A 57,287-nucleotide genomic window follows, 5' to 3' on the forward strand; every position below is an offset into this window, starting at 1 on the left:
TTTCGATGACGCCCTGACGGATCGAGGCGCCTTGGTTCGGAACGGGCATCTGCCCTTCAAGCGGACGGATCAAACCGTCGAGACCTTTGACCAGCACCTGATTGGGGTCGGGAGAGACCGTTGCGATCAGGGCGACCAATTCGGTCTGACCTTGCGGTGCATCAACCGGCTCGATCAACAGCTCGCCCGCTTCCGTGATCTGCATGTTGCGATAGGGCGGCAGCACAATCGGGTTCATCGCCTGATCGAGGATCAACTCGTTCGCGCCATTTACCAACTGCCCTGCCCCATCCGTGCGGAGATCGCCGCGGCGGGTCAGCCCCGGCTCGCCATTGCCTTCTTTGACATAGAAGTACCCGTCCTCGCTGATCGCGATGTCGAACGGGTCTCCTGTCTGTTCCAGATTGCCGACGTCTTCGAGGAATGCGCCATGCTGCATGGTCGATTGGAAATAACGGACATTGAACGAATCCTGCCCGTTGACGACAACGGAGTGGTCCGCGATCGAAAGATCGCGGCGGTACCCCGGCACGTTCATATTGGCCAAGTTCTGCGCCGTGATCGTTTGCTGATCCTTAACGGTCTGCATCGAGTTAGCGAGAGTATGTACCAAACGATCCATGGCGGGGCCTCCGGTTCAGATCAGCGATTAGCTGCGGATGTTCATGACCGACTGCATCAGCGAGGAGGAGGTCTCCATCGCTTTTGCGTTGGCCTGATAGTTGCGCTGCGCGGTGAGCAGGTGGACAAGCTCTTCGGTCAGGTCGACGTTCGAACGTTCGAGCATACCCGACTGAAGCTGACCTAGACCCTTTTCACCAGGAGCCGAATGGACCGGCTGACCGGAGTCGGCAGCAGCGCGGAACGATGCGTTACCTGTCTGGCGCAGACCCTGCGGGTTCGGGAAGGTAGCGAGCGCAACGCGGCCCAGCGCCATGCGGTTGTCGGTGCCGTAGTTCGCCCAGATCACACCGCTGTCGTCGACTTCAAGGTTCGACAGGCCGAGCGGGCCGGTACCGTTGTGATTGGCGGATTCCATCGCAAAGGGCTGGTCCTGCATCATCGAACCGGCAACGCTGATGGTGTAATCGACAGCGCCGACTCCAAATTCGAGATTGCCTTGACCGTCGACCAGTTCACCTGCGGCGTCGAAGGTAAAGGTGGTCGGGTTCAGCGCGTCAGCGGCGGGAACTTCGTTACCATCGACGAACAGACGCATTTCGTATTCGGTCGTCTCGTCGAGCACATCGGGGTTACGCGTCTTGATGTAGTAGGCGCGCGCCTCGACTGCGTTGCCTTGTTCGTCCGACATCGGAACGGGCGTGCTGAACGCGTAGGAGGTCGGATCAGCGGCGTCGAATGCATTAGTCGGCGGCACGGCGTCCTGCTGACCGAGCATGTCGTCACCGCTCGGCATCCGCATTTGCAGCGCAAGCTCGTCAGTCGGCTGGGTGGTGCCTGCAACGAGCGGCACGTCAACAGGTGCCATTGCGCCGTCTTCCATCGACAGAACGGTGCCGTCATTGGCAACCGGCCAAGCGAGAAGCGGGCGACCGGAGGAGTCGGCGATGCGGTTCGTGGAGTCCAGCTTGAAGCCACCGTTACGGGTATAGGCGACTTCGGTCGGATTATCGTTCACGTCGATCTGCGGCGCGACCGTGAAGAAACCCGGCCCTTGGATCGCGAGGTCGAGGGTCTGACCTGTGGCGACAAAGTTGCCCTGATCGAACTGGACAGCCACGCGGCTCATGTGAGTACCCGAACCGACGACAGTCTGAAAGCTGTCCATCGGGTTGGTGTAATAGTCATCGACGAACTCGGCGCGGCTCTTGCGGAACGCGTTGGTGTTCACGTTGGCAATGTTGTGCGAGGTGGTCGAGATGTCCTGCTGGGCGGCGATCAGCCCGGACAGGGCGGTGGTCATGCTCATGGTTGTTACTCCGAGGCTGATTGTTAGCGGAAAGCGGTGACTTCGAGAGTGTCGAGGGCTCCATAGTCCTCGAGCTGTAGGGTAATGTTTGTGGAGCTGGGTCCGCCGATGGCGGATTTGACCTGCGCGTAGACGGAGGTCGGTACAGATACGGTTCCGGTCTCGGTATCCGCGACGACGGTGACGCGGACCTGACCGTGGTTTGCAACGATATCTTGGGGAACGTTATCCCAGTCGAATGCGACCTGACCCGGCGACTGCGCACCGAGGACTTGGGTGTAAAGCACGCCGCCGGTCTTCGCGTCGTTGTAGCTGACGACGACTTCGCTCGCGGCGGAGTCGAGCGTGGCCATGCCGTGAATGCCGCCGTCCGATCCCGGACGAGCGACGTTGCCATCGACAAGAACCGACTTGCCCAGAAGGCTCGCGGCGGTCTGGACTTGCGACTGGCTCATCGTGTTGGCGAGGCCCTCGATGCCCGAATTCACACGCTCGATGCCATCGACGGTGGAGAACTGGGCCATCTGCGAAAGGAACTCTGCGTTGTCCATCGGGGACATCGGGTCCTGATTAGTCAACTGCGCAGTAAGCAGCTTGAGGAAGTCTTCCTGTCCGAGGACAGCGCCTGCTTCCTTATCGGTCTGAACGACGCCCTGTCGGTTGAGGCTAAAGGGGTCGACTGAAGAAATCTCGGTCATTTGTCAGTTCCTTATTTGCCCATCGCCATCGTGCGGGACATCAGGGTCCGCATCGTGGAGACGGCTTCGAGGACGTTCTGGTACTGACGGCTGGCTTCCAGCATATCGACCATTTCTTCTTCGGTGTTGACGGTCGAGGCATAGACGAAACCGTTTTCGTCGGCCTGCGGATGATCTGGACGGAACAGCGCCTCGGGTTCGCGATCGAGCGCTTTGACGTCGGTTGCACGCACAGTGGCGAGCGAATTGAGACCCGCATGCCCCTTGGCGTATTCCGTTTCGAACACGGGGCGGATCGCGTGGTATGCCTCTTCGGGCGTCGAGCCAATTGAGCTGGCGTTGGCCAAGTTCGACGCAGTGGCATTCATCCGCACCATCTGCGCGGACATCGCCATTTTGCCGACATCGAAGACGTTGAAGTTAGCCATTATTCACCTCCGTTGATGACACGCATCAGTCCGCCAACACGGCGGTTCAGGAATTCAAGGCTGGACTGGTAACGAACGGTATTTTCGGCAAATTCCATTTGCTCGACCGCCATATCGACTGTGTTGCCGTCCAACGAGGGAACAACTGGTACTCGGTAACCGGGGGAAGTGTCCGCAATGGACCCGATACCCAAATGACGATCGCTGGAGGTTTTCAGAGCACCCGAACCATGCGTTTGCATGGCGAGCTGCTGCTCGAAATCGAAGTCACGGGCTTTGTAGCCGGGGGTGGCTGCGTTCGCGATGTTGGACGTCAGCAGAGAGTTACGTGCATTGCGCAGAACAAGCGCCTCTGCATGAACTCCTAAACCTTCTCTGATGCCTGTCGTCATATTGAGTATCCGGTTTTTGTGCGGAGAACCCGCCATTGCGGAGATGTGTGCAAACCGCGTGCCAACCTGCGTTCGAGGGAAATGAATGGCCAAAGAGCAGTACATGCCCCAGCCGGCTTCGATGAAGAAAGCCGTGCGCGCCATCCTGCGAAAAGCAGGAGAGGTCGAGGACGTGGACGCGGTCGAGACCCTTTGGGAAATGCACGACAAGACCAAGGACCATCTGGAGCGCCGCACCATGCGCGCTGCCCTGATGAATTTGATGGTCAACGATCCGCCGAAGCCGAAAGCCAAGCCCGCACCCGCACCTGTGATGGAAGCGGAACCGGAGCCAGAACCCGAAATCATCGAAGAGCCGGTGATCGAAGAACCGGAAGAAGCACCCGCTCCCAAGAAAGCGGGCAAGAAGGCGCAGATGATGTCGATGGACCTCAGCGACGTGACCATGATGCTGCAATTCGGCGGCGGTGACGATGATGAAGGCAGCGATGAGGAGGATGACGACGGCGAAGACGACATTGCCTTTGACGACGAAACCTCGACCGAGGATGGCGATATCGCCTTCGATGGCGACGACAGCACAAGCGAAGATGCCGCGTTTTTGTCCGACGATGATACGCCCAAGCCCGACGCCGCCTTTGCCGAGGACGATGCCGCGGCGATGTTCGCGCAGCTTGGCGGTGACGAGGAGCCCGACACGCCCTCACCCGTTATCACTGACGGCGATGCTCCCTCGGACGAGGAAGTCGTTGCGGAGGTAGCGGCCGAGTTGGAACGCGACCTTGCCGCATTCGACGCAGATGACGGCAATGACGAGAAACCCGAATTCGAAGCGACCGGCATTCAAGCCAAGGAGACGTTCGAACCTGGCGCGGTGGTCTTCCCTGATGATGACGACGCAGATGCCGAGCCTGATGAGTCCGACGCAGACATATCGGACGACACTCTCGTAGATGACGAGCCTCCCGCCGCGACCGAGGACGAGCCGGAAGAACCCGCTGCCGCGCCCCAATCCGAAACGGCAAAGCGGACCGACAGCAAGGTGCTCCAGTCGAAGACCAAGAAGAACCAAGGGCCGGACTTGTCCGCTCTGGGTGATAGTTCGCTCTTCGACTCGCTGGGTGGCGGCTTCGGCGACATGGACGAAATGGAATAAAAAAGGGAGGCGACCGGTAATGGTCGACCTCCCCGTTCAGCGTGAGTGGCGCTTATTCTTGTGCAATCAGACCAGATTGCGGTCCCGTGCGATCATTGCAGCCTGAGTGCGGTTGCGCGCTTCGAGCTTGCGGCTCAGGGTTTTGACGTGGAGCTTCACAGTGACTTCCTGAAGGTCGAGGTCACGAGCGATTTCCTTGTTTGACTTGCCGTCGCAGATACCGCGAAGCACATCGGTTTCGCGCTTGGTCAGTAGACCGTCGCCGGCAGCCGGAGCTTCCTGCATGAAACCGAACGGCGCGTAGGTTTCGCCAGCCGCCATGAAGCGGATCGCGGTGACCATCGACTTGGACGCGAGGGTTTTCGGCACGAAACCGGCGGCACCGGCTTTGAGGGCTGCGTCGGCTACGTCGCGGGTGGCTGTTCCCGAAATTAGCGCCACAGGACGATCGTCATTAGCCTGACGCATCTTCGTGAGACCTTCGAGGCCGTTCATGCCAGGCATATTGTAATCGAGGAGCACTACATCAAAGCTGCCAGTGTTGTCGGCTTCGGCGATTGCTTCATCGAGCGTTGCGGCAGTACGTACCTCGACGACGCCCTCATTGAGCAGGTAGGCCGCAATGGTCTCCCGAACGAGGTCGTGGTCGTCAGCAATCAGTACACGCATAAAGGGCTCCGTTTCTCTCTTGTAGAACCCGTTACGCTCAACAGGTGTGGGTTCCGAACTGTTTACGCTTTCAGGCGCGTTAGCATTTCCTTGAATATACATCGGATGAGTTCCTCACCTATCACATCACCTGTCGTCATGCTTAGGAACTTAGAACACAACCGTACGCTGAGACAGCATGCCCAATGTATACCCATTCGCGCAATGGCAGAAGTATACTATACGAACGTATATTCGGTTATTCGTTTGCCTTGGTGACCACTATGCCTAATGATGCCAACAAGTCAGGTAGATACCATATTTCCTGAGAAGGGGGCCCCTATGCAGGCGAACATACCGACTCGCGGCAGCGTTGTCGCTGCTGTACTTTTCTTGACGTCCACGCTCGCGATTGCCGCGAATGCCGACGAATTGGCTCGCCCTGAGGGTGACATCATCCTGACGGTAAGCGGTAATATCGCCCACACCAACGGTGATGGAATCGCCGAATTCGACATGGAAATGCTTGAAGAGATCGGCGCGACCTCTTTCGACACGGCGACTATCTGGACGGATGGCGTACAGACCTTCACCGGTGTCGAAATGCGCACCCTGCTGGATTATCTTGGCGCCGAGGGAAGCACCGTCCGCGCAACCGCGATCAACGACTACGCTGTCGATATCCCGAATGAAGAAATCGAAGAAGGCGCTGAACTGGTCGCCTATGCACGCAATGGCGAACCGATGAGCGTGCGCGATAAAGGGCCGCTTTGGGTTGTGTATCCTTTTGATAGCTCGCCAGCGCTGCAGACCGAAGTAAAGTACTCTCGCAGTATCTGGCAGTTGGACCGCATCGAAGTCCTCGACTAACATCGGCCAGCACCCCTAACTGGCGGGTAGAAAAGGACCGTGGAAAACCAGGACCCAGCGTCGCAAGCACCCCTAAGGTGGACCAAGATCGGCATCCTTGCTGCCGTCCTTTCGGTGTGCCTTATCGCGATCGCGCTGCTGGGCTTCGAGGTCAGCCGCAAAATGCGCGAGCAGGCGACCGCCGGATCGGACAACATCCAGTGGACGCTTGCGCAGCTTGAGGTCGAATTCCTGCGGCTAGAAGGTGAGGTCGACACGGTCGCGGATGTCGCTGACTTGTCTGAGGTCCGCCGTAAATTCGATATCTTTTACAGCAGGATAGACACCTTCCGCCGCGGTACGGTGTACAGCCAGCTACGCGACCAGCCGGACTTCAACGATCTGCTGACGCAGGTTGCCAGCGGTCTTGATGCGCTGATCCCCCTGATCGACTCGCCCGATAGCCAACTGATGGCAAATCTGGTCCCGCTTCGGGCCGAGCTGACACTGATGGAGCCTCCCGTCAGGGCCATCACGCTCAGCGGTGTTGAGTACTTTGCGCTGAAGTCCGACGAGAGCCGCGAAGAGGTGTCGCTGACCCTCATGCGGGTCGCGGCGCTGACCATCGCGCTGGTGATCGCACTCGTCATCGTGTCCATCGTCCTGTTCCAGCTTTACCGTGTGGCCCAGCGCAATGCCGAAGAGGTCCGCACGGCCTCCGCACGCCTTGCTGCGATGGTGTCGGGCACGCTCGATGCGGTCATTGTGATCAACGCAGAGGGTCTGATCGTCGAATATAACGGTGCCGCGGAGTATATCTTTGGCTATTCCCGCGAAGAGGTCATGAACCAGCCGATGGTCGACCTCATCATTCCGGTAGAGTATCGCCGCCGCCATCTGAACGGCATGAAGCGTCACCTGACCGAGGGCATTTCCACCGTTGTCGGCCACGGCCGCCATCAATTCTTCGGCTTGCGAAAAAACGGAGAGGTGTTTCCTTGCGAATTCTCCATCTCCCGCGCCCAATCGGCATCTGGTCCGCTGTTCGTCTCGTTCCTGCGTGACACATCAAGTCAGGTCGCGGCTGAAACCGAACTGATGAAGGCCCGCGACGAGGCACTCGCCGGCGAACGCGCCCGCGCCGAGTTCATGGCCGTCATGAGCCACGAGATGCGTACACCGCTGAACGGTATGCTCGGCACGATGGAGTTGATGGGCGACACCCCCCTCACCCAGCGACAGCGCGACTACCTGAAAATCATGGAAACGTCTGGCCGCCTGCTGCTGCACCACGTCAACGACGTGCTCGACATCGCGCGATTGGAAACTGGCAGCTCGGACATCGAGCGCCGCCCGTTCGACCTTTACAACGTCATTTCCGAAGTCGTGGACGGCCAGCGCGCTATCGCCACGCGGAACAAAACGATGGTGGAAATCGACCTCGATGCCATCGGTCATCCAACTGTCCTCGGCGATCAACAGCGTCTGCGTCAGGTCCTGCTGAATCTAACTTCCAACGCGATCAAGTTCACCCGCGAAGGCGTCGTCCGCATCGAAGCGGAGCGTCTCGGCGACAGCGATATCCTTGAATTCCGTGTCATCGACACCGGCATCGGCATCCCCGAAGACAAGCTCGAGAAAATCTTCGACGACTTCATCACGCTTGATGCGTCCTATTCGCGTGAGTTCGGCGGCACCGGCCTCGGCCTCGGCATCGCGCGGCGCCTTGTCAATTCGATGGAAGGCGCGATCGGAGTGGAGAGTGAACTCGGCGACGGTAGCCTTTTCTGGTTCCGCCTGCCCATGCCGATCCTGTCCTCCGCACCGCCGCCACAGTTGTTTAGCGAACCGACCACAGATACGTCCAAGGGACTGTCCTCGCTCGACATTCTGGTCGTCGAGGACAATCAGATCAACCAGTTGGTGGTCGAGGAAATGCTGACCAAAGAAGGCCACCGCGTCACGCTGGCCAACGACGGTGAGGAAGGTGTCGCTGCGGCGGCACTTCGCCGTTACGAGGTGATCCTCATGGATATCTCCATGCCGCGCATGGACGGCATTGAGGCTTGCCGCCGTATACGTGCGGGCGACGGGCGTTCCAAAGACAGCCGGATCATCGCACTGACCGCCCACGCGCTGCCTTCCGACCTTGAGAAATTCGAGGACGCAGGCATGAACGACGTACTCGTCAAACCGATCTCGCGGAACAAGCTGTCGAAAATCCTCGACATCAAGCACGCAGAGCAAGCGCCGAAGCCCGCCGCCCCGGTCCAATCGGCGACCATCGACGAAACAGTGGTCAGCAGTCTGTTCACCGACCTTGGTGCGGAGCGCGGCAACAAGCTGCTCGGCTCGTTCCTTGCCGAAACCGACCGCGTGGTCGGCGAATTGGTGTCGGAACCCGAAGAGCAGGACAGCGACCTCATCGCCAAAATTCACAAACTTGCCGGTTCGGCGTCTCTTTTCGGGACCATTGCGCTCGGTGATGAATTGCGGACGCTTGAAACGATGGGCAAGAGCGGCCAAGCGCCCGAGATGCGTGACCGCCTGCCCGAGATTGAGGCAATCTGGTCCGAAACGCAGGAAGCATTGAACGCGTTCGCAGCAAATTCTGGTGCCGCCTGACCCTCGCTGCGCCGCCTCGCTTGACGCAGCGAGGATTTCTCGATCAATTGATCAAAAATTCGCCCTAAGGGCCTCTCCAACAGTCGAGGTTTCCATGAACACTCACGTCAACGATCCAGCCGCGCTTATCGAAGCCGACCGCGCGCACGTCTGGCACCACCTTGTGCAGCACAAGCCGTTTGAGACGATTGATCCGCAGATCATCGTCGAGGGCAAAGGCATGCGTGTCTGGGACCTCAACGGTAAGGAACACCTCGACGCTGTTTCGGGCGGCGTGTGGACCGTCAACGTCGGTTATGGCCGGACCGAGATTGCGGATGCTGTTCGCGATCAGCTGGTGAAGATGTGCTACTTCGCGGGTGCCAAGGGCACGATCCCCGGTGCGACTTTTGCCGAACGCCTCATCAGCAAGATGCCGGGTCTGGACCGCGTCTACTATGCCAACTCCGGTTCCGAGGCGAACGAGAAGGCGTTCAAAATGGTTCGCCAGATTTCGGCGAAACATTACGGCGGCAAGAAATCCAAGATCCTCTACCGCGACCGCGACTACCACGGCACGACCATCGCCTGCCTTTCGGCTGGCGGCCAGAAGGAGCGTAACGCCCAATACGGCCCGTTCGCACCGGGTTTTATCGAGGTTCCGCACTGCCTCGAATACCAGTCCGCAGACCGCGGCGAGGGTTACGCAGAGCGTGCTGTCAAAGCAATCGAGGACGTGATCCTGCGCGAAGGTGCTGACGAAATCGGCGCGCTTTGCCTTGAGCCGATCACCGCTGGCGGCGGCATCATCGTTCCCCCGAAAGGCTACTGGGAAGGCGTTCAGGAGCTTTGCAAGAAGTACGACATTCTCCTGCACATCGACGAAGTCGTCTGCGGCCTCGGTCGTACCGGCACGTGGTTCGGCTACCAGCAATTCGGCGTACAGCCCGATATCGTCACTATGGCGAAGGGCGTTGCCTCTGGCTACGCCGCGATTTCATGCTGCGTGACCACCAACCGCGTGTTCGACATGTTCAAGGACGACACCGACAAGCTCGGCTATTTCCGTGACATCTCCACCTTCGGCGGCTGCACCGCCGGTCCGACTGCTGCGCTGGTCAACATGGAGATCATCGAGAACGAGAAGCTCTGCGAGAACTCGACCAAGATGGGTGAGCGCTTCCAGAACAACCTTCTGGAGCTGATGGACAAGCACAAGTGCATCGGTGAAGTCCGTGGCATGGGTCTGTTCCAAGGCGCCGAACTCGTGCTCGACCGCGAGACCCGCGAGCCGATGGACGAAAAGCGCGTGATGGGCGTTGTGGCCGACTGCCTCCAGCAAGGCGTGATTATCGGCGCATCGAACCGTTCCATGCCGGGCTACAACAATACACTGCTGTTCGCTCCGGCGCTGATCGCGACCGAAAGCGACGTGGACGAAATCACCGCAGCCGTCGACGCCGCGCTGACCCGCGTGATGGCCTAAGCCTTTCCCTCTCGCCCCGTTCGTGTTTCAAACGGGGCGAGAGGTGACTTATGCAATGGATCGCAATTGACCTGACCGCGCAGCGCGCGTGGCTCATGGACGGTGAAAACGTATTGGACGAACGGCGCGGCGCGACGCCTGCCGCGCTCGTTGGTGATTGGACCGGCCCGCAGATCATCGCGGGAATGCCGGACGCCAAAGAGGCCCAGACGCCGTGCAAGGTGCTGCCCGTTGGCGGTGCATTCCCCACTGTTAAACAGGCCAGCCCTGCGCAACGATTGCCGCACGCTGCTGCGGTTGCGGGCTTCCTCGATCAACACGAAGACTGGGATGGCATCGTTTGCCTCGTCGGCCCGCAGGTCCATTGGGTGCATGTGAGCGCAGGCGAGATTGTCAGTTTCGCGACTTCGGTGACCCCTGCCCTCGCGCCTTCTGACTGGACCGCCGATGATTTCGACCGTGGTTTCGAGCGCGGCTCCGACCGCCCTGAATGGCTGCTGCATCTTCTGGCTTCGGCGCAGGCGGCAGGCGCGCCGGATGGCGAGGTGCTCGGTCTGCTGGTCGGTGCCGACCTTAAAGCGGCGAGACCCTATGTTCTTGGCCAGCAAGTTGCGGTCATCGGCGATAGCCCTCTTGTATCCGCCTACGTTCGCGCATTGAAATCGCAGGGCACACCTGTCACCGAACACGGTGATACGACGCTGCGCGGATTGATCGCGCTGTACCGGAAACTCGCGGAGACCTGAGAATGAAGTTTGCTACCCTGCCCGATGGTCGCGATGTCGAGCGCCATACGATTTCGAACGGCGATCTGTCAGCGAGTTTCCTGACCTACGGCGCGATCCTGCACGAGGTGCGTCTGGCGGGCCTCGACTACAACCTCACACTGAACTCGGACAACCTCGAAGACTACTACGTCAAGATGAAGTACTACGGCGCCCTTATCGGTCCCGTCGGTAACCGCATCAAAGGCGCCCGCGCCCGCCTCAACGGGATCGAGCATATGCTGACCCCGAACGAGGGCCGCAACACCCTGCACTCGGCCGAGGCGGGTAGCTATTGCAAGCTCTGGACGCTCGAAGAACTGACCGATAGCTCGATCACCCTGTCCGTGACTCTGCCCGACGGCGACGCGGGCTTCCCTGGCAACCAGCGCGTTCTGGCGCACTACAGCATCGAAGCCGACAACGTCCTGCGGCTTGAGCTGACCGTCACGACCGACGAGGATGCTTGGGTCAACGTGGTCAATCACGCCTACTGGAACCTCAGCGGCGAGAAGGACATCACCAACCACAAGATGCAGATCGCTGCGCGCCAGTATCTGCCGGTTGACGATGAGACCCTGCCGACCGAGCCGAACGACGTGGAAGGCACCCCGTTCGACTTCCGCGAACTCCGCCCTGTCGTTCCGGGCGAGCCTGACCTCGACCACAATTTCTGCCTGTCGCGCATCAAGATGGACATGCGCGAGGTCATGACGCTTCAGGGCGGCGATGTGACGATGACGATTGCGACCGATGCGCCTGGGCTTCAGGTCTATGATGGCCGTGATACCGACGCGCAGGGATTTGCCCCCTACGCCGGCCTCGCGCTGGAGCCGCAGTATTGGCCCAACGCGCCGCACGAACCGGACTTTCCCAAGATCGTGCTCAAAGCCGGTGGTGTCTGGACGCAGGAGAGCGAGTGGCGTTTCAGCCGTTGACGCTCTCGAACCACTTCACGATCTCTGCACGGTCTTCGGGCAGGATATAGGACGCAGAGGGCGGAGGCATGGCATGGCTCCGCCCTGCTTGCAGGTAGATCTGCTTGGCGTGGATGGCGACCTGTTCGGGAATTTCCAGCATCACGCCCTTCGGCGGCACTGCGATCCCCGGCCAACCGGGTTCGGCTGCGTGGCACATCGAACAGTTGCCCATCACGATGTTGACCACGTCATCAAACCCCTCGGCAGCCGCGTATTTATGTGCGGTCTGCGACAGCGCGGCGTCCTCTTGGTACTCCCAGCGCGACAGCGACGAGACCCAGATGATCAGCACAAACAGGATCGCGGTCACAGCCAGCGTCCAACCCGGCTTGCCTTTGCGGGCGTGCATCGAGTTGAAGAAGTGGCGAATGGTGACGCCCATCAGGAACACCAGCGAGGCCACGACCCAGTTGTATTCGGTGCCGAATGCCATCGGATAATGGTTCGACAGCATCAGGAAGATGACGGGCAGCGTCAGGTAGTTGTTGTGGGTCGACCGCTGCTTGGCGATCTTGCCGTACTTCGGATCGGGTTTGCGACCAGCAATGAGGTCGGCCACCACGATCTTCTGGTTCGGGATGATGATGAAGAACACGTTGGCCGACATGATCGTCGCGGTGAACGCACCGAGGTGCAGCAGCGCCGCGCGGCCCGTGAACACCTGATTGTAGCCCCAAGCCATCGCCACGAGGATCACGTAGAGCAGGATCATCAGGCGGGTGTTGTTATCCCCGAACTTCGTCTTACAAAGCTGGTCATACATCACCCAGCCAATTCCAAGCGACGCCATCGAAATCACCGCGCCTTGCCAGACGGGGATATCCAGCTTGTTCGGGTCAATCAGGAAAAGGTCGCCGCCAATGTAATAAACCACGAACAACATCGCGAAGCCCGACAGCCACGTCGAATAGCTCTCCCATTTGAACCACACAAGGTCGGAGGGCATTTGCTCAGGCGCAACGAGGTACTTCTGGATGTGATAGAACCCGCCGCCGTGGACCTGCCACTCTTCGCCATCCGCTCCGGTCGCCAGATTGCGATCGCGGTGCAGGCCAAGGTCGAGTGCGATGAAATAGAAGGACGAACCGATCCACGCCACGGCCGTAATGACGTGGGTCCAGCGGACGGCGAATTCAATCCAGTCTAGCAGAATGGGGTTCATCTCAGCTCCCGCGGTATGTGGAGTAACCGAACGGCGAGACCAGAAGCGGCACATGATAGTGCGCCATCGGATCGCTCATGCCGAAGCGGATCGGGACGACATCGAGAAAGAACGGCTCGGGAAATTCCTGACCGGTCGCCTTCAGATAGGCTCCGACGCGGAACTCCAGCTCGTAGGTTCCGGCTTTGAATTGTTCTTTGGGAAGGATCGGTCCATCGGTCCGGCCATCGTCGTTCGTGACCTTGTAACCGATGTGAAACCGCTGGCTTCCATCAAAGCGGAAGAGGTCGATCATCATTCCGGCTGCGGGCATTCCGCGTGCAGTATCCAGAACATGGGTCGTTAAATAGCCGCCCGGCATTGATTACTCCGTTATCATTTGTGATCAACGTGCCGCATTCATTGGCACAATGTCGATGCGTGTTGTGATCAACCGCACGTCACTTGCCAAACTTTGCCTTTCACAACACCATAAATTTGACCAAACGCTCAAGAGGCAAGCATGAACCGATATCCGCGCAATATGATCGGCCACGGGCCGGACGCGCCAGATGCCAAATGGCCCGGTGGGGCCAAAGTCGCCATTAGCCTTGTTCTGAACTACGAAGAAGGCGGCGAGAACTGCATTCTGCACGGTGACGGACAGTCCGAAGCATTCCTCTCCGACATCGCGGGCGCCGCGCAGTGGCCGGGGCAGCGCCATTGGAATATGGAGTCGATCTACGAATACGGTGCGCGCGCAGGTTTCTGGCGTCTGCACCAACTTTTCACCGAGCGGGACATCCCCGTGACGATCTACGGCGTCGCGACAGCCCTCGCCCGCAGCCCCGAACAGGTGGCCGCGATGAAGGATGCAGGCTGGGAAATCGCCTCGCACGGCCTCAAGTGGGTCGAGCACAAGGATATGCCCGAAGAAGAGGAGCGCCGCCAGATCGCCGAAGCGGTGCGCCTGCATACCGAAGTCGTCGGCACTCCGCCGACCGGCTGGTACACGGGCCGCTGTTCGCTGAACACCGTGCGCCTGACTGCCGAGCTGGGTCTGCCTTGGATCAGCGACACTTACGACGACGACCTGCCCTACTGGCTGGAGGCAGGCGACCGCGATCAGTTGGTGATCCCCTACACCCTCGAAGCCAATGACATGCGCTTTGCGACAGCACCCGGTTACATCACGGGCGAGCAGTTCTATCAGTACCTCAAAGACGCCTTCGACGTGCTTTATGCCGAGGGCGAAGCGGGCCGCGCGAAGATGATGAGCGTCGGCCTTCACTGCCGTCTGATCGGCCGTCCGGGCAAGATGGCGGGCCTCAAGAAGTTCCTCGACTACGTTGCGCAGTTTGATGACGTCTGGTTCCCCCGCCGCATCGATATCGCGAACCACTGGGCCGAACATCACCCCCACGTCCGCTACGACCATCCGACCGAAATGGACAAGGACACTTTCGTCAGCACCTACGGCAGCATTTTCGAGCATTCGCCGTGGATCGCCGAACGTGCCTTTGATCTGGAGCTTGGCCCCGCGCACGACCGCGCGGTTGGGCTGCACAATGCGCTCTGCCGTATGTTCCGCTCGGCCACTGACGACGAAAAGATGGGCGTTCTGACTGCCCACCCCGACCTTGCGGGCAAACTCGCCGCCGCCAAACGCCTCACTGCCGACAGCACCTCCGAACAGGCAAGTGCTGGGCTCGATGCGCTAACCGACGGAGAACGCGAGGAATTTACCCGTTTGAATACCGCCTATACGGAAAAGCACGGCTTCCCGTTCATCATTGCCGTGCGTGATCACGACAAGGCGGGTATTCTGAACGCATTCAAAGAGCGCGTCTCGAACGACACCGAAACCGAATTTAAAACGGCTTGCGGACAGGTCGAACGGATCGCGCTGCACCGACTGAAAGCACTATTGCCATGACCTACGCTTTCCCGCCCGGCGGGATGCCTCCGCTGACCGAAGATCCGGCCTCGAACGGCGCGCACTTTACCGAAAGTTACGCGTTCATTCCCGCGTCGACCATGCGCGACATTACGTCGAGCCTGCTGCCGAACTGGGTCAAAACACGCTGCTGGATCATCGCCCGCCCGATGACCGGCTTTGCCGAGACCTTCGCCCAATACGCCGTCGAAATCGAACCGAACGGCGGCAGCGACAAACCCGAGCCTGACCGCGATGCCGAGGGTGTCCTGTTCATCGCTGAAGGCAAGATGGAGATCATCATCGCAGGCGAGACCCACGTCGTCGGCACTGGCGGTTACGTTTACTGCCCGCCCGCGACGCGCTGGACCTTGCGCAATGCGAGCGACGAAAAGCTGCGTTTCCACTGGATCCGCCGCCGCTACGTTCACGTGGACGGCTACGATAATCCGCGTCCATTTGTGACGTCCGACGCGGACCAGCCAGTCCACTGGATGCCCGGTACGGACAAATGGGGCACCACACGCTTCGTCTCGCCCGACGATCTGCGTCACGACATGCACGTCAACATCGTTACCTTCAAACCGGGCGGGCAAATCCCGTTCGCGGAAACCCATGTGATGGAGCATGGACTCTACGTTTTGCAGGGGACGGCCAAATATTTGCTCAACGAACGCTGGGTTGATGTTGGCCCCGGCGATTTTATGTGGCTTCGTGCCTTCTGTCCGCAAGCTTGTATTGCAACGGGTGATGTTCCCTTTAGATATTTGCTGTATAAGGACGTTAATCGTCATCCTTCTTTGACGCTCTGAAGGGTGGCTATTGGTGGTCGTGCCGGTTCGCTGGCACGACCACTTAAAGGAACTCATGGAAATCAAAGCTCTCCCCCTGACCCGCGAGGCGTTTGCGCCGTTCGGCGATGTGCTGGATACTGCGGGCGATCCGGACAAAATCATCAATCGCGGTATGTGCGGTCGCTATCATGATCGTGCTGAACTGGACTTCGGCCCAGAGGGTCGCGCAGGCATCAGCCTGTTCAAGGCGATCCCGCGCGAAATGCCTTATATCTGCGACCTGCTGGAGCGGCACCCCGAAGGCAGTCAGGCGTTCATTCCCATGAGCATGGATCAGTTCCTGATCATCGTCGCGCCCGATGATGGCGGCAAACCGGGAACGCCTGCCGCGTTTATCAGCGAGGCCGGACAGGGGATCAATTTCCATCGCGGCACGTGGCACGGCGTTCTGACGCCCTTGCATGAGCCGGGGCTATTTGCGGTCGTCGACAGGATCGGCGCCACACCGAACCTCGAAGAAGTCGATGTGCCGCCGTTCACGGTGACGCTCTAATCCTGCCCCGCAAGGCTGTACAGAATGGGACAGTCGGGGCGTTCGTCCCCTTTGCAACAATCCACAAGCTCGGCCAGCGTATCGCGCATCTCGGTCATTTCGGCGATCCGCTTGTCGACTTCGGCCAAATGCGCGGCGGCGATGGTTTTCACCTCGGCACTGGCACGGGATTGGTCCTCGTACAGCTCCAGCAGGCTGCGGCATTCATTGATGGAAAAGCCCAGCGCCCTGCCCCGCCCGACGAACGCGAGCTTGTGCAAGACAGGATCGCTGAAGCTGCGGTAGCCGTTGTCGTCGCGATCCGGCTTCACGAGACCAATGTCCTCGTAATAACGGATGGTTTTCGCAGGCAGGCCGGTGCAGCGGGAAGCTTCCTTGATATTCATGCCGTACGCCCCGCCGAATAGCTGCGCAGGCGCAGTGCATTGCCAACAACAAAGATTGAGCTGAACGCCATCGCGCCGGCGCCGAGCATCGGTGAGAGCATGATGCCGAAGGTCGGGTAAAGGACGCCCGCTGCGACTGGGATCAGCACCACGTTATAGGCAAAGGCCCAGAACAGGTTCTGACGAATGTTGCGCATCACGGCGCGGCTCATGCGCCACGCGGCAGAGGCCAGGCGGATATCGTTGCTCATCAGCACAACGTCAGCAGTTTGGATAGCAACATCGGTGCCAGAACCGACAGCGACGCCCACATCCGCCTGCGCCAAAGCGGGCGCATCATTGATGCCGTCACCGATAAAGGCGACCGGACCGTGAGATTGCGCATCGCGGATGGCGCCGACTTTGCCCTCAGGAGCGACCTCGGCAACGAAGCGGTTGATGTTGAGCTGGCGGGCCACGACGCTCGCGGTCGCCGCGTTATCGCCGGTGATCATGATGCTATAGATATCACGATCATGGAGCTGGCTGATCGCCTCGCCCGCTTCCGGTTTGACCGGATCGGCAACGCCCACCACAGCAAGCAGTTCGTTATCGACGGCCGCAAAGAAAGGCGACTGACCTTCGAGCGCCATCGCGCTCGACCGTGCGGTATAGCCACTGATCTCCACACCCTTTTCACGCATCAGCCGCTCGGAACCGACAAGGACGCGGCGGCCCTCCATATTGCCCTCAACCCCAAGGCCGGGAAGCGTGCGGAAATCGGTGATCCGCGCAGGCTCGATCCTGTTTTCCTTGGCCTCTGCCATGATGGCGTGAGCCAGCGGGTGTTCCGAGTTCTGCTCGACCCCTGCCATGATGCTGATCGCATCGGCGCGGTTGTCGCTAAGCATGGTGACGAGCGCCGGTTTGCCTTTGGTCAGCGTGCCGGTTTTGTCGAAGGCAACGGTCGTCACTTCCGCGAACCGTTGCAGCGCATCCCCCTGCCGGAACAGGATGCCGAGTTCAGCCGCGCGACCCGTGCCGACCATGATCGACGTCGGTGTCGCGAGACCCATCGCGCAGGGGCACGCAATAATCAGCACCGACACACCAGCCACCAGCGCGTATTGCAGCGACGGGCCAAGGATAAGCCACGTCAGGAAAGTCAGCGCCGCAATGACGATGACAACCGGAACAAAGACAGCGGTCACCTTGTCGACTTGGGTCTGGATCGGGAGCTTGGCGCTCTGCGCGTCCTGCACCATCGCCACGATCCGCGCGAGGACGGTGTCCTTGCCAGTCGCAGTGACCTTCATACGGACCACGCCCATGCCGTTGATCGTGCCGCCGACCAGCGTATCTCCGACGCCCTTTTCAACAGGCATCGGTTCGCCCGTAATCATGGACTCGTCGGCGAAGGTCGAGCCGGAGATGACCTCGCCATCCAGCGGGAACTTGCTCCCAGGACGCACGAGCAGGATCTGACCGCGGCGGATGTCGGAAACGGGCGTTTCGGTTTCCTCGTCGCCGTTCACGACAATGGCCGTTTCGGGCGCAAGGTTGAGCAGTGCCTCGATAGCAGCACCCGCGCGGCCCTTGGCGCGGGCCTCTAGCGTGCGGCCCAGCAGGATCAGCGTCATGATGACCATCGCGGCCTCGTAGTAGACGCTATTTGTTTCACCCGGCAGCGCACTCGGCCAGAAGGTCGCGACGATGGAATAGAAGTACGCAGCCCCTGCGCCCAGCGCGACGAGGCTGTTCATCTCCGGGCCGCCACGCAGCAGCGAGGGGATGCCCTTTGCAAAGAAAACGCGACCGGGGCCGAGGATGAGCAGGGTCGTCAGGACGAACTCTACAAGCCGCAGGTTCTGCATCCCGACGACACCCATGATCGCCTCATGAAGCGGCGGATAAAGGTGGCCGCCCATTTCCACGAAGGCCACGGGAATCGTCAGTACCGCCGCCACCAAGAGGCGCAGCGCCATCTGGCGCGACTCGCTCATTTTCTTGCTGGAGGTCGTTGGCTGTTCGTCCACAGGTTTCGATGCGGGGAAACCTGCATTGGTCAGCGCCTCGATCACATCATCGAGCCGACCGCCGTCCATCAGGACTTTTGCCTTTTCCGTCGCGAGGTTGACGCTTACCGCTTCGACGCCGTTCACGCGGCCAGCGATCTTTTCGACACGCGACACGCAGGAGGCGCAGCTCATGCCTTCTATATTGAGTATGACTTCATCTGACATCGTTCTGCCTTTCCGTTTGAAAGGTACCTAGTCATTCCAGTTACTGGAAGGTCAAGGATAGTATTGACGATCCTTTTTCGAACCACAACATATCTACCAAACAATGGAGATTGAGATGAAATTCCTCGTCAGCGATATGACGTGCAACCACTGCAAAGCGACAATCGAAAACGCGATTCATAACCTTGACGGCAATGCCAAGGTTTCAGTCGACCTTGCTTCAAAGACAGTCGACGTCGAAACCACCCGTGGTCAACAGCACATTCTGAACACTCTGGTAGGCGCCGGTTTCGAAGCCCGCGTGGTTTAAAGCCAGCCGCGCCACCGGAAATATGCCCATGTCGCGACCGCTGACGTCAGCATCGCGGCAAGGGCCACGGGATAGGCCCACGGCACCTGAAGTTCAGGCATGTTGGCAAAGTTCATCCCGTAGATAGAAGCGATCAGTGTGGGCGGCGTAAAGAGCGCCGCGACCACCGAGATGATCCGCACCGTCGCGTTCTGCGCCAGATTGACCATGCCGAGCGTGGCATCCGTGGTTAGTCCGATCCGGCTTCCCAAGAAATCCGCATGAACGGCAAGCGCCTGAATATCGCGCGTCTGGGCATTGGCGGCGTGTTTCAGCGCCTTCGTGTCCTCGCGCGTCGTGAGGTTCTGGACGTAGTAGCTAAGCATCCGTTCGCAGGTCGTCAGACCGAGCCTGATACGCCCCAGAAGGTCGCCCTGCCGCCCGACTTGGCGCAGTACTTCGAGCAGTTCGTCAGAGTCCGGCGCCTCCGGATTACGGTAGATATTCGCCGACATGTCATCGACGCTGATGCCAATCCCTTCGAGGAGGTCAGCCAGTCGCCCAACGATTTCTTCAATCAGGCCGAGGAATATCCGCTCGTGCGTCGCGCATCCGACCGCCGTCCGTTCGGGGCGCTGCGGGTAGGTCTCGAACGGACGCGAGATGCGGTGCCGGACAGTGACCAGTTGCTGCGGGGTCAGGATAAACGTCACGGGGCTGGCGACGGGCGTGCTGCCTTCAGACAGACCGGGCAGTACCACCGTCATCACGTCGACTTCGCCCTCACGGTAGAGGCGGTTCGAGATCTCAATTTCTTCCATCTCGGCCAGCGTCGGAACAGAGATGCCCAGCGCCTCGACCTGTGCGATCTGTTCGGGCGTTCCGCTGAACAGATCGATCCACATCGCCGACCCCAGATCGTCATCAGGCCCAAGCGCCACGAGACGGTTGTTTCGGGTGATATAGGCGTTCAGCATAGTAGGTCTTTCCGGAAATAACTTACCACGCAAATAGCGCGCCCGCACTTCCTGACCAATCCTGCCTAGAGGATGAAATCGTCCGCCGTGAGGTCGTAGACGCCCTTGAGCTTGATCACCATTTCCGCCCCGCGATCATCGTCGGTGTCGATAGAAATGACCGTCATATCATTGCGCCGACCGCGATAGTCGAAGACCTCATAAGACACCGTGCCAGCATTCCCCGTCCCAGCATCGTCCGTTCCAATGAACCTGAAAGTGTTCTCTCCACTCCAGACCGTGCTGGCGTCGATCTGCGACAGGTCGATCAGGTCGAGCCCTTGCTGAAAGTCGCGAATAAGGTCCGCATTCGTAATCTTTTTGCTGCTATCGGCCGTTTTGGTAAACACGAACACGTCCGCCTGCGCCCCACCGATTAGCACGTCCTGACCACGGTCACCTTGAAGAATATCCTGACCGGAGTTGCCCTTCAGCAGGTCGTCATCTTTGCCGCCGAAAATCCTGTCATGGCCAGCGCTGCCGATCAGCACATCGTTATCCGCGCCGCCGACGAGCACATCATCGCCTTTCCGGCCAATCAGCCGATCCAGTCCGTCATTGCCGGAAATCGCGTTATTCCCGCCTGTCCCGACTATGTGATCGTGGCCCGATCCGCCAATCGCATTTTCAATCCCGCGAATAGTGTCCACGCCGTAGCCTGTGTCCTGCTCACCCCGATAAGACATCCTGAGCGCTACATCGGCCTCACCATCAAAGATTAACCAATCGGCCCCGAAGCCGCCGTAAATGTTGTCATTGCCCGCATCGGCGTAGAAAACATCATCGCCCTCGCCGCCGTATGCCACATCGTCCCCGACGCCGCCAAAGACCCAGTCCGCTCCATCTCCGCCGTATATCGTATCGTGGCCCGCGAGGCCCGACAGCGTGTTATCCGCAGCATTTCCGCTGAGGATATTATCTTGCGCGTTACCGTAGCCATCGATTGCAGCGGCTCCCGTCAACACAAGGTTGAGAACACCGTCAATCTCGGGCAGCGCGGTGGATGCATCGCGGTAGAGCGTCGCGGGGTACGCGATTGGATCGGTCGCTGAACTGGTGACACTTTCGCTTTGTCCGTACCCGTCGGTATAGCTCACTGTCACGGTAATCGCGGCCCCGAGGTCGGCTTCGGTCAAAAGATAAGTCGAGGCTGTCGCGCCCGGGATTGCGGAGCCATCGCGCTTCCACTGGTAGCCGAAAGTGCCAAGACCGTCCTCGTCTGCAAGCGTGTTGAGGACCGAAAGCGTCGCGCCTTCTTGTTCCGCCCCGATTATCGAGACCGAACCGGTCGGGCTATCGTTCACGTTCATGATCGCGCCAGTAGCGGCACTCGTCACGCTTTCCGTCGTGCGGTAGCCGTCGGTGTAGCTGACGGTCACGGTTATAGCCTTATCAACATCGGCTTGGGTCAACGCATACGTTGTCGCGGTCGCACCCGAAATAGCTGCGCCATCGCGCTTCCACTGGTAGCTGAACGCGCCGAGGCCGTCCTCGTCGGCAAGCGTATTAAGAATGGAAAGCGTAGAACCCTCGCGCTCAGTTCCCGCAATGGCCACCGAGCCGGTCGGGCTATCATTCACGTTCGCAATTGCCCCAGTAGCGGCACTCGTTACGCTTTCTGTCGTCCCGAAGCTGTCGGTGTAACTAACGGTCGCTGTGATGGCCTTACTTACGTCGTCCTGCGTCAACGCATATGTCTCAGCGTTTGCACCAGAAATGGCCACGCCATCACGCTTCCATTGATAGTTCAACGCGCCGAGGCCGTCTTCGTCTGCAAGCGTGTTAATGATCGATAACGTTGCGCCTTCTTGTTCCGGGCCGATGATGGAGACGGCTCCGGTCGGACTGTCGTTTACGTTCGCGATTGCCCCAGTTGCAACACTCGTCACGCTTTCCGTCGTGCCGTAGCCGTCGGTATAGCTGACAGTCACGGAGATGCCTTTGCCCACATCGGTTTGGGTCAGCGCATAAGTCGCAGCGGTCGCCCCTGAAATGGCGACGCCATCGCGCTTCCACTGATAGCCGAACGCTCCGAGGCCGTCGGCATCGACAAGCGTGTTGAGGATGGACAGAACCGCCCCCTCCGCCTCCGTGCCCTCAATAACAATCGACCCCGTCGGAGCGGAGTTCGAACCCGTAATGAGCGCGGTCGCGGCGCTACTCACGGTCTCGGCTGTGCCAAAATCGTCGGTGTAACTCACGATGACGGTGATCGCGCTTCCGACATCGCTATTGGTCAGGATATAGGTCGCGCCGTTTGCACCCCCGATGTCGGCCCCATCCCGCTGCCACTGGTAGCTGAACGCACCAAGGCCGTCTTCGTCGGCGATGGTGTTGACGATAGAAAGCGTCTCGCCGCGCTCTTCAGTGCCGGAAATCACCACTGAACCCGTCGGGTCAAAGTTCACCAGTCCCGACAGCGCAATGCTGCTACCGCCCGACATGAGGAACTGGCGGAAGCCGTCGAGGTTGTAGCCGAGTGTCAGCTCGGACCAGAAAACTTCTCCGTCCGCGTCGTAGAAGTAGAGGCTGTCGAGGCCCCATTCAAAATCCAGCACCACATCGGAGCCGCACTGGTAGGTCAGCAGGAAGGTATCCGCATCGGAGCCGCCCACGAGCGTATCGTCACCCTCGGCCCCCACGAGGTAGTCAATGCCTGCCCCGCCTTCGAGGTAGTCATTGCCCGCCGAGCCGTAGAGGTCGTCGTTACCATCGTCGCCATAAAGGCTATCGTTGCCCGAGTTGCCGACGAGGAAATTGTTCGCATTGTTGCCGTAGATCAGGTCGTCGCCCGAACCGCCGATGGCGTTCTCGATGACCGTGCCTACGGCCAGCGTGAGGTTGCCAGTCAGACCGCCGATGTTCGACACGCTCGGCGCGGTGTCGGTGGACGACGAGATCGTCAGGTTCAGCAGCTGGTCATAATTCCACCCCGACATATCCAGCGTATCAATGCCGCCCGCATCAACGATGCAGTAGGCATTGTCGTAGCTGTAGGTCCCGAGGTTCGCCATGAGCTTGTCGGTGCCGGACGAAATGTTGGTGTTGAAGCCGTAAACGGTGTCACCCAGAAACGCGCTGCCGGTGCCAAAAGTGGTGCCGTTGTAACTCTGCGATCCATATAGCGCATCGAGCGCCAGAAGATCGGCTGCCATGACCGACTGTAAAAACGCGAAATCGGCGTCGACCGTCGTATTCTCGGTCGTGGTGAAGTACGACATGATGCTGTTCTGCCAGCTATCATTGTCGAAGTCGGCATCGGTCGGGTAATTGGCCGACCCGTTATAATAGCCTTGGTGACCCAGCCCGAGCGCGTGCAGGATCTCGTGGATGAAGGTCTGGAGAACATAGTCGTTCTCGACATTCGCGCCGCCGTTGTACCAAGTCGGGCTGACGTTCACGACCGCATGGGTCGCGATAGCACTGTCTGGGTAGACATCCCAAAAGCCGTTATCAAGGTACGAATACGCACCGGAATAGTTATTGCCGAACGCGATATTCACCTCGTCATAGCCGGTCGACGTCGTCTCGACAAAATCAATGCCGGTGATGTTTTCGAGGTACTGGAACGCGGTCCGTACGAGATCGGCGTGCGTGGAAGAGATACCGTCACTATCGACCCAGTTGCCCGACACAGAATAGGTGATCTGACCGTTCATCGCACCGGGGCCGGTGTCCGTCAGGTTCCACCGCCGCGTAAAAGAACCAGCTGCATCCCAATAGCCGGTCGCAAGGAAATCCGCCAATTCCTGAAGAGTGCCGTCAGCCATACCATTTCACTTTCCACAAGCCGGAAGCAGCCGTGGCCTTAGGTCCGGTCAGTCGTTCCGTGAAACACAACGAATTCACGCGCGACGTGCCGTTCGTTTGCGAAGTTAATAATATGGGATGAAGGAAGTTTTAACGGACCCTACTCTTTTGAGTTGTAAACCCGCCCTTAATAGACTCCGAGGGTAGCAGAGCACCGCCTTGCAGATGCAACCTGAAACGCAAAACATCCCGCTGAACGGGCATATGCATTTGAACTATCAGGGAGAAGTGGTGGCGGTGCAGGGACTCGAACCCCGGACACAAGGATTATGATTCCTCTGCTCTAACCAACTGAGCTACACCGCCACGGTGTGTGTGGAGGGGCATTTACGGTTTCCCGTCGGAGGGGTCAATAGAGTCGCGGCAACTTTTTCAGCCCTACCTCAAAATTTCTGCGAGGCACCAACCGGAATGAAAAAGGCGCCCCGTGGGGCGCCCTTTGGAAAATCGCGGAAGACCCTGAAATCAGAAGAAATCAGCACCCGCACGATCCAACAGTTTCTCAGCCAGAGAGCGGCCCAGTTCGGCCCCTTCGGCAATCGGAGCGCTGGCTTCATCAGCGTATGTCACCGTACCATCCGTCTTCAGAATTTCGCCGCGCAAGTGGATGGTGTCGCCGTCGATCGTCGCAAGCCCGCCGATCGGGGTCTGGCAGGAGCCATCCAGAGCCGCGAGGAATGCGCGTTCGGCCGCGAGACGCTGACCGGTCGACTCGTCATGGATCGCGGCAAGCAGCCCCTTCGCGCGCTCGTCGTCGATGCGGCGTTCGATACCGATGGCACCCTGCGCAATCGCGGGCAGCATGTCGTCTTCGCTGACCGCAGCGTGCGGCACATCAGACATGCCAAGGCGATTCAGGCCAGCCATCGCGAGGAAGGTCGCCTCGGCCACGCCATCGGCCAGCTTGCGTAGACGGGTCTGCACGTTACCGCGGAATTCGACGACCTTCAGGTCGGGACGGCGCGACAGCAACTGCGCCTTGCGGCGAAGCGACGATGTGCCGACGACGGTGCCTTCGGGCAGTTCGGCGATGCTTTTATACTTGATCGACACGAACGCATCGCGGACGTCTTCGCGCGGCAGGAAAACGTCGAGGATCAGGCCCTCGGGCTGTTCCACCGGCATGTCCTTGGACGAATGCACCGCGATATCGATACGGCCGTCGAGCATGGCCTCTTCGATCTCTTTGGTGAACAGACCCTTGTTACCGATCTCTTTGAGCGGGCGGTCCGCGTCGATCAGCGTCTTGTTGTCACCGGTGGTCGAGATGACCACGACTTCGAACGCGTCCTCGGGCAGGTCGAACGCCGCCATCAGGCGTTCGCGCGTCTCGTATGCCTGCGCCAGCGCGAGCGGCGAGCCACGGGTGCCAATCTTGAGCGGTTCAGCGGGGGTGGGCAGGTTCAATGTCATATGCGCTTTCTAGCCGCGGATAACTCTGCCAGCAATGGCTTGACTTGCCCTGCGGCATTGGCGACCTAAACCCCAGCCAAAGGAGTTGCCATGACAAAGACCATCCTGCGAGCCCTCGCGGGCGAAACACTGCCCACTCCGCCGATCTGGATGATGCGTCAGGCGGGCCGTTATCTGCCCGAATACCGCGCAACCCGCGCCGAAGCAGGCGACTTCCTTTCCCTATGCTATAACAGCGAATTGGCGGCCGAGGTGACCCTTCAACCAATCCGCCGGTATGGGTTCGATGCGTCGATCCTTTTTGCCGACATCCTGCTGCTGCCGCAGGCTCTGGGCGTCGATCTGTGGTTCGTGACGGGTGAAGGCCCGCGCATGACCACCACCACGACGGCGAGCGAGCTGGCCGCGCTGAAGCCCATCGACGCTATCCACGACACGCTGAACCCAGTTTACGAGACCGTCCGCATCCTGCGCCGCGAACTGCCCGAAGAAACGACTCTGATCGGTTTCGCTGGCGCGCCGTGGACCGTGGCGACCTATATGATCGCAGGCCAAGGCACGCCGGATCAGGGCCCTGCCCATGCGCTGAAAAATACCGACCGCGAAACGTTCAAAGGCATCATCGACCTGCTCACCGATGCGACGATCGAATACCTGTGCCAGCAGATTGAAGCGGGCGCAGAGGTCGTGAAGATCTTCGATAGCTGGGCCGGATCGCTGCAAGGTCAGGATTTCGAGGACTTCGCCGTCGAACCCGCCCGCAAGATCACCGCTGCGATCAAATCGCGTTACCTCGGTTTCCCCGTCATCGCGTTCCCGCGCGGCGCGGGCGAGCGTTACGTCGGCCTACACGACAAGATCGGCGCGGACTGCATCGCACTCGACGATGGCGTCACGCCCGAGTGGGCCGCGGCCAATGTCCAGACCGGTGGATGCGTTCAGGGCAACCTGAAATCGTCGCACATGGTCACGGGCGGCGAAGACCTCGTCCGCGAGACCCGCCGCGTTGTGGATGCGCTGTCGAACGGCCCGCACATCTTCAACCTCGGTCACGGGATCACGCCGGATGCGGACCCCGAGAACGTTCAGCTGATGATCGACACGGTCCGCAACGGCTGATCAGACAAGCTTGGCGCAGAGCCTTTCGAGCATATCGAGGCACTGCTCCATCTGGTCGATCGAGACAAACTCGTCCGGTTTGTGGGCCTGCGCGATAGAGCCGGGCCCGCACACCACCACGCTCATCCCGATATCCTGAAAAATACCGGCCTCGGTGCCGAAGGGCACGACGCCAACATCATTACCGCCAGTCAGCGCGCTGACAAGCTCGCGGGCTTCGCTGGGCTCCATCGGCTCAAGACCTCCGACTTCGCCGATGACTTCCGTCTCGATTCCCGCGTCGGGGCAGACCTCCTGCATCGCAGGTTCAAGAACGCGCGTGACGTAGTCGTGGACGGCATCCTTGACGAAGGTCATGTCGGATTTCTGGACGGGCCGCATTTCCCAGTCCACCCGCGCCTTCCCCGGAATGACGTTGTGCGCAACGCCGCCGATCAACGCGCCGGTGTTGATCGTGGTCCAAGGCGGATCGAAGCGGCTGGACGCTGGTGCGCGCGGTTTTAGTTCTTCCTTGAGCTCCATCAGGCGACCAACGAACCGCACGGCGTATTCGACGGCATTCACGCCGAGGTCAGGTGACGACCCGTGCCCCTCGAGCCCCGTGAAATGCGTCGAGTATTCGCAACACCCTTTATGCCCTTCGATGATTTTCATCATCGTCGGCTCGCCAATGATCGCAACGGCGGGGCGGATGTCTTGTTCCACCAGTTGCTCGGCCAGCGCCTGAGCACCAAGGCAGCCGGTTTCCTCGTCATAGGTGAACGCGAAATGGAGCGGGCGTTGCAAATCCAAAGCAGCGTATCGCGGGGCCATCGCCATGACGGCAGCGATGAACCCCTTCATGTCGCAGGCCCCGCGCCCGTACCAGTTGCCGTCCTTTTCGACCATTTCGAAGGGTTCGGTGGTCCAGTCCTGATCGGCGACGGGCACGACATCGGAATGGCCCGACAGAACGATACCGCCGTCCCGCATCGGTCCCATCGTCGCAAACAGGTTCGCCTTGTTTCCGGAGCCGTCGTACCAGATCTCCACCTGCGCCCCGAGGTCGCCCAGCCGCTGCGCGAGCCACTGGATCATGTGCAGATTGCTGTCGGTCGAAACGGTCGGGAAAGCGATCAGCTCAGCGAGGATATCTTTGGTGTCGTCGATCAGTGACACGGCTTAGTCCTTCACAAACAGCTTGCGCTCGACGTTGCAGACAGCCTCTGCGGGGCCGTTTTCGGTGATGAGGATCGTCTCGGTCGTCTCCAGCCCCCAAGTGTCCATCCAAAGCGCGGGCATGAAGTGGAAGGTCATTCCCGGCTCCAGAACGGTCTGGTCTTCGGCGCGGATCGACGCGCTGCGCTCGCCCCAGTCCGGCGGGTAGCTGAGGCCGATCGGGTAGCCCATGCGGCCCTCTTTCTTCAGGTCATGCTTGGCGAGGACGTTGGTGAATGCGTTCGCGATATCGCACGTACGGTTGCCAGCACGGGCGGCATCCAGTGCGGCCTCAATCCCTTCAACCTGCGCCTTCTCAGCGTCCAGCGCGGACTGCGGCGGCTTGCCGAGGAACACTGTCCGGCAGAGTGGCGCGTGGTAACGGCGGTAGCAACCCGAAAGCTCGAAGAACGTCGCCTCGCCCTCTTTCATCGGCGCACCATTCCACGTCAGGTGCGCGGCGGTCGCGTCCAGTCCCGAGGGCGTCAGCGGCACGATGGCAGGGTAATCGCCCCAGATATCGTCAACACCGGTGATGCCCGCGTGCATGATCTCTGCCACGACATCATTCTTGCGGACGCCAACGGCGGATTTGTCGATCGCGGTCTGGATGACCTTCTCAGAGATACGCGCGGCCTTGCGGATGAAGGCAATCTCTTCACAAGATTTGACCAGACGCTGCCAGTTCACCAGCGCTGTCGCGTCGACGAAGGTGGCATTCGGCAGCTCTTCGGTCAGAACGGCGTGGGCCTTGGCAGAGTAATAGTAGTTCTCCATCTCGACACCGATCCGCGCGCCCTCGCAACCCAGACGGCGGATATGTCCGGCAAGGTCCTGCATCGGATGGCGGACGGTCGATTGGACGTAGTTGTCGGCGTACCCGTGGATATTGTCGAACGACATCCAGCAAGTGCGCTTACCGCCTTGGGCATCCATCCCGCGGCCCCACCAGATCGGCTCGCCCTCCATCGGGAGCAGCACGCCCTGATGCACGTAGAACGACCAACCGTCGTAACCCGTGAGCCACGCCTGATTGGACGGATCGGTCACGAAGAGCAGGTCGATACCCGCCTTTTCCATAGCCGCGCGGGTCTTGGCGATGCGGGCTTCATATTCGGGCAAGCTAAAGGCGGCGTTTTCAATGGGCATGGTGTTAACGACTCTGACTAGGGATTGCGGTCGCGCATCGGCGATCCATTCCTTGAGCCTAGGAGAGCGGATGAGACACGTGAAGGTTCATTCGCGACACGATAGATCGCAACTGCGATATCTCGCCTGATGTGATCGCCGCCTATCCGTCAGGCTAATTTTTACGGCACCCCGTGGACAGAGCAGGAAAAGAGCCGCAGAAGCAGCGGGTTACTTGACCCCACCGCTACAGCAAAAGACACTGCCGACATGCTGCTGGATGACCGCGATTTACAGATCCTCAAAGTTCTGTCCCGAGACGGGCGGATCACCAAATCCGCGTTGGCAGAACAGATCGGCCTGTCCCCCACCCCATGCTGGGACCGCTTGAAAAAGCTGGAGAATGCAGGCCTGATCGAAGGATACGGCGCCCGCATCAACCTCAAGAAACTGGCGTCCCACGTGACGGTCTTCGTAGTCGCGGAAATTGCGGACCACACGGCTGCGAGTTTCCGGTCGTTCGAAGCGGCCATGCAGCGCTACGACGAAGTGACAGCCTGCTGGGCGCTCGGCGGCGGGTTCGACTACCTGATGCAGATTGTGACGCGTGATGTGGACAGCTATCAGAAACTGATCGACGATATGCTGGAGGCGCGGATCGGGCTCAGCCGTTACTTCACCTACATCGTGACCAAACCGGTCAAAGGGAACGGCACGCCCCCGCTGGATCTGCTTCTCGGGCAGCTCAAGGACAGCTGAATTTTCTGCGGCCTGCGGGATATTCAGCCAGAAATTCTGCCGAAATACGCCATGTAGACAGGCATACCGGAAGCCTGTGGCTTCACCGGACGATGTTTCACGCTTTCTGAAAAGGACCGCCGATGCTGAGAAACGACCAACTCGACCAATGGGATCGCGAGAATTTCTTTCACCCGTCGACCCATCTTGCGCAGCACGCGCGCGGCGAAAGCCCGAACCGCGTCATCAAGACCGCATCGGGCGTGTTCATCGAAGACCGCGACGGCAATAAACTTCTGGACGCTTTCGCGGGCCTTTATTGCGTGAACGTCGGCTATGGCCGCCCCGAGATCGCTGATGCGATTGCAGCTCAGGCCAAGGAACTGGCGTACTACCACGCCTATGTCGGCCACGGCACTGAAGCGTCGATCACCCTGTCCAAGATGGTTCTGGACCGCGCGCCCAAGAACATGAGCAAGGTCTACTTCGGCCTTGGCGGATCGGATGCGAACGAGACCAACGTCAAACTGGTATGGTACTACAACAACATCCTCGGCCGTCCGCAGAAGAAGAAAATCATCTCGCGTTGGCGCGGCTACCACGGCTCGGGCCTCGTGACCGGTTCGCTGACCGGCCTTGAGTTGTTCCACAAGAAATTCGACCTGCCCATCGAGCAGGTGATCCACACCGAAGCGCCCTATTATTTCCGCCGCCAGAACCTCGACCAGACCGAAGAGCAGTTCGTGGCCCATTGCGCTGCCGAACTGGAAGCGCTGATCGAACGCGAAGGCGCGGATACCATCGCGGCCTTCATCGGTGAGCCCGCCCTCGGCACTGGCGGCATCGTTCCACCGCCCGCTGGCTACTGGGAAGCGATCCAGGCGGTTCTGAAAAAGCACGACATCCTGCTGATCGCAGACGAGGTCGTCACCGGCTTCGGTCGCCTCGGCACAATGTTCGGCTCTGACCACTACGGCATGGAGCCCGACATCATCACCATCGCCAAGGGTCTGACCTCGGCCTACGCGCCGCTTTCGGGTTCGATCCTGTCGGACAAGGTCTGGAAAGTGCTGGAGCAAGGCACTGACGAAAACGGCCCCATCGGCCACGGTTGGACCTACTCCGCCCACCCCATCGGTGCGGCTGCGGGTGTTGCGAACCTCGAACTGCTGGACAAGCTGAACCTGATCGAAAACGCCAAGACCACTGGCGCTTACCTCAACGAACAGATGAAGGCGGCTCTGAGCGATCATGCGCACGTCGGCGACGTGCGCGGTAAAGGTCTGCTATGCGCAGTCGAGTTCGTCAAAGACAAGGACAGCCGCACGTTCTTTGATGCCAGCGAAAAGGTCGGCCCGCGTATCTCAGCGACCCTGCTGGAGCAGTCCAAGATCATCGCCCGCGCTATGCCGCAGGGTGACATCCTCGGCTTTGCTCCGCCGTTCTGCCTGACCCGTTACGAGGTTGACCAGATTGTCGGCGGTGTGGTGCAAGCCGTCGAAACTGTGCTCGGCAAGGGCTAAGCCCAACGGCCAAAGAAAAGCCCCGCTCTTTCTCAAGAGCGGGGCTTTTTGGTTTTCAGCGATCAGAATGCTGCGGTGTAGGTCAGGCCCAGATCGACGCTGCTGTTCGCACCGACACCGACGTTGGTTTCGACATCACCGCCGAACATCGGCTGTCCGACATTGACACCGACCGAGTAGTACTGACGGCCCTTGGCCCCATCGATATCCAGCTCGAAGCCGACATGATCGCCGGTGACCTCGTTGCGGCTTTCATAGGACAGCTTCGCGCCCATACCGCAGGTGTTGTCATCCGAACCGATCGCACGTTCGCAGAAGAAGCGCGGCGTGATCGATAGGACAGCCGGATCGTCGAGCAGCAGGTCGGCGACGCGCAGTTCGCCAAAGAAACGCAGCCCCGAAACCTCGCCCGTCGAGAGCGCACCGCTTTCTTCAAAGCCTGCACGGCTGGCAGTGACCCAAGCCTCACCACCCGGCGACCATGCTGCGTCGACACCGAAGCGCGGCGCGAGCACGTAGTCGTTCACGTCGAACTCCCCCGACAGCGCGGCACCGGCGAAGAGCGCGTAGTAGTCATACGAGCCTTCCGCATTGATGGTGCCCTGTGCACGCTCGAAATCGAGGTCGAAGCTGTGACGTCCCGCCGCCGCGCCGAGGTAGTAGTCGGCGAAGAGGTTCGCATCGAGACGCGCCGCACCGTAAAGCCCGCCGTTCACGCCGAAGCCCTTGATGCTGCCGGCGGCCGAGCCGCTGATGGTATCGTCCGAGCCATAGATGCCTGCGAACCAGCCCGACACGCGGTCGTTGGTGACGAAGCGCTCGACACGGTAGTTCAGCTTGAACATGCCCTGCGAGATGCCATCGTCGGTGAGGTAGCTGGTCGCGCCCGAGAAGATGCGCCAGCCATCGATTGCGCAGTCGCGAACTTCGCTGTTGAAGCTGCCTTCCGCAGTCAGGCCAGCGTCGTCGCCCTGAATGTTCAGGTCACGCACAAGGGTCTGGGTGTTGCGGCACGGCTCTTCGGTTGCGAGCAGATCGACTGCAACGAACTCCACACGGCGGTTGAGCAGGCGGCCCTCTTCGGTGGCGTTGTCCGCAACAGGACGGCTTTCACCGTAACCCGCAGCCGACAGACGCTCCGCAGCAATACCGCGAGCGGTCAGGGCTGCGACGATATTGGCCGCACGCGACTGGCTGAGACGCTGGTTGTAGTCCGCGTCAGCCTGATCGTCGGTGTGACCCGCCACTTCGAACGCCGCTTCGGGGCACGTCGCCAGAAGCGCAGCGATGCGGTTCAGGGTCTCTTCGCTCTCCGGCAGGATGACCGCAGAAGCCGTCGCAAAGCGGATCGGGTTGTCTGCAAGTTCCTTCGCCACATCCGAAGCACAGCTGTTGCTGTCACGCTGCTTCAGGCGATCAAGCGCGCCCGCCGCAAAGCCTGCCATTTCCTGACCCTGCTGGGTCATCGTGGCTGACAGATCGTCCTTCAGGATCTGGACAAGATCGTCCTCGATTTCCAGCAGGAGCGACGGGATCGCGTCGAGCGGAATGTTGTTGTGCACAACGCCGTTCGAAGAGGTCGCAGCCGATCCGGTGAAGACCATCTCGAACGCCAGATAGTAGGTCGTGTCCATGGCAGCATGCGGGGTTGCGTCAGCAGTGACAGGCACAACGCGTCCGCCGAGGCCCGCATTGTAGCTGCCCGACTGCGGAACGATGACCGAGGATGTGAACAGGTAGTCCGCCTTCTCGACCTCCAGCGTATAGATGCCGTCACGCGCACGATCTGACTTCAGGAAGTAGGCGTATTTGCCGTCCGAACCCGTCACGACACCGTTGGCGTCGCCGTGATCGGTGTCGAGCCAGCTATCGGGGACGATACGCGCCGAAGCGCCCGCCGACGACTGATAGTAGAGCGTCACGGTCGCGCCGCTGAGCGGAGCAAACGTCGACGAGTCGTAGACCACGCCGCTCGGGTCGATCAGGAATGCGTCCTGTTCGACTTCGACAGCGCCCGCGCCCACGGTGATACCGAGGATACGGTTACCGCTTTCGGAGTGCGTCGCGCTCGATGCGGTCGGCACGGCATCCGAATTCGGGTTCGAGAACTCGATGCCATAGGTCATCGGCGGAAGGCCGACGAACGCATAGTTGCCGTTCGCATCGGTCGTCGTCGACAGACGGGTACCGGGGTTCTGCGGATCGTCGACGTAGTCGTAAACACCCGACGAGGTTTCTTCGAGTAGGTATACGATGACGCCCTGCACGCCTGCCTGATACTCGATCACGGTGCCGCTGATTTCACCGGGGAAGCCGGTTTCAGTCGGTGCGCCATCACCGTCGTTCGACGTGTTGCCGGAGGTCTTGCTTTCCGCAGTGACTGTCGAGCCACTCGGCGTTTCCGCAGAAACGATGGCGATATTCTCCACGCCGCCTGCCGCGATATCGCTGGCAGTCAGGGTGTAGTCGGCTGTGTAGGTCCACACATCACCGATCTCGAGGATCGCATCGGCGGTATTCGCACCGGTGTCCGACGTTTTCGCAGGTGCCGCATCAAGGCTCAGCGCAGTACCGCCCATGTCGGACAGGTTGTCGGTGATCGCGATATTCTGAAGCGTCACGTCACCAATGTTCTCGATGGTGATTGTGTAGTGCAGAACGTCACCCGCACGTACGCCGTCATCCAGCGCGCTGTCGTCGACAGTCTTCTGGATCGCGATGGCGGGTGCCGAAGTGATCGTCGAAACCGTCGGATCAGCTCCCGTATCGCCCGCGCCGGTGTCGCCGTCGTCGGTCACGTCATCCACGGTCGAGGTGTCCGGAGCAGTGCCCTCAACGGTCGCGGTGTTCGACAGGCCGCCCGCGTCGATGTCGCCTTGGGTGACGACGTAGGTCGCGGTGAAGGTCGCCGATGCGCCCGGTGCCAGCGTGGTGCTGTCCGAGGTCGTGAAGTCTCTCGCACCGAAGCCCGAAATCGCGGTTAGCGAGGTCGTGCCACGGCTGAGCGTTTCGGCAGAGATGCCGACGCCGGTCAGGGTCACATCGCCAGAGTTCGTCGCGGTGATCGTGTAGGTCAGCGTATCGCCCAGCGACAGACCAGTGGCTCCGGTGTCGGTAGTGATCGCAACGGTCTTGATGCCGGTGATCGCAGCGGTGCCGCTGACGGTCGAAACGGTCGGATCAGCGCCCGTATCCCCCGCGCCGGTGTCGCCGTCGTCGGTCACGTCGTCCACGGTCGATCCGCCCAGAGCAGTGCCCTCAACGGTCGCAGTGTTCGACAGGCCGCCAGCGTCGATGTCGTCCTGAGTGACGACATAGGTCGCGGTGAAGGTTGCCGATGCGCCCGGAGCCAGCGTCGTGCTGTCCGAGGTCGCGAAATCACTCGTCCCGAAGCCCGAGATGGCGGTCAGCGAGGTCGTACCACGGCTCAGCGTTTCGGCAGAGATGCCAACGCCGGTCAGAGTCACGTCGCCCGAGTTCGTCGCGGTGATCGTGTAGGTCAGCGTATCACCCAGCGACAGACCAGTGGCCCCGGTGTCATTGGTGATCGCAACGGTCTTGATGCCGGTGATCGCAGCGGTGCCAGCAACCGTCGAAACGGTTGGATCAGCGCCCGTATCCCCCGAACCGGTGTCGCCGTCGTCGGTCACGTCGTCCACGGTCGATCCGCCCGGAGCAGTCCCCTCAACGGTCGCAGTGTTCGACAGGCCGCCCGCGTCGATGTCGTCCTGAGTGACGACGTAGGTCGCGGTGAAGGTAGCCGATGCGCCCGGTGCCAGCGTGGTGCTGTCCGAGGTCGAGAAATCACTCGCACCAAAGCCCGAAATCGCGGTTAGCGACGTGGTGCCACGGCTCAACGTTTCGGCAGAGATGCCCACGCCGGTCAGGGTCACATCGCCCGAGTTCGTCGCGGTGATCGTGTAGGTCAGCGTATCGCCCAGCGACAGGCCGGTGGCCCCGATGTCGTTGCTGATCGCAACGGTCTTGATGCCCGTGATCGCAGCGGTGCCTGCAACCACCGAAACGGTCGGATCAGCGCCCGTATCGCCCGCCCCAGTGTCGCCGTCGTCGGTCACGTCATCCACGGTCGAGGCGTCGGGGGCGGTGCCCTCAACGGTCGCGGTGTTCGACAGGCCGCCCGCGTCGATGTCGTCCTGAGTGACAACATAGGTCGCGGTGAAGGTCGCCGACGCACCCGGAGCCAGCGTGGTGCTGTCCGAGGTCGTGAAGTCAGTCGCACCGAAGCCCGAGATCGCGGTCAGAGAAGTCGTACCACGGCTCAGCGTTTCGGCCGAGATACCCACGCCGGTTAGGGTTACGTCGCCCGAGTTCGTCGCGATGATCGTGTAGGTCAGCGTATCGCCCAGCGACAGGCCGGTCGCCCCGGTATCATTGGTGATCGCAACAGTCTTGATGCCGGTGATCGCAGCGGTGCCTTCAAGGCTCACAACGATTGCCGAACCTGCGCCGGAGGTGTTGCCGCCCGCGGTGCTGCCGGTCGAAATGCCGGTACCGCTCGGCGGCGTGGAGGTGAAGGTTGCGAGGTTCTTGATGCCGACGCCAAGATCAATATCGTTCTGGGTCAGGGTGTAGTAGCCGCTGTAGGTCCACAGATCGCCGACGGCGAGGATCGCATCGCCAGTGGTGCCGGTATCGGCGGTCAGGGTCGGACCGGAGGTCATCGACAGCGTAGTCGGTGCGGCTTCGTTCGTTGTCAGGGTGTCGGCCAGCGAAACGCTCGACAGCGTAACGTTGCCCGTGTTCTTGACTGTGATGGTGAAGTAAACGCGGTCGCCTACTGAAACGGTGCCGCTGGCATCCTGATCGACGATGTCTGCGTTATTACCCGTCAGATACGTCGCGCCCGTAACGGTCAGATCGGTCACCTTTTTCACCAGCATTTCCGGCGATTGGGTGAGCGAAGTGACGGTCGGCGAACCGCTCGGTGCGGCGCTGGGCAGAACCGAAGTGTCGGTGTTACCCGCAGTCGTCGATTCAACGTAGAGCGAGCCATCGGTCACCGAAGCGAGGTTCGACATGCGGCCTGCGTCGATATCGTCCTGCGTCAGAGTGTAGGTGTAGGTGTAAACCCACTGCTCGTTCGGGTTCATCGTCGAGCCCGATGTCGTGCCGTCATTGTCGGTCGCAGTGCCGAGCAGCGCAGGCGTGGTCGAAGTCGACGCTACGGTGGTCGCTGTATTGTCCGCAGCCACACGGCTCAGCGTGTCCGAGACCACAACGTTGGTCAGAACAGTGTTGCCGGTGTTGGATACCGTGACGGTGTAGGTGATCTGGTCGCCGACATCGACGCTGGTGTCATTGGCGCCGCCGACGACTTCGGTATCAAGCGAAGCAGTTTTCGAAATGAAGAGCGACGACAGGCTGGAGAAAGTCGTCGTGGTGACGCTGCCGGTCGAGGTCGTGTTGCCGGTAGCCGACGACTGGACGGTGATCGGAGTACCGAACGACGAAGTCGCGGATACCTCTGCGATGTTGTCGACCTGTCCGGTCAGGAGGTCACCGGAATCCAGCGTGTAGGACGCGGTGTAGACCCAAGTTTCGCCCACGCCGATGATATTGTCGCTGCCAGTATCGCCCGACGCATAGGTGAGCGTCAGGTTCGACGCGCCCGAAGCGGTGATCGTGTCGGTCAGCGACGACGGGGTCGCCATCGCAACATTCCCGGTGTTCTCGATCGAGATCTGGTAATCGATCACGTCGCCCACATCGACCGAGGTCGCGCCGCCTGCAACGGTCTTGTCGAGCGTTGCAGTCTTGGTGACCGTCAGCTCGGGGGTTTCATAAACGACCTCAAGCTCGCCGCTCGTGCTGTCGGTCAGAACGTTATAGATCGGAGCGGTCGTGACGACGCTCGCAGTAATATCGTAGGTGCCGGGCGTGACCGACTGGGCGGGCGATTGGGCGCTGAGGTCGAGCGACCAGGTAACCGCTTCGATGGTGAGCCCGTCAGTCGCGTCGGTGTCACAGGTGGTAGATCCGACCTGACCGTCACCCTGAACGGTGTAAGACACATTGGTGTAGCCGGTGCCATCGACAACAACGTCGATACGCTCGGTGCCAGCCGAAGTGGTGCTCGCGGTGACGATACAGGCTTCACCCGTGATGGTCGGCTGCGAGGTGTAGCTGCCACCGTTCAGCGTCGCGTAGACGGTCTGGCTGTCCGTGGTGATCGGACCAAACGGACGGCTTGCGCGGACGTCATCGAGATAGTCGTTCAGGTCGGCAAGGTTCACAGGGTCGTTCGACCCCGAGACGCTGGATTGACCATCGACAATGCCGAGGTTCGCGAGAGTGGTCGACGTCTTCACCACACCGTAGTTCGACGACCCGACGAGGCTATAGGTACCGCCGCCCGGAATGGTCAGCGTGATATCCTGATAGGTCGGCTGGCTGCTGTCGGGAGTAAAGCCGAAGATTTGCAGCGCGCCGCCGTCCTTCACCTTCCAGCTCACCGAGCCAGGGATAGTGAATGTCGTCCCGCCTTGGATCAGTACGAGGTCCACAGGAATGTCGTTGCCCGTCGGCGACTCGAACTGCGAGGTGCTCGAATTCTGCTGGACGAGGCTGGCCTCGATGCCCAGCGCGGCAAAAGTGCGAATATTCAGCGCCTGACGGTTGGAGCTGCCGATGGTACCGACAAAACCTTCTTTGAAAGGCACTGAGACAAGTTCGGCAGATGCAACCGTTGCGATTGTGGAAGCAATCAGAACAACAAGCACTCGGAACAGAGAGAAGAGAGTATTAACGACACGGCGCATCTGAGTCGGCCCTTTGGCAAATAGACAATCAGAGCACGAGTTACTCTTCTTGCTGCGTTGCGACATTTGCTCAGATGGGTAGTTTTTGCGGCCTGAAGAACATGGTTGAAGCATCGGAATACACAGCACTAAAACGGGTAAATTCCGTTGACAGATTTGAAAATGCGAAAATCTACATGTTTCTAAGCCCATGAAATCATGTATCTTCAATGCAGAAATTGCGGGCTTGCCCAACGGGAGAAGACGAAAGCGTCGACGCCCACGTACCGAAGTGTTCGGATTTTCTGGCAAATTTGCTCGTTAGGTCGAGGCGCATCGCGCGATCCAGCGTTTTGCCGTGCTTCAAAGGTTTTGCGCCCCCACGCCACTGAGCCTCATCCAACCCACACGCCGCGCGCCTTAAAAACGTGCACAGCCTATAATTGCACCCCCTCGGCGGTCGCCAACATCCCTACCTGTCTGAGACGTCCGACATACCCGTCGAGATTCATTGCCAGACGCAGTCACTTCGGATTGAGTTCGAGAACCGGCACAGCTGTGTCTGGAAATCATTGCGGTGGGAGAGTGCGTTCATGTTGAAGCAATTGGAGAACCCTTGGCGCGGGAAGGGCATTGAGGGGCTGACCGCTTTTCCACATTCGGACGCTTCCGCCGTTACGCAGCTGCTGTCGCAGTGCCCTGCTCATAGTGAAACGCCACTGCTGGAACTGGATGACCTCGCCAAACATGTAGGCGTGGCTCGGATTTACGCCAAAGATGAACGCGGCCGGATGGGCCTTGGTAGCTTTAAGGCGCTGGGTGCATCGCACGCCATCGCCCGCTGCGCGTCTCGAAAGGTGAGCGGCGAAGACTGGGGGACTGCGCTTTCGGGTCATACCTTCGTCACCGCAAGCGCCGGGAACCACGGCATGTCAGTCGCCGCAGGTGCACGCGTGTTCGGCGCGAAAGCGGTTATCTACCTGTCCGAAGCCGCCCCACAGAGCTTTATCGAACGCCTGAAAACATTCGGCGCCGAGCCGGTCCGCGAAGGTGCGACTTACGAAGATAGCATGGCAACTGCCGAAAAGGCTTCGGTCGACAACGGATGGACCTTGTTGTCGGACTCCTCTTGGCCTGGCTACACCGACTGGCCCTACCGCGTGATGGAAGGCTACCTTGCTATGGCTGAGGAGGCGTCGCGCCAGATCCCCGAGCCGCCCACTCATATCCTGTTGCAGGCGGGTGTCGGAGGTCTCGCCGCTGCTGTCGCGGCCCACGCCCGCGCCACATGGGGCGATGCACCAGAGATCATCGTTGTCGAACCCGACGCCGCCCCTGCCCTGATCGACAGCATCGCCGCAGGCAAGGTCGTCGACACCGAGGGCCCCGTTTCCAGTATGGGCCGCCTCGATTGCAAGACGCCGTCCATGATCGCACTAGCCGGCTTAGCCCGCGACGCGAACCGCTTCGTGACTGTGGGCGAGGACGAAGTTGCCGCTGCCATCGCGCAATTGGCTGGAATGGGTGCCGAGACCTCCCCGTCAGGCGGCGCGGGGCTGTCTGCTTTGCTCTGCGGTCTTGAACTGCCAAGCGACGCCCGCGTTCTGTCATTCATCTCCGAAGGACCCGTCGATGAGTGACCGCTCGCTGATCTTTCCGTCCGCGGAATACCGGTCACGGATCGACAGACTTCAACGCGAGATGGGAGTGAGCCATCTTGATGCGCTACTGCTCACGACGCCCGCCGACATTTTCTATGTCACTGGGTTTCTGACCCGTTTCTGGGAGAGCCCTGCCCGTCCGTGGTTCATTGTCATCCCCTCCAGCGGGCATCCCATCGCTGTCATTCCGCGCATTGGTGCTGACCTCATGGGGCGGACTTGGATCGAGGATATCCGAAGATGGGACGCACCCAATCCAGACGATGACGGCGTGACGCTGCTCTCCGACACCATTGCAGGCGTGACGGGACCGTCGGCCCGTATCGGTATCCCGAGCGGCCTTGAAACGCACACGCGAATGCCAATCGCCGACTTGCGCAAGGTCGAGCAACTGATTGCCCCGCGCGCCTTTGCCGACGGCACCGCAGCCATTCAGCGGACCCGAGAGATCAAAAGCGAGCCGGAAATCGCCAAGATCAAAACCGCTTGCGAGATCGCCGACCGCGCCTTTGCCCGTGTGCCGGAGTTTGCCAATATCGGTCGCCCGCTGGACCGCGTGTTCCGCGACTTCCAGATCGCGCTTCTCGACGAGGGGGCGGACTGGGTGTCCTACGTTGCAGGCGGGGCCGAGCAGCATGGATATGGCGACGTGATCTCTCCTGCGGGACCGAAACCGCTGCAGGCGGGTGATGTGCTCATGCTGGATACCGGCGCGGTGCGTGACGGCTATTTCTGCGACTTCGACCGCAATTTTTCCCTCGGACCGGTGTCGGACGCGACCCGCAAGGCGCATCATGCTCTTTGGCAAGCGACCGATGAACTGATGTCGGAACTGAAACCGGGGATGCTCGCCTATGACGCTCACCGCATCCTATCGGACACGCTGATCCGCTATGGCGCCAAACCGTCCGGAGGGCGCTTCGGGCACGGGCTTGGCATCAACCTGACCGAATGGCCCTCGTTCTCTCCCGTAGACCGCACGCCGCTTCGCGAAAATATGGTGCTGACGATCGAGCCGGGTGCGTGGGTCACTGAGGACCGCATTCTGGTGCACGAAGAAAACATCGTCCTGCGCGCCGACGGCTGCGAATTGCTGTCCGAACGCGCGCCCTATGACATGCCGGAGATCGGATAATGGGCGAATTTCCGTATGAGTTGGTAGATACGGGCGCGCAGAAGACATTTGGCCTGATCGTGCTCAGTGTGGACGAGACGATCGAACACGACTTTCGCCACTTGCTGCCGGATGAGGTCTATCTGCATGTATCTCGCGTGCAGTCAGGTGACGAGTTGGGAACCGAAACCATTGCGGCGATGGAGGACCGACTTCCTGCCGCTGCCGCGCTGTTGCCGCCCGCCGCCAATTTCGACGTTGTGGCCTATGCCTGCACATCAGCCTCGGCGCAGATCGGGCCGGAGCGGGTCGCGGAACTGGTCGGTGGTGCTTGCACCACGGCGACTGTCACGAACCCGCTGACAGCGGCCATTGCGGCGATGCAGGCTCTTGGCGTCAAACGGCTCGCCATCGTGTCGCCCTATGTGCCCGAGGTTGCGGAGCCCGTCCGTGCTGCATTCGAAGCCGCTGGCATCAACGTCTTGCGTACACTTTCATTCGGTGAGGCGGTCGAGGCAAACGTTGTGCGGATCGACCAAGCCTCCATCAGCGCCGCTGCGCATGACGTCGTGCGAGACCTCGAAGTCGAGGCCGTTTTCCTGTCCTGCACCAACCTACGCACGTTGGATGCGATCGACGGGGTGGAGGCCGAACTCGGACTGCCTGTGATCAGCAGCAACCTCGCGCTGGCTTGGCAGATGGCGCGGCTGGCGGGATTTGACCTCGCACCCACCGCACCAGGCAAGCTTGCCAAACGATAAGGGCGGGCCATTTCAGGCCCGCCCCATTTATCAGGCGCCAGTGACTCGCCAGATGATGTCACCCACGTCATCGGCCATCAGCAGCGATTTACCGTCCGGACCGATGGTCACGCCGACAGGGCGGCCATAGGCCAGCTTTTCATCGTCGGACAGGAAGCCCGACAGGATATCGCGCGACGGGCCGCTCGGCTTGCCGTCCTTGAAAGGAACGAAAATCAGCTTGTAGCCGCTGAGTTTCGAGCGGTTCCACGAGCCGTGCTGACCGATCACCATGCCGTCCCCAAAGCCGGGCAGCGTGCCTTCCGGCATCCAGCAGAGGCCAAGCGACGCGGTGTGACCGCCCAGCGCATAGTCGGGCTTGGTCGAGTTCGCGACCTTCTGGACGTCCTGCTCTACGCGGTCATCAACGATGCGATCCCAGTAGCTATAGGGCCAGCCATAGAAGCCGCCATCCTCGACCGAAGTCAGATAGTCTGGCGGGGTTTCGTCGCCCAGACCGTCGCGTTCATTGACCACGGTCCAGAGCTTGCCGGTCACCGGCTCCCACGCCATGCCGACGGGGTTACGCAGGCCAGAGGCAAAGATCCGCGCCTCGTTGGTCGCGACGTCCAACTCCCAGATTGCAGCGCGGCCTTCTTCGGCCTCCATACCTTGATCGGCGATGTTGGTCAGCGAGCCGACGCCAGCGTAAATCTTGGTCTGATCGGGCGAGACGAGCAGGCTGCGGGTCCAGTGGCCGTGCGGTTTGAAATCGACGAGCTTTTCGCCCTCACCTTGCAGCGCTGTGTCACCGACCGCGAAATCGAAGACACGAATGCCGTCTGTATTGCCGAGGTAAAAACGGTTTCCGACCAGCGCCATGCCGAAGGGCTGGTTCTGGTTCTCGACAAAGATTTCGCGGATTTCCGCAGTGCCGTCGCCGTCCGCATCGCGCCAGAGCGTCACACGGTTGGCGCTTTTGCCGATGGCTTTGACGCGGCGCATCGTGGCTTGGGCGGCGTGGTCCATGAAGGTCTTCGGCGGGCCGGCCTGTTCTTTGGATTCAGCGACGAGCACATCACCGTTTGGCAGCACTTCGATCCAGCGCGGGTGATCGAGGCCAGAAGCAAACGCGTTGACCTTTAGCCCCGGCGCGCAAGTCGGGAGATGCCCGTCTTTCCAGCCTTCGGCCGCAGGCATTTTCAGGGTCATGATGCCCTGCTTCTTGGCCTCGGGAATATCCGGCGTTGCGCCAAACGCTTGATGCGACGGCGAGCCGAGACGGCGAATAAATGCGACGGTGCCGCCGACAACGGCAGTCGCTTTTGCAATGAGTTCCATGTCCACCCCTCTTCAATTTGGGCAGAGCCTATCGGAACTTACCGCATAACCACAACGTAATGTTGGCGCACAGACGCGGCGGCGATCCTGCTGGATCGCGCGCAAACGGGTAGCGCCGATATACCGGCGCGCTTGACGCAAGGGATGGCGGCTCCTACCAAATTCAACAGTGACATTTTGCCAATGAGGAACCCGCCATGGCTGTCGTCCCCTATCTCTATTTCAACGGTAACTGCGAAGAAGCCATGACGACCTACGCCCGCGTGTTCGGCGGCGAGATCTCGGGCATCATGCGGATGGGCGACATGCCCCAAGACCCGCCGCTGCCCGACGATGTGGCAAAGATGGTGATGAACATGCTCTACACCATGCCTGACGGCACGCGCATCATGGCGTCCGACAACTGGCAGGGCACGTCGGCGACCACCTCGAACATCTCGCTGACGGTCGAATTCGACAGCGTCGAAGAAACCAAGTCCGCCTATGACGCGCTGATCGAAGGAGCCGACATTCAGGAGCCCTTCGGACCGCAGTTCTGGACCGAAGCATTCGTGGCGTTCAAGGACCGGTTCAACATCCGTTGGCAGCTGACCGGCCCTTACAAACAGATGTAATTACTGGTCGAAAACCAGCTGGACCTTGACCGCGCGGGTTCTGTCAGAGGCGACCTTGATCGCCTCAAGGGCATCGCTGCCGTTGAAAACATCGGTCACTACGGGGCCGAGGTTCAGCACGCGATCATTGATCAACCCGACGGCCTGTCCGAACTCTTTGTCGAAGCGGTGCGTACCAACGAGGTTCACTTCCTTCGCCACCAGCATGTTGAAAGGCAGCGCGGTGTCTCCCATCACGCCGACCTGAACGATGGTGCCGAGCGGGCGGACGCAGGTCAGCGCGCTGCGGAGCGCAGGCAGTGCGGCAGAACATTCGAACACGATGTCGAATTGGCCTTTGTCGGCCTCGTAAGGCTTCAGGCCCTCGGGGTCGGACAGGACGTTGACGGTGCCGGTCGCGCCGACTTCCTTGGCGACGGCCAGCGTGGCGTCCTGAAGGTCGGTCACGACGATCTCGGACGCGCCGAAGTATTTCGCCAGCGCAACGCAGAGCACGCCAATCGGACCGGCGCCGGTCACGAGGACACGCTTGCCGGACAGATCACCGGCCACGTCAAAGGCGCGGGTCATGGCGCGGCGGCAAACGGCCAGAGGCTCGGCCAACGCCGCTTCGGTCATCGGGACCCCGTCGGCGATTTTGTAACACTGCGCCTCACCAATCGCGACGCGGTCGCGCATGAAGCCCTGCTCGTGCGGCAGGAACATAGCCGAGCCTTTGAACCGCATGTTCATGCAGTGGTGACGCTCGCCCGCCTCGCAGAATTTGCAGGAGCCGCAGGGGTGCGACGGGTTGAGGGCGACCACATCGCCGACGGCAACGCGGGTCACGCCTGCACCGACCTCAATGACCGTGCCAGCCGCTTCGTGGCCAAGGATAATCGGCTCGCGAACACGGATCGTGCCAATCCCGCCGTCCGAATGATAATGCAGATCAGAGCCGCAGAACCCCACAGCTCCGATCGCCACTACGACCTGACCTTCGCCAGCGGTCGGAAGCTCCTCCGTTTCGAGACGAAGATCATGTTGTCCGTGCAGTCGAACGATACGGTTCATGGGAAGGCCTTATTGGGAAACGAGGTTGGGGAGCCACGTGCTGAAGAACGGCACGTAGGACACGAGCAGCAACACGATAATGTTGGTGAGGATAAAGGGCCAGATCGCCTTGGTGATTTGCACCAGCGAAATGCGTCCGATGTTGGCACAGATAAAGAGGCAGACACCCACCGGAGGCGTGGTCAGGCCGATCATCAGGTTCAGCACCGCGAAGGTCGCGAAATGGAGCGGGTCGATGCCAACACCCTCTGCCAGCGCGAGAAGCGGCACGAAGAGAATAATCAGCGCGGCAATCGTCTCCATGAACATGCCGACGAACAGCAGGACAAGGTTGATCAGTAGGATGACGAGGAACTTGTTCGTGGTGATCGACAGAACGGATTCCGCAATCATCTCTGGGATGCGCTCGGACACGAGGATCCAGCCGAACACGTTGGCCAGACCAACGAGGATCAGGATCGCGGCAGCAGACACCGCGCTATCGATGAGGATGCGCGGGACGTCACGCAGCTTGAGGCCCCGGTAGACGAAAGCTCCGACCACGAACGCATAGATCGAGGCGACGATGGCGGTCTCGGTCGGGGTGGCGAAACCACTGAGCATACCGCCGACGATCAGAACGGTCATCATGACCGCCCAGAATGCGCCGCCGAACGCGCGGAACAGCTCGCCCCACCCTTGCCACGGCTGGCGTGGGAAGTCGTTTTTCTTGGCGATGATCCAGGCGGTGAACATCATCGCAACGCCCATCAGAAGGCCCGGCAATGCGCCTGCAATGAACATCTTACCGACCGAAATGCCCGACAGCGTGCCGACGATGATCATAGGCACCGACGGCGGAATGATCGGCCCCACGGTGGACGATGCAGCCGTGATCGCGGCGGAGAACGGCACGGGATAGCCCGCCTTCTTCATGCCGGGGATCATCATGCCGCCGATGGACGCCGCGTCCGCCGCCGCAGTGCCGGAAATCCCGCCGAACAGCATGGAAGCCGCAACGTTCGTCAGTCCAAGGCCGCCGCGCATCCAGCCCACCATCGCTTGCGCAAGCCGGACGATGCGAGTGGTGATCCCACCTTCGTTCATCAGGTTACCGGCGAGGATGAAACCCGGAATACAGAGCAGAACAAAGCTATCAATGCCCGCGTACATCTTCTGCGGAATGGTCACGAGCGGAATGCCCGCCTCCAGCAGGTAGGCCATCGACGCAATCCCGAGCGTGATTGCGACGGGAATACCGAGCACCAGCCCCAGAACGAACAGGCCGAGAAGTAGCGCCAGTCCCATTAGTCTTCCTCCGTCCGCGTCACAGGCAGACCGTCTTCGGCTCCGAGCAGCATCGAGATGACGCGCAGAGCCGCAAAAATGCCCACGACCAGAAGCATCACGAGCGATGCTGCGTGGACCCAGTTCATATGAATGCCCAGCGCCGGTGCCGTCTGGCGCGCGCCGATCTTTGTGAAAAATTGTGCCGGTTCGATCAGGATGAACGCGAATACCGCCGTCGCAGCCGCACCGAACAGGCGGAACGCCCAAGGGAAACGGCCGGGGAGAGATTCCGACAGGATATCCACGTTCACCAGATCACCCGATCGCAGCCCGAGGCCCGCACCGAAAGCGGTGAGCCAGAGGAGTGCAAAGCGGGTGAGTTCTTCGGTCCAGATGACGGTCTTCATCATGCCCGAACGTCCGAGAAGTTGCAGGACGACCGCCCCGATGATCACCAGAAACGCAGCACCGGTCGCGGCTCTGGCGATCAGGGTGCACCAGTGCGTTATGCGGATGACGAGATTTTTCATCGGACGACCCGTTGGTAAAATGCAGACAGAGGGCGCATCTGCGCCCTCTGCAGTTTGTCAAAATGGGCTTAGTTGGCGAAGAGTGCTTCGACTTCCGGACGGATTTCGTCCGAAACCGACGACAGGACAGCGTCCTTAGCGGCGGCGGCGAATGCAGCGCCGTCGACTTCGACGAATTCCATGCCGAGCGATTCAAGCTCTGCGACCAGTTCGGCTTCTTGCGCGTTGAACAGTTCACGCTCGTAGGCCTGCGCGGTTGCAGCGGCTTCCATCACCGCAGCCTGATCTTCCTCCGACAGCTTTTCCCAAGCCATTTCGGAGATGGTCAGGTAGATCCACGAACGGACGTGCTCGGTCTTGTTGACGTAGCCCTGAACCTCGTTGAAGTTGGCCGACTTGATCAACGCGAGCGGGTTTTCCTGCGCGTCGATGGTGCCGTTCTGGAGCGAGGTGAACACTTCCGAGAATGCCATCGGGGTCGGGTTCGCGCCCAGAGCCTGCCAGGTATTGAGGAAGAGCGGCACGTTCGGAACGCGCATCTTCAGACCGGCCAGCTCTTCGAGATTGGTGATTGGGCGGTTCGAGGTCAGGTTACGCGGGCCACGCGCGAAATAGGCGATCGGACGGATGCCTACGGCTTCGATGATCTGGGCTTCGATGCGATCACCAAGCTCGCCCGATGCGACTTCGTCCATCTGCTCGAGCGAGCTGTAGCCGTACGGAACAACCAGCAGAGCCGCCATCGGCGCCCAGTTCTGGAGCGATTCACCGGTGATGGTCATGTCGGCGGTACCGAGCTGCATCCCGTTGATAACGTCCATTTCCTTGCCGAGCGTTTCGTTCGGGTAGACTTCGACAGCAACGCGGCCATCGGTCAACGCCGACACTTCTTCGGCGAACTTCACCGCACCGAGGTGCCAAGTGTTCTGTTCGTTGGCGGGGTGGCCCAGCTTGAGGGTCACGTCCTGAGCAAATGCCGAAACGGTCATCGCGGCAGTGGCGATACCGGCGAGCATTACAGTCTTAAGAGTCTTGGCTACGATCATGGTTTCCTCCCTAAAGATCGCTTGGTTCAGGCCGTGGCCCGAGGTTCGAAATACTGCGGACAAGCCTCTTGGATGGCTGGCAGGTCCGCCAAAATCATTTTCAGATGCGCACGAAGCGCGAGTTTCGCAGCGGCCGGATCGTTCATTGCGATGGCCTCAACGATGGCTTCGTGCTGCTTGATGAGGTGATCGGTCGGCAGACGGGTCGCCGTCAGCTGACGCACGCGGTCCATCTGGGATTTCATCCCGTCGACAACGCCCCACGCATTGCTGTGCCCCGCCCCATCCGCAAGCGTGCGGTGGAAAAGGTCATCCATCTCAATAAAGCCGCGCGGATCGGACGGCGCCTTTTCGCGCTGCACTTCGATCTGCTTGTTCAACTCACTGACCAACGCGGGGTCTGCGCGCTCTGCACAAGCGGCGGCGATGTCAGCCTCAACGGCTTCACGCACAAAACGGGCGTCGAGGACTGCGCCGATGTTGATCTTGCGAACGAAGGTGCCGCGCTGGGGGCGCACTTCGACCAGACCGTCTTCGGCGAGCTTTATGAAAGCCTCGCGGACAGGCTGTCGGCTCACGCCGTACCTCGCGCCGATTTCGGCTTCGGACAGGCGCGCACCCGGCTCGAGTTCGTTGGAGACAATGGCCGTACGCAATACGCGCAACAGCTGGGGCCCGACCGGCACGGTCGGGTCTAACGTAGCAGGCTGTTGCATTAATATAGCCATCGTCTCCTCCTGCCGCACACACTGATACATACTTCCATACTAGTCAACATCGAGTTACGGTGATATTGAAGTTCGACACAAAACGGCGTTTGCTGAAGGAAATCGGGGGAGGAGATTATGCGTCAAACCTGGCGTTGGTTCGGTCCGCAGGATCGCGTGAGCATTGACGATATGATGCAGGCAGGCGTCGAAGGCGTCGTGTCGGCGCTTCATCACGTGCCCACGGGTGCGGTTTGGACCCCCCCAGAAATCGCGGCCCGTCATCAAGCGATCAAAACCCGCAAGGACGGTCGCCCGTCTCCGCTGACATGGGATGTCGTCGAATCGCTGCCCGTGTCCGAGGACATCAAAAAGCAGCAGGGCGACTGGAAAACCCACATCGAGAACTGGAAGCTGTCGATGCGCAATCTGCGCGACAGCGGCATCGAAGTGATCTGCTACAACTTCATGCCGGTCCTCGACTGGACGCGCACCGACCTTGCGTGGGAACGCCCCAATGGCGCCCGTTGTATGCGGTTCGACCTGACCGACTTCGCCGCTTTCGACATCCATATCCTCAAGCGCGCAGGCGCTGCAGAGGAATTCCCCGAAGCCGTCGTCGAAGCAGCCGCTCGCCGCTTTGCCGAGATGACCGATCAGCAGAAAGAGAAGATCGCGGGCAACGTGGTTTTCGGCCTGCCGGGTGCTGCCGAGAAATTCACGCTCGAAGACGTGCGCGAACACCTCGCCGAGTACAACAATATCAGCGAAGACCGCCTGCGCAGCCACCTGATCGACTTCCTGTCCGAGGTCACGCCGCTCGCCGAAGAGCTGGGCGTCCGCATCTGCTGCCACCCCGACGACCCGCCCTTCCCGCTGCTGGGACTGCCGCGCATCATGTCGACGCAGGCCCACTACGAGGCCGTTTTGAACGCCGTCGATCTGCCTGCGAACGGCGTCACATTCTGCACTGGATCACTGGGTGCGCGCCCCGACAACAATCCGGTCGAAATTTTCAAAGCCCTCGCCGACCGCGTTCATTTCCTGCACCTGCGGAACGTGAATATCGAGGGCACCGAGGTGAAGAACTCCTTTTTCGAGGACGAACACCTTTCGGGTCACACCGACATGATCGGCATGATCCAAGCCATTGTCGCCGAAGAAAAACGCCGCAAAGATGAAGGCCGCGACGACTGGTCGATCCCCGTACGCCCGGACCACGGTCAGGACATTCTGGACGACATCGGCCGCGATGCGCAGCCGGGTTATCCCGCCATCGGCCGCCTTAAGGGCCTCGCGGAACTGCGCGGTGTATATCGCAGCTTCGAACGTATGACGGCTGCCGAATGACCATGCGCCTGACATCGCTCGACCAAGTTCCGCAGTCTCTTCGCCCTGCTTACAATCCATCCGCGCATGGCGTCGGCATCGTCCACATCGGCCTCGGCGCGTTTCACAAAGCGCACCAAGCCGCGCTGACCGAGCTTGCCATTGCGGCATCGGGCGGCGACTGGCGCATCCTTGGTGTTTCCCTTCGTTCACCCAAGGCGGCGGACGAGCTGGCCCCGCAGCACGGCCTTTATACTTTGATCGAACGGGGCGCTTCGACCTCCGCCCGCGTTATCGGCTCGATTTCCGGAGCGATCTGCTCGGCAGAAGATCCGGCCCTTGCATTGGATGCCATGGCCAATCCGGCAACCAAGATCGTTTCGATCACCGTTACCGAAAAAGCCTACGGCCTCGACCGTGCGAGCGGTGGATGTGACCGCAACCATCCCGCTGTTGCCGCAGATCTGAAATCGCCCCATAAACCGCACGGCGTTCTGGGAATGCTGGTTCGCGCTCTGGATATGCGCCGGCAAGCAGGCATCTCGCCATTCACCGTGCTGTGCTGCGATAACCTGCCGGACAACGGCCACCTTCTACGCGGCGCGACCATCGATTTTGCGAACGATATCAATACCGAACTTGCGGGCTGGATTGCGGAGAATGTTTCCTTCCCATCGACGATGGTGGATCGCATCACGCCCGCAGCCACCGCGAAAACGCTGGCAGACGCCGAAGCGCTGCTCGGCGTAGCCGACCTCGCCGCAATCGAGACCGAGCCGTTCTACCAGTGGGTCATCGCAGATAACTTCCCCCTCGGTCGCCCGAAATGGGAAGCAGCAGGCGTGATTTTCACCGACAACGTAGCTGCATTCGAGGCAATGAAGTTGCGGATGCTCAACGGCTCGCATTCGATGCTCGCCTACGCAGGCTTCCACGCGGGCCGCACCTATGTGCGCGATGTCATGGCAGACCGAGCGCTTGCCAAACTGGTACGCCGCCATCTGGATACCGCTGCCGCTACCCTGCCCCCGATCGAAGGCATCGACACGGGCAATTACGCCGACGCGCTGATCAAACGATTCCGCAATCCCGAGATTGCGCACCAGACCTTCCAGATCGCGATGGACGGCTCGGAAAAACTGCCGCAGCGCATTTTCTCGGCCCTCGCCGATGCGCGGTCCCGCGAGATCGAAACCCGCGCCTTTGCCTTTGCGACCGCCGCTTGGCTGCGGCACATCAGTGGCTCCACGCATGATTGCGAGTCTTACGAATTGCGCGACCCGCGTGCGGCGGAACTGAGCGAAATGGCGCGCGGTAAAGGCGCAGGAGAGATCGTTGCCAACATCCGCAAATCCGGTTTCATAAGCGAGACCGTCGCCACTGATGACGCATTCTGGGCGGAAGTGACTGAGATCCTGGCGAGTATGTTGGCAGAACCGATGACCGCCGTGATCGAGGCGGAAGCTGCGCGATGAAACGCTTTGTCTCCATCGGCGAATGCATGGTCGAACTATCGGGCGGCACCAATGATCTATGGCGCATGGGCATCGCGGGCGACACTTTGAATACTGCATGGTACGCTCGCGCCTCGCTGCCAGACGACTGGCGCGTGAGCTATGGCACGGTCATTGGCTGCGATGCGTTCTCGACCAAAGTGCCAGCATTCCTGACCGCGAATGGCCTGCACACCGACGCGTTGTTCACGCATCCGACCCGCTCCATCGGGCTCTATGCGATTAGCCTGACAAACGGGGAGCGTAGCTTCAGCTATTGGCGCGACACCTCCGCGGCCAAGACTTTGGCCGACGATCTCGCGATGCTCGAGGCCATGACCGAAGGCGCGGAGATGGTTCATGTGTCTGGCATCACGCTCGCCATTCTGTCCGTCCAAGGGCGCCAGAACCTGATTGCACATCTGCTGGACTGCCGCGCGAAGGGCACGAAAATCGTGCTCGACCCGAACATCCGTATGCGCCTGTGGGAAGATGCTGAAACGGCGAAGCAAACCATTACCGCCGCCGCGCAAGCCGCCGATATCATCCTGCCGAGCTTTGACGACGAAGCCGCCTTGTTTGGCGACGCCTCGCCCCAAGAGACCAGCCAGCGATATATAGATGCAGGCGCAACGACAGTCGTGGTCAAGAACGGCTCCGGCACCATGATCGTGCATGACCACGGCAAATCTTTCCCCATCGACGGGCTGGAAATGGTCGACCCTGTCGACACGACGGGCGCAGGCGACAGCTTCAATGGAGCGTTCCTTGGCGCGCTTTTGCAAGGCCAGTCGATCCTCAGCGCCGTCCATGCAGGTCATGCGATGGCGGCCAAGGTTGTTATGCACCACGGTGCGCTGATCCCGATGGATGCACTCTAAAGCCGATTGATCATTGCCCTTTCCCGCCCAATAGTATGGCAGGAGACAAATATGACGATCGCACCTGACATACCCCGACTGGATTCGACCAAGCCGATCGGTCCGCAGTTGGTCAATGCGCTCCGCCGCAGGATCATCCACAATGACTGGAAACCGGGCCAGCGCCTGTCGGAGTCGGAAGTTGCCGCAGACTACGACGTCAGTCGTCAACCAATTCGCGAGGCGTTCATCAAACTGCGCGAGGACGGCCTGATCGAAGTCCGGCCGCAGCGCGGCAGCTTTGTCCGCAAGATCTCCAGCGCCAATGTCCTCGATGCGCGGTTCGTTCGAGAAGCGATCGAGGCGGACATTGTGCGCATCGTGGCAAATACGCCTGATGACGATGTGATCCGCGATCTGGAAGAACTGGTTGCCGCGCAGAAACGTGCTGCCGACAGCAAGGTCGAAGAGTTCATGGCGATCGACGACCGCTTCCACCACCGCCTCGCGCTTGCCGCCGGACATGTCCACGCGTGGGAGACGGTCGAAAGTACGAAATCCCAACTGGACCGCGTGCGTCACCTGTCCTCGCAGCACTTCCCCCGCGCCAACGTCATTGCTCAGCACATCGGTATCGTCGATGCGATCAAGGCGGGCTCTCCCGATCAAGCGGAAGCCGACATGCGCCAACATCTACGCGGGTTGATCCGCGATTTGCCGACGATCAAAGAAACCTTTGCCGACTTTTTCGAATAATTTGGCTGCGGAACCAGGGTCGGACTAGCTGCAAACACGAAAAAGCCACCGCCCTTGGTTAGGACGGTGGCCTTTATTTATGCGAAGACGCCAAGAAGATCAGTCGTCGTCGTGGTCTTCTTCGTGATCGTCGTCGTCATCCTCGCGATCGTTATCGCGATCGTCGTCACGGTCATTTTCACGATCATTGTCGTTGCTGTTGTCATCGTCATCGTGCGAGCTGGAGCTTGAAGTCGAGCTATGGTCATCGTCGGTGCCATTGTCGTCCGAGCCACCGGTATCGTCATTGTCGTCCGAGCCACCGGTATCGTCATTGTCGTGAGAGCCCGTATCCGACGTGGTGTTATGATCGTCGTCGGTTCCATGGTCATCGTCGATGCCGTCATCAGACCCGTAAGCATCGTCGCTGTCATGGGAACCTGACGTGGCGCCATGATCGTCATCCGAGCCGTCCATGTCATCGTCACGGCCGTGGTCATCATTGACATGATCATCATCAGTACCGTCATCGTCGATGTGGTCATAACCGTCGTCGTCCACACCGTCGTCATCGGCGTCGTTATGGTTGTCGTTACCCCGATCGTCGTCATCGCTGCGCGACTGAATGGAATCGATCATGTCGTTGCTTTCGTCTTGCCCGACAACTTCGACATACTGCTGGAGGATCGCGCCGGTTGTGTTGTCGACGACAATCTCGATCTTACGACCGTCAGCCGCATAGCCTTCGATCTTGGATTGGGTCGCACCGCGGCCAAGTTCGAAATGGGTATAACCATCCAGAGCCAAGGTGTTGATCGCGGTATCTACGCCATCAGCCATTGCAACATTTGCGGCGAGCAGAAACGCGGTGGTCGAAAGTAGTTTGAATTTCATGGGAGCCTCCTGATTACATTGCAGCCAGGATGTTTGCTTAAACCCCTCCGGTCCATAAACTGGGGCATATAGCGCCTTTAAAACAACGCGTATAACCACGGTTTATGGGCAGTTTACGCCACCCGTGACAGGTCTATTGTAACCTGAACTGGAGGATACATTGCAAAATATCGTTAAAAACGCGCAGGCTCTGGCCATCTTGCTGGCCGGCATGGTCCTGTCTTTTCTGTTCTTCTTTCAGGACGTGGTTGTCGACCTGCGAGATCATTTCGCTTCGGGTCAGGGATACTCTGACGGTGAACTGATTCACCTCGTTTTCGAGGCCATCGCCGTGATTGTCCTCCTGTTCGGAATCTTGGCGATGCGTCAGTATACGGCGATGCTCACCGCAGAGAACGAGCGTAAGAAGACCCAGCTTTCCGCGTTGAAGGAAGACTTCGACGACCTCATTGTGCGCAGGTTCGAACAATGGGGCCTGACGGGCGCGGAGCGCGATGTGGCATTGCTGCTGCTTCGGGGTCTGAATACCGCTGACATCGCAAAGATGCGGTCAACCAGTGTCGGCACGGTGAAGGTTCAATCGCACAATGTGTTCCAAAAGGCAGGCGTGACATCGCGCGTCGAGTTCATGTCGCTTTTCATGGACGAATTTATCGACGTGGGATTAGGCAGCACTCCGACCTAATTAGCTGACTTCATCGGAGTAGAACCAACTGCGTTCGTCGCAAGGGACGCAGGGATGGACAAGTACGGGGCGGTCGATCACCTTGGCGGCGAAGGCCATATCCAGACTGCAAGGAAATTCCCGATGAGCGACGCCCTGTTCCGTATCACCACCCTCGGAGAGGTCGAACATGACGCGCCCGCTGCGGATCGTGTCATCTCCGGATCGCCTCAGTTCACCACTTGGAACGTGGAAGATCGTGACGGTCTTTATTGCGGGACTTGGCGGTCGACCCCTGGAAAGTGGCGCATCCAGTACGACGAATGGGAATACTGCCGCATCATCGAAGGCGTTTCGATCATCTCCGAAGATGACGGTCACAGCTTGGAGCTCCGCGCGGGCGATAGCTTTGTTCTGCGACCGGGCTTTCGCGGCACGTGGGAAGTCGTGGAGACGACGACCAAGGAATACGTTATCCGGCTCTGACACAGCGGCCTTTGCAATCCACCGCCGTTTGCATGACATATAGAGCCTGCCGATCACCGGAGGAGCCTGCGATGAACATCCTATTCATCATGTACGACCAGCTGCGTTTTGATTACCTCAGCTGCGCAGGTCATCCACATCTGCACACGCCGAATTTCGATCGGATTGCTGCGAAGGGCGTGCGCTTCACCAACGCCTACGTGCAATCGCCAATTTGCGGCGCCTCGCGGATGAGTTTCTATACGGGGCGCTATGCGTCCTCTCACGGCGCGCAGTGGAATGGCTTCCCGTTGCGGGTAGGTGAGATGACTTTAGGCGATCACCTGCGCGATCTGGGCATGGATTGCTGGCTTCTTGGCAAGACGCACATGAAGGCCGATGCCAAAGGCATGGCGCGGCTGGGCCTTTCCCCCGATAGCTTGATCGGAGCGCGTCAGGCAGACTGCGGCTTTGACGCTTGGATCCGCGACGACGGCTTGTGGGGCACGGGACCGGACGGCGATTACGACCAAAAACGTTCGCCCTACAACGAATATCTTAAATCCAAGGGCTATGACGGCGATAACCCTTGGGCGGACTACGCAAACGCGGGCGTCAGCGACGACCAGATTGCCAGCGGCTGGATGTTCGTGAACGCGGACAAGCCCGCCAACATCCGAGAGGAAGACAGCGAAACGCCTTGGCTGACCTTGGAAGCGATCCGCTTTATCGACGAGGCGAAGGGGCCGTGGTGCGCTCATGTGAGCTTTATCAAACCGCACTGGCCCTACATCGTGCCAGCCCCCTACCACGATATGTACGGGCCAGAGCATATCTTGCCGCCTGTGCGGAGTTCGCAGGAACTGGAAAACCCGCATCCTGTACTGAAGGCATACCACGACACCAAGGTGGCGCAGGCATTTCAGCGTGAGGACGTGCGGGCAAAGGTTATTCCGGCTTACATGGGCCTGATCAAACAATGCGACGACCAACTCGGGCGCTTGCTGGATCACCTCGAAGAGACAGGTCAGACGGACGACACGATGATTGTGCTGACCTCGGATCACGGCGACTACCTAGGTGATCACTGGCTCGGCGAGAAGGACTTCTTCCACGAAGCGTCGGTTAAGATCCCGCTGATCATTTGCGATCCGAGGAGCAGTGCCGATCCGACGCGCGGGACAACCTGCGATGCTCTGGTAGAGGCGATTGACCTCGCCGCAACCTTTGTTGAGGCCGCGGGCGGCAAGGTGCCTGATCACATCATTGAGGGGCGCTCACTGATGCCTTGGATCAATGGCGAAGCGCCTGAAGATTGGCGGGAATTTGTCATCAGCGAATACGACTACTCGGTCACTCCGCGTGCAGAGGCTTTGGGCGTAGCGCCTCGCGATGCACGCATGATGATGGTTTTTGACGGCCGCTGGAAGATGATCCACTTCGAGGGCGGCTTCCGTCCGATGCTCTTTGATCTGGAAAACGATCCGCGTGAGGTGAACGACCTTGGCGAAGTGGCTGACCATGCTGACCAGATTGCGCGCCTTTATGACTACCTCGGGCAATGGGGCCGACGCATGTGCCAACGTGTCACTATGTCAGATACCGACATAAAGGCCGCACGCGGCCGTTCGCTCCGCCGCGGTATTCTGCCGTTTCTGGTGGACGGTAGCGAAGTAGATCCCGAACTGACTGAGAAGTACACGGGTCCCGCGCGCCAAAAGTATTGAGGTGCGAACGATCCAAGGCGTTCCCTTTGTTCTTCGGGATACGCGATGTGCTACATGTGTTAGACATTGGTTGCGGGGGTAGGATTTGAACCTACGACCTTCAGGTTATGAGCCTGACGAGCTACCGGGCTGCTCCACCCCGCGTTGGGTGTGTAAACACTTATCCCTTTTTTAGCGAAGCTGCTTATGGGGATATTAGATTGATATGTTTAGAGAGAATTTGGTTCTTACTAGGTCTGGCGGTGACTTACTCTCCCACGTCTTAAGACGCAGTACCATCAGCGCAACGGCACTTAACGGCCGGGTTCGGAAAGGGACCGGGTGTTTTGCTCGTGCTATAGCCACCAGACCGAGAAAGAACCAAGATTTCCAAGTGAAGTACGTTTTTAGTATGTTTCTGAAGCGTTGCTGTTTCTGGAACAGATCAAGCCTATCGGACGATTAGTACCGGTCAACTGAATGCATTGCTGCACTTACATCTCCGGCCTATTGACGTGGTGGTCTACCACGGTCCTCAGGGATACCTTGTTTTGAGGGGGGCTTCCCGCTTAGATGCCTTCAGCGGTTATCCTGTCCGATCATAGCTACCCAGCACTGCCGTTGGCACGACAACTGGTCCACCAGTGGATCGTTCACCCCGGTCCTCTCGTACTAGGGGCAACTCCTCTCAAGTATCCTACACCCACGGAAGATAGGGACCGAACTGTCTCACGACGTTCTAAACCCAGCTCACGTACCTCTTTAAATGGCGAACAGCCATACCCTTGGGACCTGCTCCAGCCCCAGGATGAGATGAGCCGACATCGAGGTGCCAAACGATGCCGTCGATATGGACTCTTGGGCATCATCAGCCTGTTATCCCCAGCGTACCTTTTATCCGTTGAGCGATGGCCCTTCCACTCGGGACCACCGGATCACTATGGCCGACTTTCGTCTCTGCTCGACTTGTCAGTCTTGCAGTCAGGCTGGCTTATGCCATTGCACTCAACGAGCGATTTCCGACCGCTCTGAGCCAACCTTCGCGCGCCTCCGTTACTGTTTGGGAGGCGACCGCCCCAGTCAAACTACCCACCACGCAGGGTCCCGG

At 60.0% G+C, this 57,287-nt stretch carries 47 protein-coding genes, 2 tRNA genes and 2 rRNA genes (2 of these 51 cut by a window edge); 24 read left to right on the forward strand and 27 right to left on the reverse strand.

Translation table 11 applies throughout. The annotated features are described in order from the left end of the window. The 5 genes in view from IF204_RS11185 to flgB are tightly spaced (at most 27 nt apart) and all read right to left on the reverse strand, a layout consistent with a single transcriptional unit that may run on beyond the window. Positions 1-622, reverse strand: the 5' portion of a protein-coding gene (locus IF204_RS11185) for a flagellar hook-basal body complex protein (RefSeq protein WP_194097034.1). Its footprint begins 137 nt before the window's first position; the window shows 622 of its 759 coding nt (coding positions 1-622); its start codon is at positions 620-622; its stop codon lies beyond the left edge, outside the window. Positions 623-649: 27 nt separating this feature from the next. After that, on the reverse strand, positions 650-1,930 hold the full coding sequence (locus IF204_RS11190) for a flagellar hook protein FlgE (RefSeq protein WP_194097036.1): 1,281 nt from the start codon (positions 1,928-1,930) through the stop codon (positions 650-652). Positions 1,931-1,953: 23 nt separating this feature from the next. Beyond that, on the reverse strand, positions 1,954-2,628 hold the full coding sequence (locus IF204_RS11195; RefSeq protein ID WP_194097038.1) for a flagellar hook assembly protein FlgD: 675 nt from the start codon (positions 2,626-2,628) through the stop codon (positions 1,954-1,956). 11 nt (positions 2,629-2,639) lie between these two features. After that, positions 2,640-3,056: a flagellar basal body rod protein FlgC gene (flgC, locus tag IF204_RS11200; protein ID WP_194097040.1), complete on the reverse strand. Its 417-nt coding sequence runs from the start codon at positions 3,054-3,056 to the stop codon at positions 2,640-2,642. Further along, positions 3,056-3,448 (reverse strand): flagellar basal body rod protein FlgB, encoded by a 393-nt coding sequence (gene flgB / locus IF204_RS11205; protein WP_194097041.1) that lies wholly within the window; start codon positions 3,446-3,448, stop codon positions 3,056-3,058. The genes flgC and flgB overlap by 1 nt, the downstream gene beginning before the upstream one ends. Before the next feature lie 103 nt (positions 3,449-3,551). Here flgB and IF204_RS11210 point away from each other — a divergent pair, with 103 nt between their 5' ends. Then, a complete protein-coding gene (locus tag IF204_RS11210; RefSeq protein WP_194097043.1) occupies positions 3,552-4,604 on the forward strand; it encodes a hypothetical protein in 1,053 nt (350 codons plus the stop codon). A 66-nt stretch (positions 4,605-4,670) separates the two neighbouring features. Here the strand turns inward: IF204_RS11210 and IF204_RS11215 are convergent, their stop codons facing one another. Continuing rightward, complete coding sequence (locus tag IF204_RS11215; protein ID WP_167635749.1) at positions 4,671-5,273, reverse strand: response regulator transcription factor; 603 nt, start codon at positions 5,271-5,273, stop codon at positions 4,671-4,673. A gap of 321 nt (positions 5,274-5,594) precedes the next feature. On the opposite strand from IF204_RS11215, the gene IF204_RS11220 reads away from it, so the two are divergent. The 5 genes from IF204_RS11220 (at position 5,595) to IF204_RS11240 (ending at position 11,893) form a co-directional block, all read left to right on the forward strand. Continuing rightward, the gene (locus IF204_RS11220) at positions 5,595-6,122 is read left to right on the forward strand and encodes a molybdopterin-dependent oxidoreductase (RefSeq protein WP_194097045.1); all 528 of its coding nucleotides are present in this window, start codon (positions 5,595-5,597) and stop codon (positions 6,120-6,122) included. A gap of 39 nt (positions 6,123-6,161) precedes the next feature. Beyond that, positions 6,162-8,726, forward strand: a complete 2,565-nt coding sequence (locus IF204_RS11225; protein WP_194097046.1) for a hybrid sensor histidine kinase/response regulator — start codon at positions 6,162-6,164, stop codon at positions 8,724-8,726. A gap of 94 nt (positions 8,727-8,820) precedes the next feature. Beyond that, positions 8,821-10,191 carry an aminotransferase family protein gene (locus tag IF204_RS11230; RefSeq protein WP_194097048.1) on the forward strand — a complete coding sequence of 457 codons (1,371 nt, stop codon included), beginning with the start codon at positions 8,821-8,823 and terminating at the stop codon, positions 10,189-10,191. 50 nt (positions 10,192-10,241) lie between these two features. Next, complete coding sequence (locus tag IF204_RS11235; RefSeq protein ID WP_194097050.1) at positions 10,242-10,937, forward strand: 2-dehydro-3-deoxygalactonokinase; 696 nt, start codon at positions 10,242-10,244, stop codon at positions 10,935-10,937. Between the two features lie 2 nt (positions 10,938-10,939). Beyond that, positions 10,940-11,893 (forward strand): aldose epimerase family protein, encoded by a 954-nt coding sequence (locus IF204_RS11240; RefSeq protein WP_194097052.1) that lies wholly within the window; start codon positions 10,940-10,942, stop codon positions 11,891-11,893. On the opposite strand, the gene IF204_RS11245 is transcribed toward IF204_RS11240, so the two are convergent. Beyond that, positions 11,883-13,097, reverse strand: a complete 1,215-nt coding sequence (locus tag IF204_RS11245; RefSeq protein WP_194097054.1) for a urate hydroxylase PuuD — start codon at positions 13,095-13,097, stop codon at positions 11,883-11,885. The two genes, IF204_RS11240 and IF204_RS11245, sit on opposite strands and share 11 nt — an antisense overlap. 1 nt (position 13,098) lies before the next feature. After that, the gene (gene uraH, locus IF204_RS11250; protein ID WP_194097056.1) at positions 13,099-13,458 is read right to left on the reverse strand and encodes a hydroxyisourate hydrolase; all 360 of its coding nucleotides are present in this window, start codon (positions 13,456-13,458) and stop codon (positions 13,099-13,101) included. A gap of 141 nt (positions 13,459-13,599) precedes the next feature. On the opposite strand from uraH, the gene puuE reads away from it, so the two are divergent. From puuE to IF204_RS11265, 3 genes are read left to right on the forward strand one after another with little or no spacing between them, the layout of a single operon-like run. Further along, the gene (puuE, locus tag IF204_RS11255; protein WP_194097058.1) at positions 13,600-15,012 is read left to right on the forward strand and encodes an allantoinase PuuE; all 1,413 of its coding nucleotides are present in this window, start codon (positions 13,600-13,602) and stop codon (positions 15,010-15,012) included. Continuing rightward, positions 15,009-15,824, forward strand: a complete 816-nt coding sequence (locus tag IF204_RS11260) for a bifunctional allantoicase/(S)-ureidoglycine aminohydrolase (protein ID WP_194097060.1) — start codon at positions 15,009-15,011, stop codon at positions 15,822-15,824. The genes puuE and IF204_RS11260 overlap by 4 nt, the downstream gene beginning before the upstream one ends. Before the next feature lie 55 nt (positions 15,825-15,879). Continuing rightward, positions 15,880-16,359, forward strand: a complete 480-nt coding sequence (locus IF204_RS11265; protein WP_194097062.1) for an ureidoglycolate lyase — start codon at positions 15,880-15,882, stop codon at positions 16,357-16,359. On the opposite strand, the gene cueR is transcribed toward IF204_RS11265, so the two are convergent. Both cueR and IF204_RS11275 read right to left on the reverse strand, forming a co-directional pair. Next, on the reverse strand, positions 16,356-16,745 hold the full coding sequence (cueR, locus tag IF204_RS11270; protein ID WP_194097064.1) for a Cu(I)-responsive transcriptional regulator: 390 nt from the start codon (positions 16,743-16,745) through the stop codon (positions 16,356-16,358). The genes IF204_RS11265 and cueR overlap by 4 nt on opposite strands. Beyond that, on the reverse strand, positions 16,742-18,967 hold the full coding sequence (locus IF204_RS11275; protein WP_194097066.1) for a heavy metal translocating P-type ATPase: 2,226 nt from the start codon (positions 18,965-18,967) through the stop codon (positions 16,742-16,744). The genes cueR and IF204_RS11275 overlap by 4 nt, the downstream gene beginning before the upstream one ends. A gap of 115 nt (positions 18,968-19,082) precedes the next feature. Here IF204_RS11275 and IF204_RS11280 point away from each other — a divergent pair, with 115 nt between their 5' ends. Then, the gene (locus IF204_RS11280) at positions 19,083-19,277 is read left to right on the forward strand and encodes a heavy-metal-associated domain-containing protein (RefSeq protein WP_194097068.1); all 195 of its coding nucleotides are present in this window, start codon (positions 19,083-19,085) and stop codon (positions 19,275-19,277) included. Here IF204_RS11280 and IF204_RS11285 read toward each other — a convergent pair. From IF204_RS11285 to hemC, 4 genes are all read right to left on the reverse strand, one after another. Then, positions 19,274-20,233: a magnesium transporter CorA family protein gene (locus IF204_RS11285; RefSeq protein WP_194097070.1), complete on the reverse strand. Its 960-nt coding sequence runs from the start codon at positions 20,231-20,233 to the stop codon at positions 19,274-19,276. The two genes, IF204_RS11280 and IF204_RS11285, sit on opposite strands and share 4 nt — an antisense overlap. Positions 20,234-20,298: 65 nt before the next feature. After that, entirely contained in the window at positions 20,299-24,042 is a 3,744-nt protein-coding gene (locus IF204_RS11290; RefSeq protein ID WP_194097072.1) for a M10 family metallopeptidase C-terminal domain-containing protein, read from the reverse strand. A 269-nt stretch (positions 24,043-24,311) separates the two neighbouring features. Further along, positions 24,312-24,388 (reverse strand) — tRNA-Met (locus tag IF204_RS11295). Between the two features lie 159 nt (positions 24,389-24,547). Then, positions 24,548-25,495 carry a hydroxymethylbilane synthase gene (gene hemC / locus IF204_RS11300; RefSeq protein WP_194097074.1) on the reverse strand — a complete coding sequence of 316 codons (948 nt, stop codon included), beginning with the start codon at positions 25,493-25,495 and terminating at the stop codon, positions 24,548-24,550. 90 nt (positions 25,496-25,585) lie between these two features. On the opposite strand from hemC, the gene hemE reads away from it, so the two are divergent. Beyond that, positions 25,586-26,614: a uroporphyrinogen decarboxylase gene (gene hemE, locus IF204_RS11305; protein WP_194097076.1), complete on the forward strand. Its 1,029-nt coding sequence runs from the start codon at positions 25,586-25,588 to the stop codon at positions 26,612-26,614. Here the strand turns inward: hemE and argE are convergent, their stop codons facing one another. Both argE and IF204_RS11315 read right to left on the reverse strand, forming a co-directional pair. Continuing rightward, positions 26,615-27,766 (reverse strand): acetylornithine deacetylase, encoded by a 1,152-nt coding sequence (argE, locus tag IF204_RS11310; RefSeq protein ID WP_194098208.1) that lies wholly within the window; start codon positions 27,764-27,766, stop codon positions 26,615-26,617. 9 nt (positions 27,767-27,775) lie between these two features. Continuing rightward, positions 27,776-28,960 carry a M24 family metallopeptidase gene (locus IF204_RS11315; RefSeq protein WP_194097078.1) on the reverse strand — a complete coding sequence of 395 codons (1,185 nt, stop codon included), beginning with the start codon at positions 28,958-28,960 and terminating at the stop codon, positions 27,776-27,778. Positions 28,961-29,209: 249 nt separating this feature from the next. Between IF204_RS11315 and IF204_RS11320 the strand changes: the two genes are divergently transcribed. Further along, a complete protein-coding gene (locus tag IF204_RS11320; RefSeq protein ID WP_194097080.1) occupies positions 29,210-29,698 on the forward strand; it encodes an Lrp/AsnC family transcriptional regulator in 489 nt (162 codons plus the stop codon). A 122-nt stretch (positions 29,699-29,820) separates the two neighbouring features. Continuing rightward, positions 29,821-31,200 (forward strand): aspartate aminotransferase family protein, encoded by a 1,380-nt coding sequence (locus IF204_RS11325; protein ID WP_194097082.1) that lies wholly within the window; start codon positions 29,821-29,823, stop codon positions 31,198-31,200. Between the two features lie 62 nt (positions 31,201-31,262). On the opposite strand, the gene IF204_RS11330 is transcribed toward IF204_RS11325, so the two are convergent. Continuing rightward, positions 31,263-37,880 (reverse strand): DUF7507 domain-containing protein, encoded by a 6,618-nt coding sequence (locus IF204_RS11330; protein ID WP_194097084.1) that lies wholly within the window; start codon positions 37,878-37,880, stop codon positions 31,263-31,265. Positions 37,881-38,551: 671 nt separating this feature from the next. On the opposite strand from IF204_RS11330, the gene IF204_RS11335 reads away from it, so the two are divergent. The 3 genes from IF204_RS11335 to IF204_RS11345 are packed head-to-tail and all read left to right on the forward strand — an operon-like array spanning position 38,552 to position 41,494. Further along, entirely contained in the window at positions 38,552-39,598 is a 1,047-nt protein-coding gene (locus IF204_RS11335; protein WP_194097085.1) for a pyridoxal-phosphate dependent enzyme, read from the forward strand. Then, on the forward strand, positions 39,591-40,754 hold the full coding sequence (locus tag IF204_RS11340) for a M24 family metallopeptidase (protein ID WP_194097086.1): 1,164 nt from the start codon (positions 39,591-39,593) through the stop codon (positions 40,752-40,754). Before IF204_RS11335 ends, IF204_RS11340 begins: the two co-directional genes overlap by 8 nt. Further along, positions 40,754-41,494, forward strand: a complete 741-nt coding sequence (locus tag IF204_RS11345; RefSeq protein WP_194097087.1) for a maleate cis-trans isomerase family protein — start codon at positions 40,754-40,756, stop codon at positions 41,492-41,494. The genes IF204_RS11340 and IF204_RS11345 overlap by 1 nt, the downstream gene beginning before the upstream one ends. 30 nt (positions 41,495-41,524) lie before the next feature. Here IF204_RS11345 and IF204_RS11350 read toward each other — a convergent pair whose 3' ends face one another. Beyond that, positions 41,525-42,814: a PQQ-dependent sugar dehydrogenase gene (locus tag IF204_RS11350; RefSeq protein ID WP_194097088.1), complete on the reverse strand. Its 1,290-nt coding sequence runs from the start codon at positions 42,812-42,814 to the stop codon at positions 41,525-41,527. A gap of 197 nt (positions 42,815-43,011) precedes the next feature. Between IF204_RS11350 and IF204_RS11355 the strand changes: the two genes are divergently transcribed. Then, complete coding sequence (locus IF204_RS11355) at positions 43,012-43,428, forward strand: VOC family protein (protein WP_194097089.1); 417 nt, start codon at positions 43,012-43,014, stop codon at positions 43,426-43,428. Here the strand turns inward: IF204_RS11355 and IF204_RS11360 are convergent, their stop codons facing one another. The 5 genes from IF204_RS11360 to IF204_RS11380 form a co-directional block, all read right to left on the reverse strand. Continuing rightward, positions 43,429-44,481, reverse strand: a complete 1,053-nt coding sequence (locus tag IF204_RS11360) for an L-idonate 5-dehydrogenase (protein WP_194097090.1) — start codon at positions 44,479-44,481, stop codon at positions 43,429-43,431. Between the two features lie 9 nt (positions 44,482-44,490). Then, positions 44,491-45,768 (reverse strand): TRAP transporter large permease, encoded by a 1,278-nt coding sequence (locus IF204_RS11365; RefSeq protein ID WP_194097091.1) that lies wholly within the window; start codon positions 45,766-45,768, stop codon positions 44,491-44,493. Continuing rightward, positions 45,768-46,280 carry a TRAP transporter small permease gene (locus tag IF204_RS11370; protein ID WP_194097093.1) on the reverse strand — a complete coding sequence of 171 codons (513 nt, stop codon included), beginning with the start codon at positions 46,278-46,280 and terminating at the stop codon, positions 45,768-45,770. The genes IF204_RS11365 and IF204_RS11370 overlap by 1 nt, the downstream gene beginning before the upstream one ends. 68 nt (positions 46,281-46,348) lie before the next feature. After that, positions 46,349-47,326, reverse strand: a complete 978-nt coding sequence (locus tag IF204_RS11375) for a TRAP transporter substrate-binding protein (RefSeq protein WP_194097095.1) — start codon at positions 47,324-47,326, stop codon at positions 46,349-46,351. 26 nt (positions 47,327-47,352) lie between these two features. Next, positions 47,353-48,054 carry a GntR family transcriptional regulator gene (locus IF204_RS11380; protein WP_194097097.1) on the reverse strand — a complete coding sequence of 234 codons (702 nt, stop codon included), beginning with the start codon at positions 48,052-48,054 and terminating at the stop codon, positions 47,353-47,355. 117 nt (positions 48,055-48,171) lie between these two features. Here IF204_RS11380 and uxuA point away from each other — a divergent pair, with 117 nt between their 5' ends. Genes uxuA through IF204_RS11400 form a run of 4 tightly spaced genes read left to right on the forward strand, consistent with a single transcriptional unit; the run spans position 48,172 to position 52,471 of the window. Continuing rightward, a complete protein-coding gene (gene uxuA, locus IF204_RS11385; RefSeq protein WP_194097098.1) occupies positions 48,172-49,383 on the forward strand; it encodes a mannonate dehydratase in 1,212 nt (403 codons plus the stop codon). Beyond that, positions 49,380-50,837, forward strand: a complete 1,458-nt coding sequence (locus tag IF204_RS11390) for a mannitol dehydrogenase family protein (protein WP_228069162.1) — start codon at positions 49,380-49,382, stop codon at positions 50,835-50,837. Before uxuA ends, IF204_RS11390 begins: the two co-directional genes overlap by 4 nt. Next, on the forward strand, positions 50,834-51,736 hold the full coding sequence (locus IF204_RS11395) for a sugar kinase (RefSeq protein ID WP_194097100.1): 903 nt from the start codon (positions 50,834-50,836) through the stop codon (positions 51,734-51,736). Before IF204_RS11390 ends, IF204_RS11395 begins: the two co-directional genes overlap by 4 nt. A 51-nt stretch (positions 51,737-51,787) precedes the next feature. After that, positions 51,788-52,471, forward strand: coding sequence for a GntR family transcriptional regulator (locus tag IF204_RS11400; protein WP_194097102.1), 684 nt, complete (start codon positions 51,788-51,790; stop codon positions 52,469-52,471). A gap of 99 nt (positions 52,472-52,570) precedes the next feature. Here IF204_RS11400 and IF204_RS11405 read toward each other — a convergent pair whose 3' ends face one another. After that, complete coding sequence (locus tag IF204_RS11405; protein ID WP_194097104.1) at positions 52,571-53,344, reverse strand: hypothetical protein; 774 nt, start codon at positions 53,342-53,344, stop codon at positions 52,571-52,573. A gap of 160 nt (positions 53,345-53,504) precedes the next feature. Here IF204_RS11405 and IF204_RS11410 point away from each other — a divergent pair, with 160 nt between their 5' ends. The 3 genes from IF204_RS11410 (at position 53,505) to IF204_RS11420 (ending at position 56,200) form a co-directional block, all read left to right on the forward strand. Next, the gene (locus IF204_RS11410; protein ID WP_194097106.1) at positions 53,505-54,029 is read left to right on the forward strand and encodes a helix-turn-helix transcriptional regulator; all 525 of its coding nucleotides are present in this window, start codon (positions 53,505-53,507) and stop codon (positions 54,027-54,029) included. Between the two features lie 123 nt (positions 54,030-54,152). Then, positions 54,153-54,494, forward strand: coding sequence for a cupin domain-containing protein (locus IF204_RS11415; RefSeq protein ID WP_194098210.1), 342 nt, complete (start codon positions 54,153-54,155; stop codon positions 54,492-54,494). 71 nt (positions 54,495-54,565) lie between these two features. After that, entirely contained in the window at positions 54,566-56,200 is a 1,635-nt protein-coding gene (locus IF204_RS11420; protein WP_194097108.1) for a sulfatase-like hydrolase/transferase, read from the forward strand. 67 nt (positions 56,201-56,267) lie between these two features. Here the strand turns inward: IF204_RS11420 and IF204_RS11425 are convergent. From IF204_RS11425 to IF204_RS11435, 3 genes are all read right to left on the reverse strand, one after another. Beyond that, positions 56,268-56,344: transfer RNA gene (locus IF204_RS11425), tRNA-Met, on the reverse strand. Positions 56,345-56,434: 90 nt separating this feature from the next. Continuing rightward, positions 56,435-56,549: ribosomal RNA gene (gene rrf / locus IF204_RS11430) — 5S ribosomal RNA — on the reverse strand. A gap of 71 nt (positions 56,550-56,620) precedes the next feature. Continuing rightward, positions 56,621-57,287 (reverse strand): 23S ribosomal RNA (locus IF204_RS11435); it runs 2,159 nt beyond the window's last position.

The sequence above is a fragment of the Marivivens aquimaris genome (assembly GCF_015220045.1).
GTDB classification, from domain to species: Bacteria; Pseudomonadota; Alphaproteobacteria; order Rhodobacterales; family Rhodobacteraceae; genus Marivivens; species Marivivens aquimaris.

What these genes read in the sequence shown, in the direction of transcription:
- uxuA (WP_194097098.1), top strand. Translation starts at nt 48,172, where the DNA reads ATGCGTCAAACCTGGCGTTGGTTCGGTCCGCAGGATCGCGTGAGCATT.
- cueR (WP_194097064.1), bottom strand. Translation starts at nt 16,745, where the DNA reads ATGAATATCAAGGAAGCTTCCCGCTGCACCGGCCTGCCTGCGAAAACC.
- IF204_RS11215 (WP_167635749.1), bottom strand. Translation starts at nt 5,273, where the DNA reads ATGCGTGTACTGATTGCTGACGACCACGACCTCGTTCGGGAGACCATT.
- IF204_RS11265 (WP_194097062.1), top strand. Translation starts at nt 15,880, where the DNA reads ATGGAAATCAAAGCTCTCCCCCTGACCCGCGAGGCGTTTGCGCCGTTC.
- IF204_RS11285 (WP_194097070.1), bottom strand. Translation starts at nt 20,233, where the DNA reads ATGCTGAACGCCTATATCACCCGAAACAACCGTCTCGTGGCGCTTGGG.
- IF204_RS11315 (WP_194097078.1), bottom strand. Translation starts at nt 28,960, where the DNA reads ATGCCCATTGAAAACGCCGCCTTTAGCTTGCCCGAATATGAAGCCCGC.
- IF204_RS11380 (WP_194097097.1), bottom strand. Translation starts at nt 48,054, where the DNA reads ATGGCTATATTAATGCAACAGCCTGCTACGTTAGACCCGACCGTGCCG.
- IF204_RS11320 (WP_194097080.1), top strand. Translation starts at nt 29,210, where the DNA reads ATGCTGCTGGATGACCGCGATTTACAGATCCTCAAAGTTCTGTCCCGA.
- IF204_RS11235 (WP_194097050.1), top strand. Translation starts at nt 10,242, where the DNA reads ATGCAATGGATCGCAATTGACCTGACCGCGCAGCGCGCGTGGCTCATG.
- flgB (WP_194097041.1), bottom strand. Translation starts at nt 3,448, where the DNA reads ATGACGACAGGCATCAGAGAAGGTTTAGGAGTTCATGCAGAGGCGCTT.
- hemE (WP_194097076.1), top strand. Translation starts at nt 25,586, where the DNA reads ATGACAAAGACCATCCTGCGAGCCCTCGCGGGCGAAACACTGCCCACT.
- IF204_RS11290 (WP_194097072.1), bottom strand. Translation starts at nt 24,042, where the DNA reads ATGGCTGACGGCACTCTTCAGGAATTGGCGGATTTCCTTGCGACCGGC.
- flgC (WP_194097040.1), bottom strand. Translation starts at nt 3,056, where the DNA reads ATGGCTAACTTCAACGTCTTCGATGTCGGCAAAATGGCGATGTCCGCG.
- IF204_RS11400 (WP_194097102.1), top strand. Translation starts at nt 51,788, where the DNA reads ATGACGATCGCACCTGACATACCCCGACTGGATTCGACCAAGCCGATC.
- IF204_RS11395 (WP_194097100.1), top strand. Translation starts at nt 50,834, where the DNA reads ATGAAACGCTTTGTCTCCATCGGCGAATGCATGGTCGAACTATCGGGC.
- IF204_RS11405 (WP_194097104.1), bottom strand. Translation starts at nt 53,344, where the DNA reads ATGAAATTCAAACTACTTTCGACCACCGCGTTTCTGCTCGCCGCAAAT.
- IF204_RS11375 (WP_194097095.1), bottom strand. Translation starts at nt 47,326, where the DNA reads ATGATCGTAGCCAAGACTCTTAAGACTGTAATGCTCGCCGGTATCGCC.
- IF204_RS11390 (WP_228069162.1), top strand. Translation starts at nt 49,380, where the DNA reads ATGACCATGCGCCTGACATCGCTCGACCAAGTTCCGCAGTCTCTTCGC.
- IF204_RS11415 (WP_194098210.1), top strand. Translation starts at nt 54,153, where the DNA reads ATGAGCGACGCCCTGTTCCGTATCACCACCCTCGGAGAGGTCGAACAT.
- IF204_RS11365 (WP_194097091.1), bottom strand. Translation starts at nt 45,768, where the DNA reads ATGGGACTGGCGCTACTTCTCGGCCTGTTCGTTCTGGGGCTGGTGCTC.
- uraH (WP_194097056.1), bottom strand. Translation starts at nt 13,458, where the DNA reads ATGCCGGGCGGCTATTTAACGACCCATGTTCTGGATACTGCACGCGGA.
- puuE (WP_194097058.1), top strand. Translation starts at nt 13,600, where the DNA reads ATGAACCGATATCCGCGCAATATGATCGGCCACGGGCCGGACGCGCCA.
- IF204_RS11230 (WP_194097048.1), top strand. Translation starts at nt 8,821, where the DNA reads ATGAACACTCACGTCAACGATCCAGCCGCGCTTATCGAAGCCGACCGC.
- IF204_RS11275 (WP_194097066.1), bottom strand. Translation starts at nt 18,967, where the DNA reads ATGTCAGATGAAGTCATACTCAATATAGAAGGCATGAGCTGCGCCTCC.
- IF204_RS11260 (WP_194097060.1), top strand. Translation starts at nt 15,009, where the DNA reads ATGACCTACGCTTTCCCGCCCGGCGGGATGCCTCCGCTGACCGAAGAT.
- hemC (WP_194097074.1), bottom strand. Translation starts at nt 25,495, where the DNA reads ATGACATTGAACCTGCCCACCCCCGCTGAACCGCTCAAGATTGGCACC.
- IF204_RS11350 (WP_194097088.1), bottom strand. Translation starts at nt 42,814, where the DNA reads ATGGAACTCATTGCAAAAGCGACTGCCGTTGTCGGCGGCACCGTCGCA.
- IF204_RS11360 (WP_194097090.1), bottom strand. Translation starts at nt 44,481, where the DNA reads ATGAACCGTATCGTTCGACTGCACGGACAACATGATCTTCGTCTCGAA.
- IF204_RS11325 (WP_194097082.1), top strand. Translation starts at nt 29,821, where the DNA reads ATGCTGAGAAACGACCAACTCGACCAATGGGATCGCGAGAATTTCTTT.
- IF204_RS11245 (WP_194097054.1), bottom strand. Translation starts at nt 13,097, where the DNA reads ATGAACCCCATTCTGCTAGACTGGATTGAATTCGCCGTCCGCTGGACC.
- IF204_RS11340 (WP_194097086.1), top strand. Translation starts at nt 39,591, where the DNA reads ATGAGTGACCGCTCGCTGATCTTTCCGTCCGCGGAATACCGGTCACGG.
- IF204_RS11195 (WP_194097038.1), bottom strand. Translation starts at nt 2,628, where the DNA reads ATGACCGAGATTTCTTCAGTCGACCCCTTTAGCCTCAACCGACAGGGC.
- IF204_RS11280 (WP_194097068.1), top strand. Translation starts at nt 19,083, where the DNA reads ATGAAATTCCTCGTCAGCGATATGACGTGCAACCACTGCAAAGCGACA.
- IF204_RS11420 (WP_194097108.1), top strand. Translation starts at nt 54,566, where the DNA reads ATGAACATCCTATTCATCATGTACGACCAGCTGCGTTTTGATTACCTC.
- IF204_RS11370 (WP_194097093.1), bottom strand. Translation starts at nt 46,280, where the DNA reads ATGAAAAATCTCGTCATCCGCATAACGCACTGGTGCACCCTGATCGCC.
- IF204_RS11220 (WP_194097045.1), top strand. Translation starts at nt 5,595, where the DNA reads ATGCAGGCGAACATACCGACTCGCGGCAGCGTTGTCGCTGCTGTACTT.
- IF204_RS11210 (WP_194097043.1), top strand. Translation starts at nt 3,552, where the DNA reads ATGCCCCAGCCGGCTTCGATGAAGAAAGCCGTGCGCGCCATCCTGCGA.
- IF204_RS11190 (WP_194097036.1), bottom strand. Translation starts at nt 1,930, where the DNA reads ATGAGCATGACCACCGCCCTGTCCGGGCTGATCGCCGCCCAGCAGGAC.
- IF204_RS11355 (WP_194097089.1), top strand. Translation starts at nt 43,012, where the DNA reads ATGGCTGTCGTCCCCTATCTCTATTTCAACGGTAACTGCGAAGAAGCC.
- IF204_RS11335 (WP_194097085.1), top strand. Translation starts at nt 38,552, where the DNA reads ATGTTGAAGCAATTGGAGAACCCTTGGCGCGGGAAGGGCATTGAGGGG.
- IF204_RS11240 (WP_194097052.1), top strand. Translation starts at nt 10,940, where the DNA reads ATGAAGTTTGCTACCCTGCCCGATGGTCGCGATGTCGAGCGCCATACG.
- IF204_RS11345 (WP_194097087.1), top strand. Translation starts at nt 40,754, where the DNA reads ATGGGCGAATTTCCGTATGAGTTGGTAGATACGGGCGCGCAGAAGACA.